This window comes from Streptomyces sp. NPDC001858 (assembly GCF_053594615.1).
Genome location: NZ_JBSFEV010000001.1, coordinates 223,405 through 276,792, shown reverse-complemented (window position 1 = coordinate 276,792; position 53,388 = coordinate 223,405). Strand labels below are relative to the sequence as shown.

Genomic DNA, 53,388 nt, shown 5'->3' with positions numbered 1-53,388 from the left:
GGTCCAGTACCGCGTCCAGCTTGATGCCCTCGGTGGTGAGGAGCTCGTCCAGCGCCTCGGCCTGCGAGACATTGCGCGGGAAACCGTCCAGCAGGAAGCCGCGCTCGGCGTCCGGCTGCTCCATGCGGTCCTTGGCCATGGCGATGGTCACTTCGTCGGGGACGAGGTTGCCGGCGTCCATGTAGGACTTCGCGAGTTTCCCGAGTTCCGTCTGCTGGCTGATGTTGGCGCGGAACAGGTCGCCCGTGGAGATGTGCGGAACGCGCAGCTTCTCGGCCAGACGTGTGGCCTGCGTTCCCTTTCCGGCGCCCGGCGGCCCGACGAGGACGATACGCATCAGCGGAGGAACCCTTCGTAATTGCGCTGCTGGAGCTGGCTCTCAATTTGCTTCACCGTCTCGAGACCGACACCCACGATGATCAGGATGCTGGTACCACCGAACGGGAAGTTCTGGCTTGCCCCGAAGCCAACCAACGCCATCGTCGGTACAAGAGCGATCAGACCCAGATACAGCGAACCCGGCCAGGTGATCCGGTTGAGTACGTAGGACAGGTACTCAGCGGTCGGTCGGCCAGCCCGGATGCCCGGGATGAAGCCACCATACTTCTTCATGTTGTCGGCGACTTCCTCGGGGTTGAAGGAGATCGCCACGTAGAAGAACGCGAAGAAAACGATCAGCAAGAAGTACATGCTGATGTAGATCGGGTGGTCACCCTTGGTCAGGTTGGTCTCGATCCAGGTCTTCCAGCCGGAGGTGCCGCTGGAGAACTGGGCGACGAGTGCCGGGATGTAGAGCAGCGACGAGGCGAAGATGACCGGGATGACGCCGGCCTGGTTCACCTTGAGCGGGATGTACGTAGAGGTACCGCCGTAGGACCGGCGGCCGATCATGCGCTTCGCGTACTGCACCGGGATGCGGCGCTGGGCCTGCTCGACGAAGACCACCAGGCCGACCATGACCAGGCCGACCGCGATGACCGTGCCGAACTCGATCCAGCCGTCCGCCAGCGTGCCCGACGTCTTGATGGCCCACAGGGCCGAGGGGAAGGTCGCGGCGATCGAGATGAACATGAGGATCGACATGCCGTTGCCGATGCCGCGGTCGGTGATGAGCTCACCGAGCCACATGACCATGGCGGTACCGGCGGTCATGCAGATGACCATGACGATCGTGGTGAAGATCGAGCGGTCCGGGACGATGCTCGACGCGACCGTGCAACCGGAGAACAGGGCGCCGCTGCGGGCGGTGGCGACCAGGCCGGTGCCCTGGAGGATGGCGAGCGCCACGGTGAGGTAACGCGTGTACTGCGTGATCTTCGCCGTGCCGGCCGAGCCCTCCTTCTTCAGGGCTTCCAGACGCGGGATGACCACGGTGAGCAGCTGAAGGATGATGCTCGCCGTGATGTACGGCATGATGCCCAGCGCGAAGATGGTGATCTGCAGCAGCGCGCCACCGCTGAACATGTTCACCAGACCGAAGAGGCCCTGGTTGCCGGACGCCTCGTCCACACACCGCTGGACGGACGTGTAGTCGACACCGGGGATCGGGATGTTCGTGCCGACCCGGTAGATCACGATGATCCCGAGCGTGAAGAGCAGCTTCTTGCGCAGGTCGGGCGTCTTGAACGCCCGGGCGAACGCGGTGAGCACGGTGCCTCCTGCGACCCCCGCGCATCTGCGTCAAGGGTGACGGTCTTGAGGGTCCAATAAGAACAACGACTAAGAGCAACGACATGAGTAACGGCCGACTGCCGTTCAAGGTGCCCTCTTGAGAGAACCTTGTGAAAAGTGGGCAGTGCAGGTCACCTTACCCGCGACATAGCCGCCCTAGGAACGACCAACCGGGGATACCCCATTTGTGGGGTATCCCCGGTCGGGATCGTTCAAGTCATCGAGTCGCCTGAGGTGTTCAGATGAGCTCGGTGACGGTACCGCCGGCGGCGGTGATCTTCTCCTTGGCGGAGCCGGAGACGGCGTCAACCGAAACCTGCAGCGCCACGGAGATCTCGCCCTGGCCGAGGACCTTGACCAGGCTGTTCTTGCGAACGGCACCCTTGGCGACGAGACCCTCGACGGTGACCTCGCCACCCTCCGGGTACAGCGCGGCCAGCTTGTCGAGGTTCACGACCTGGAACTCGGTCTTGAACGGGTTCTTGAAGCCCTTGAGCTTCGGAAGACGCATGTGGAGGGGCATCTGCCCACCCTCGAAGCGCTCCGGAACCTGGTAACGGGCCTTCGTGCCCTTGGTACCACGACCGGCCGTCTTACCCTTCGACGCCTCACCACGACCCACACGGGTCTTGGCGGTCTTGGCGCCCGGGGCGGGACGGAGGTTGTGGATCTTGAGCGGGTTGTTCTCCGCCATGATCAGTCGACCTCCTCGACCGTCACGAGGTGGCGGACGGTGTGCACCATGCCGCGGAACTCGGGACGATCCTCCTTGACGACCACGTCGTTCAGGCGCTTGAGCCCGAGCGAACGAAGGGTGTCACGGTGGTTCTGCTTGCTGCCGATGTACGACTTCGTCTGCGTGATCTTGAGCTGAGCCATTACGCACCAGCCCCGGCACGCGCACGAAGCAGAGCCGCGGGAGCGACGTCCTCGAGGGGCAGACCGCGGCGGGCCGCGATCTCCTCGGGACGCTGCAGACCCTTCAGGGCCTCCACGGTCGCGTGCACGATGTTGATCGCGTTGGACGAGCCGAGCGACTTCGACAGGATGTCGTGAACGCCGGCGCACTCGAGCACGGCACGCACCGGGCCACCGGCGATAACGCCGGTACCGGGGGAAGCAGGCTTGAGCAGGACGACGCCCGCGGCCTTCTCGCCCGTGATCGGGTGCGGGATGGTGCCCTGGATACGGGGGACCTTGAAGAAGTGCTTCTTGGCCTCTTCCACACCCTTGGCGATCGCGGCCGGCACCTCCTTGGCCTTGCCGTAACCGACACCGACGGTGCCGTCACCATCGCCCACCACGACCAGCGCGGTGAAGCTGAAGCGACGACCACCCTTCACAACCTTGGCGACGCGGTTGATCGCGACGACGCGCTCAACGTACGCGGTCTTCTCGGCGGCAGCTGCGCCGCCGTCACGGCCCTTCCGGTCCCGCCGCTCGCCGCCACCGGCACCGCCACCGCGGCGCTGGGGTCCAGCCATTGGAATTACCTCTCTCTGTTTCCGCTAGCTACGGAGGCTCAGAACTTGAGCCCGGCCTCGCGGGCGGCGTCCGCCAGAGCGGCGATGCGCCCGGCGTACTGGTTACCACCACGGTCGAACACGACGGTCTCGACACCGGCGGCCTTGGCACGTTCGGCGACAAGCGCGCCGACCTGCTTGGCCTGCGAGGACTTGTCGCCCTCGCCACCGCGGACCGACGTGTCCAGGGTGGACGCCGACGCCAGGGTGTGACCCTTGATGTCGTCGATCACCTGGGCCACGATGTGGCGGTTCGAGCGGGTAACGACCAGACGAGGACGCTCCGCCGTACCGTTGATCCGCTTGCGGATCCGGATGTGACGGCGCTTGATCGCGGCGCGCTTGTAGGCGTCGCCCTTCAGGATCTTCTGTCCGTATGCCATGGCTTACTTACCCGCCTTTCCGACCTTGCGGCGGATGACTTCGCCCTCGTACTTGACACCCTTGGCCTTGTACGGGTCGGGCTTGCGCAGCTTGCGGATGTTGGCCGCAACCTCGCCGACCTTCTGCTTGTCGATGCCCTCGACCGAGAACCGCGTGGGGTTCTCGACCTTGAAGGAGATTCCCTCGGGGGCCTCGACCGTGATCGGGTGGCTGTAACCGAGCGCGAACTCGAGGTTCGAACCCTTCGCGGTCACGCGGTAACCGACACCACTGATCTCGAGCTTCTTCACGTAACCCTGGGTCACGCCGGTGATCATGTTCGCCACCAGCGTGCGGGACAGGCCGTGCAGGGCCTTGCTCTGACGCTCGTCGTTGGGGCGGGTGACGTTCAGAACGCCGTCCTCACCCTTGGCGATCTCGATCGGCGAAACGACGGTGTGGGTCAGCGAGCCCTTGGGGCCCTTGACCGAAACCGTCTGGCCGTCGATGGTGACGTCCACGCCGGCGGGAACCGTGATAGGGAGCTTGCCAATGCGCGACATAGCTGTTTCCTCCGTTCCCTTCCGCTACCAGACGTAGGCGAGAACTTCTCCGCCTACGCCCTTCTTGCCGGCCTGCTTGTCGGTGAGGAGACCGTGCGACGTGGAGATGATCGCCACGCCGAGGCCGCCCAGCACCTTGGGCAGGGAGGTGGACTTCGCGTAAACCCGGAGACCGGGCTTGGAGATCCGCTTGATGCCCGCGATGGAGCGCTCACGGTTCGGGCCGAACTTCAGCTCGAGAACGAGGTTCTTGCCGACCTCGGCGTCCTCGACCTTCCAGCCCGTGATGAAGCCCTCCTGCTGGAGGATCTCCGCGATGTGAGACTTGATCTTCGATGCCGGCATCGTCACGGAGTCGTGGTACGCCGAGTTCGCGTTCCGCAGACGCGTAAGCATGTCTGCGATCGGATCAGTCATGGTCATGAATTGGCCTGTGGCCTCTCTCGCCGGGGTTTCCTGGTGCGCCATCCCTCTCCCCGATCCGAGACGGGACGGGTGCGGCGCGGTGGACCTACGGCGTAGTAAGTCGTACGGGCGACCGTCAGGACGCCCAACCCTCCCAGCCTAAGCCATGGAGAGGTGGGCGCCTGACACGCCCATTGCTTACCGAGAGACTCCGGGACCCCTGAAGTAGGGGTTTACCAGGAGCTCTTGGTCACGCCCGGCAGCTCTCCACGGTGAGCCATCTCACGAAGGCACACACGGCAGAGGCCGAACTTGCGGTACACGGAGTGGGGACGGCCGCAACGCTGGCAGCGGTTGTACGCGCGCACAGCGAACTTGGGCTTGCGAGCAGCCTTTGCGATCAGAGCCTTCTTCGCCATCTCGCTCACGCCTCCTTGAAGGGGAAGCCGAGGTGACGAAGGAGCGCACGGCCCTCAGCGTCGTTGGTCGCCGTGGTGACCACGGTGATGTCCATACCCCGGACACGGTCGATCTTGTCCTGGTCGATCTCGTGGAACATGACCTGCTCCGTGAGACCGAAGGTGTAGTTGCCACGGCCGTCGAACTGCTTGGGGGACAGACCACGGAAGTCGCGGATGCGCGGGAGCGCGAGCGACAGGGTGCGGTCCAGGAACTCCCACATGCGGTCGCCACGAAGCGTGACGTGGGCGCCGATCGGCTGACCCTCACGCAGCTTGAACTGCGCGATGGACTTGCGGGCCTTGGTGATGGCCGGCTTCTGACCGGTGATGGTGGTCAGGTCACGGACGGCACCGTCCATGAGCTTCGAGTCACGGGCGGCGTCGCCGACACCCATGTTGACCACGATCTTGACGAGGCCGGGGATCTGCATGACGTTCTCGTAGGAGAACTCCTCACGCAGCTTGCCCGCGATCTCCTCGCGGTACTTCGTCTTCAGACGCGGAGTGGTGGTGGTAGCCATCAGATGTCCTCACCCGTCCGCTTGGCAACGCGGATCTTGTTGCCCTCGTCGTCGAAGCGGTAGCCGACACGCGTGACGACCTTGTTGCCGTCCTTCTCCACGACCAGCTGGACGTTGGAGACGTGGACGGGCGCTTCGGTCGTGACGATGCCACCGGCCTGCGAGCCCTTGGCGGTGGGGCCGGCCTTGGTGTGCTTCTTGACCCGGTTGACACCCTCGACCAGGACGCGGTCCTCGCGGGGGAAGGCCGCGATGACCTTGCCCTGCTTGCCCTTGTCCTTACCGGTGATGACCTGGACCAGGTCGCCCTTCTTGATCTTCATGCTTACAGCACCTCCGGAGCCAGCGAGATGATCTTCATGAACTTCTTCTCGCGCAGCTCCCGGCCGACCGGGCCGAAGATACGGGTGCCACGAGGGTCGCCGTCGTTCTTCAGAATGACAGCGGCGTTCTCGTCGAAGCGGATGTACGAGCCGTCCGGACGGCGGCGCTCCTTGACGGTGCGAACGATGACCGCCTTGATGACGTCACCCTTCTTCACGTTGCCGCCGGGGATCGCGTCCTTGACGGTGGCGACGATGACGTCACCGATGCCCGCGTAGCGGCGACCGGAGCCACCGAGCACACGGATGCAAAGGATTTCCTTCGCACCAGTGTTGTCGGCGACGCGCAGTCGCGACTCCTGCTGGATCACGTCTATCTCCTGTGTGTCTGCCGGTTCCCGGCAGGGGCCGCCTCTTCACGAGGGGAGCCCCTGCCGAGCCTGGCGGAACTGACCTGCGGGGTTTGCCGCAGGGCGTATTCTTTGGAATTCGCTTGCGCGAATTACCTACTTGGCCTTCTCGAGGATCTCGACGACGCGCCACCGCTTCGTGGCGGACAGCGGCCGGGTCTCCGCGAGGAGGACACGGTCGCCGACGCCGGCGGCGTTCTGCTCGTCGTGCGCCTTGAGCTTGTTCGTACGGCGGATGACCTTGCCGTACAGCGCGTGCTTCACACGGTCCTCGACGGCGACGACGACGGTCTTGTCCATCTTGTCGCTGACGACCAGACCCTCGCGGGTCTTGCGGAAGCCGCGGGCCTCTGCAGTCGCTTCAGTCACGTTGTTCTCACTCATCAGGCGCTCTCCACCGTCTCGATGCCCAGCTCGCGCTCACGCATCAGGGTGTAGATCCGCGCGATGTCCTTACGGACGGCCTTGAGCCGACCGTGGTTCTCGAGCTGACCCGTCGCCGCCTGGAAGCGGAGGTTGAACAGCTCTTCCTTGGCTTCGCGAAGCTTCGCCAGAAGCTCCTCGTCACCCAGTTCGCGCAGCTCGGACGCCTTGGTACCGGCCGACATCACGCTTCACCTGCCTCGCGCTTGACGATCCGGCACTTCATCGGCAGCTTGTGGGCTGCGCGAGTGAGGGCCTCACGGGCGATCTTCTCGTTGGGGTAGGACAGCTCGAACATGACCCGGCCCGGGTGCACGTTCGCGATCCACCACTCCGGAGAACCCTTACCGGAACCCATGCGGGTCTCGGCAGGCTTCTTCGTCAGCGGGCGGTCCGGGTAGATGTTGATCCAGACCTTGCCGCCACGCTTGATGTGGCGGGTCATCGCGATACGGGCCGCCTCGATCTGGCGGTTGGTGACGTACGCCGGCGTGAGGGCCTGAATGCCGTACTCGCCGAACGCGACCGTCGTACCGCCCTTGGCCTGACCACGGCGCTTCGGGTGGTGCTGCTTGCGGTGCTTGACCCTACGGGGGATCAGCATGTCGGTCAGGCCTCCGTTCCGGTGCTCTCAGCCGGAGCGGCAGCCGGAGCGTCGGCCTTGGGGGCCTCGGCAGCGGGAGCCGTCTGCGGCTTACGACCGCGACCGCCGCGCTCGCCGCCACGGCCACCACGGGCCGGGCGGTCGGCGCCGCCGCCACCACGGGCCGGGCGGTTGCCGGCGCGGGCTGCGGCGTTCTCGGCGCGGACCTCGGCGATGTTCTTGACATCGCCCTTGTAGATCCAGACCTTCACGCCGATGCGGCCGAAGGTCGTCTTGGCCTCGAAGAAGCCGTAGTCCACGTTCGCGCGGAGCGTGTGCAGGGGCACACGGCCCTCGCGGTAGAACTCCGAGCGGGACATCTCGGCGCCGCCGAGGCGACCGCCGCACTGGATCTTGATGCCCTTGGCGCCGGCCTTCATGGCGGACTGCATGCTCTTACGCATGGCCCGACGGAAGGAGACGCGGGAGGAGAGCTGCTCGGCGACGGCCTGGGCCACCAGCTGAGCGTCGACCTCGGGGTTCTTGACCTCGAGGATGTTCAGCTGGACCTGCTTCTTGGTCAGCTTCTCCAGGTCGCCGCGGATACGGTCGGCCTCGGCGCCGCGGCGGCCGATGACGATGCCCGGGCGAGCGGTGTGGATGTCCACACGCACGCGGTCACGGGTGCGCTCGATCTCCACCTTCGAGATGCCGGCGCGCTCCATGCCGGACGTCATCATCCGACGGATGGCGACGTCTTCTCCGACGTATTCCTTGTACGACTTGTCGGCGTACCAGCGGGACTTGAAGTCCGTGGTGATGCCGAGCCGGAACCCATGCGGGTTAACCTTCTGGCCCATTACCGGGATCCTTCCTTGCTGCTGAGGACCACGGTGATGTGGCTGGTCCGCTTGCGGATCCGGTAGGCGCGCCCCTGGGCACGCGGACGGAACCGCTTCAGGGTCGGACCCTCGTCGACGTAAGCCTCGGAGATGAAGAGGCTGTCGGCGTCGGTGTGGTCGTAGTTGTGCGCGGCGTTGGCGATGGCGCTGTCAAGCACCTTGCCGACCGGCACGCTCGCGGCCTGCGGGGCGAAACGCAGGACCGCCTGAGCCTCCGTGGCGTCCATGCCACGGATAAGGTCCACCACCCGGCGGGCCTTCATGGGCGTGACGCGGATGTACCGCGCCTGGGCCCTGGCTTCCATGGTTGTCCTTCCAGTGTCTGTCATGGTCATTCCACCCCGCTACTAGCGGCGCTTCGACTTCCGGTCGTCCTTGACGTGACCCCGGAAGGTGCGCGTCGGCGAGAACTCGCCGAGCTTGTGGCCGACCATCGACTCGGTGACAAACACCGGAATGTGGGTCTTGCCGTTGTGCACCGCGATCGTGTGGCCCAGCATGGCCGGGATGATCATCGAGCGACGGGACCAGGTCTTGATGACGTTCTTGGAACCGGCTTCGTTCTGGGCGTCCACCTTCTTTACGAGGTGTCCGTCGACGAAGGGCCCCTTCTTGAGACTGCGCGGCATCTAAACCCGCTCCTAGCGCTTCTTGTTCGTCTTGCGGCGGCGGACGATGTACTTGTTCGAAGCCTTCTTCGGCGAACGAGTACGACCCTCCTTCTGACCCCAGGGGCTGACCGGGTGGCGACCACCGGAGGTCTTGCCCTCACCACCACCGTGGGGGTGGTCAACCGGGTTCATCGCCACACCGCGAACGGTCGGGCGGACGCCCAGCCAGCGCTTGCGGCCGGCCTTGCCCCAGTTGATGTTGCTCTGCTCGGCGTTGCCGACCTCGCCGACCGTGGCGCGGCAGCGCTGGTCGACCAGGCGGATCTCACCGGACGGCATGCGGAGGTGGGCCATCGAGCCCTCCTTCGCGAGCAGCTGCACGGAGGTGCCGGCGGAGCGGGCGAACTTGGCGCCGCCACCGGGACGGAGCTCGATCGCGTGGATCGTGGTACCGACCGGGATGTTGCGGAGCGCCAGGTTGTTGCCCGGCTTGATGTCGGCCCCGGGACCGTTCTCGACGCGGTCGCCCTGCTGCAGGTTGCGCGGGGCGAGGATGTAGCGCTTCTCGCCGTCCGCGTAGTGCAGCAGCGCGATGCGCGCGGTGCGGTTGGGGTCGTACTCGATGTGCGCGACCTTCGCCGGCACGCCGTCCTTGTCGTGCCGACGGAAGTCGATCACTCGGAAGGCGCGCTTGTGTCCGCCACCCTGGTGGCGAACGGTCACACGACCGGCGTTGTTACGGCCGCCCTTGCTGTGCAGCGGGCGGACCAGCGACTTCTCCGGCGTGGACCGCGTGACCTCGACGAAGTCGGCGACGCTGGAGCCACGACGGCCCGGCGTAGTCGGCTTGTACTTGCGGATTCCCATTTTTCAGTCCTCGTCCGATATCGGACGATCCGGACCGCCCTTAGGCGGTCGGACCGCCGAAGATGTCGATACGGTCGCCCTCAGCAAGGGTCACGATCGCGCGCTTGGTGCCGGCACGCTGACCGAAACCGGTCTTGGTGCGCTTGCGCTTGCCCTGGCGGTTGATCGTGTTGACCCCGGTGACCTTGACCGAGAAGACCGCCTGGACGGCCTGCTTGATCTGGGTCTTGTTGGCGTTCGGGTCGACGATGAACGTGTACTTGTTCTCGTCGAGGAGCGCGTAGCTCTTCTCCGACACGACCGGCTTCAGCAGCACGTCACGGGGGTCCGTGTACGCCTTGCTGGGCGCGGTGACGACGGTGTTCTTGCCCTCGGCCTCGTGGCGCTTCGCCTTGGCGATGCGCGCCGCCTTGGCGGCCTTGGCGGCCTTGGGGGCGATGCTCGGGTGACGCGTAGCCATCAGGCGTCACTCCCTTCGGTGTCGTTGGCCTTCGGGCCGGCGACGAAGGACTCGAGAGCGGCCTGGGTGAAGACCACGTCGTCCGAGACGATCACGTCGTACGTGTTCAGCTGGCCCGGCTCCAGGATGTGCACCTGGGGCAGGTTGCGGGCGGACAGCCACGCGGCCTCGTCGGCGCGGTCGACGACCAGGAGCAGGTTCTTGCGCTCCGAGATCTTGCCGAACAACGAACGAGCGGCCTTCGTGGAGGGGGTCTCGCCCTCGATCACGCCGGTGACGACGTGAATGCGGTTGTGGCGGGCCCGGTCGGTGAGGGCGTGACGCAGAGCGGCAGCCTTCATCTTCTTCGGGGTCCGCTGCGAGTAGTCACGCGGCTGCGGGCCGTGGACGACGCCACCGCCGGCGAACTGGGGCGCGCGGGTAGAGCCCTGGCGCGCACGGCCGGTGCCCTTCTGACGGTAAGGCTTCTTACCGCCACCACGAACCTCGCCGCGGGTCTTGGTCTTGTGCGTGCCCTGACGGGCAGCCGCGTTCTGCGCGACGACGACCTGGTGGATCAGCGGGATGCTGACCTTCTCCACGCCGAAGATCTCCGCGGGGAGCTCGACGCTTCCGGTCTTCTCGCCTGCAGGCGAAAGGATGTCAACAGTGCTCATCGGTACCTCAGGCCCCCTTGGCCGCGGTGCGGACCAGGACGAGGCCGCCGTTCGGACCGGGAACCGCGCCCTTGATGAGCAGCAGACCCTTCTCCGCGTCAACGGCGTGGACGGTCAGGTTCTGGGTGGTGACACGCTCGTTGCCCATGCGACCCGCCATGCGGAGGCCCTTGAACACGCGGCCCGGGGTGGCGCAGCCACCGATGGAACCGGGCGAGCGGTGCTTGCGCTGGGTGCCGTGTCCGGCGCCGAGGCCCTTGAAGTTGTGACGCTTCATGACACCGGCGAAGCCCTTGCCCTTGCTCTTGCCGGTCACGTCGACCTTGACGCCGGCCTCGAAGACCTCGGCGGTGATTTCCTGACCGAGCGTGTACTCGGCGGCATCGGCCGTCCGGATCTCGACGAGGTGGCGACGGGGCGTGACGTCGGCCTTGGCGAAGTGACCCTTGAGGGGCTTGTTCACCTTGCGCGGGTCGATCTCGCCGAAGGCGATCTGGACCGACTCGTAGCCGTCCACGTCGTTCGTGCGGACCTGGGTCACGACATTGGGGCTGGCCTTGACGACGGTGACCGGAACAACACGGTTGTTCTCGTCCCACACCTGCGTCATGCCGAGCTTCTCGCCCAGGATGCCCTTGATCTGCTTAGCCATTCTCAGATCACCGGCCCCTAGAGCTTGATCTCGATGTCGACACCGGCCGGGAGGTCGAGTCGCATCAGGGAGTCAACGGTCTTGGGCGTCGGGTCGAGGATGTCGATCAGGCGCTTGTGCGTGCGCATCTCGAAGTGCTCGCGCGAGTCCTTGTACTTGTGCGGCGACTTGATGACGCAGTACACGTTCTTCTCAGTGGGCAGCGGCACCGGGCCCGCGACCGACGCACCAGTGCGGGTCACCGTCTCGACGATCTTCTTCGCCGAGGAGTCGATGACCTCGTGGTCGTAGGCCTTGAGCCGGATGCGGATCTTCTGTCCCGCCATGGCTACTCAGTAGTCCTGTCTCTTCTAACGCTCTGGAACCGGGTGTTCCCGTTCACTCGTTCTCCGACCCACGCGGTCGGGTGTGTCGCGCTGTCACCGACACAGATGCCCCTTGTTCGAACATCCCTGCTGGGTAAGCACGGCCCTTCCGGAACCGCAAGCCGGGGACGAAAGGTCCACCGGGTGCCTGGTCGGCGCTGCACTGACACTTCCCGAAAGATTCCCGTACGTCCGCCCCAGCGCTGCCATCAGGCAGTTAGGGCGACGAGTACTGTGGGACTCGCTTCCGGTCCTCCCGGCGGGAGGCGCGCAGCATCAACACTCGACCGAGCAACTCGGACAGTCTGCCATATGGGGCACACCCTCCGCCAATCGAGCCGGAGAGAATACCCCGGGAGTGATGTAGGTCAAACGCGGACGCGAGCGAGGGACTGGAGGGCCCACGTCCTTCCGTTCGCCAGAGTTGCCGCCTTGCCCGGTCCGGCTCCCGGCATGGGACGGATTGCGCACTCCGGAGTGACTTCGCGGCGGTTCCACCCGCGGCACATCGCACTGCGGGCACACTGGCCTCCACGATCAGGGCATACGAACAGGAAGGCCCTCTTCATGGTCAAGGTGAGGCTGGAGACCAGTCGGGAGCACATCGCCGAGCTGGCCCGCCTACGGGATCCTGTCGGCGCCGTCGAGGAGCTGATCTGGAACAGCGTCGACGCCGACGCCGGGCACGTCGTCGTCACGCTGGAACGCAACGACCTGGGCGGCGTGGACAGGGTTCGCGTCCAGGACGACGGCAGCGGGATGTCGGCCGAACACTGTGAGGAGTACTTCCGACCCATCGGCGCCTCCTGGAAGAAGCGCTCGCAGGGAAGCCCCGTGAAGAAGCGCGCTCTTCACGGGAAGAACGGACGCGGCCGGGTACGCGCCTTCGCTCTCGGCACGAAGGCCCGCTGGACCAGCGTCAGCGACTCGGTAGCCGGTCGGCAACAGCTGGTGATAGAGGCGGACCGGCGCTCCATGGACGAGTTCGACATCGGCGACCCGGAGCCCACCGACGACCCCGCAGGAACCCTCTTCGAAGCGTTCGGCGGGGACGAGCAACTCGACGTCCTGGCAGACGCCCGTGCCAGGTCGTCGCTCACCACGGCATTCGCCACGTATCTGGAGAAGTATCCGGACGTCCGCATCGAGTACGACGGCCAAGACCTCGACCCGGCCGCCGAGCAACTTCACGTACGCGACTACGTCCTCCCGTCCCCTTCCGGCTCGGACGACGAGCCAATGCGCCTCAGAGTCGTCGAATGGCGCAGACCAGTCACCCGCGCGCTGTTCCTCTGTGACGGCCAGGGCATGTCCCGGGCACAGCTCAAGCCGGGTATTCAGGCCCCCGGATTCGAGTTCACCGCCCATCTCACCTGGGGCGGCTTCGACGACATCGACTCCGAAGCCCTCGCGTTCACCGACTGGGTGTCGCACGGACCTCTCGCCGATGCCCTGGGTGCGGCCCGCGACCAGCTGCGGATCCATTTCCGGGCACGTGTGGACGAACGACGGCGCGAGCAGGTCGCGGAATGGCGAAGGGAGGGCATCTACCCCTACACCGGGCAACCCGTCGGCGCGCGCGATCGCACGGAACGCGAGACGTTCGACGCAGTGGCCACGACCGTCTTCCGCCATCTGCCCAAGTCCACCGGAACACGCAAGACGACCTTCGCTCTGCTTCGGTCCGTACTCGCGCACGAGCCCTCGGACGTCCTGCGCATCGCCGAGGAACTGTTCAGTCTCTCCAAGCAGGAACGAGAGCAGCTCAACCGGCTTCTCGACCGAACTCCGTTGTCAGCTCTGGTCAAGGCCTCAACGACCGCGACGAACCGGCTCGACTTTCTGGCTGCTCTGGAACATCTCGTCTTCGACCACGAAGCCAAGGACCGCGTGAAAGAACGCTCCGAGCTCCACCGAATCCTGGAGAACGAATGCTGGGTCTTCGGCGAGGAGTACGGCCTCCATGTGAGCGACCGCAGCCTCAACGAGGTTCTGCGGCAGCACTGCCGGCTGCTCGGCCGCGAGGAGCCGACGGACTCTCCCGTGCTGCGCCCCGACGGGCGCCGCGGAATCGTCGACCTAATGTTGTCGCGGGCATCCCGTCATCGACACGACGAACGGCACCACCTGGTGATCGAGCTCAAGCGCCCCGGCCTCGTCCTGGGGTCGGCCGAGTTCGAGCAGCTCAGCAGCTACGCGCAGGCGGTGCGCAAGGACGACCGGTTCCGGGACACCCACACGGTGTGGGACTTCTGGCTCGTCGGCAACGACATGACCGACACGCTCCGGGAACTCTCCCACCAACCCCACAATCCCCCCGGCTGCGCCCTCAACCAGCCGACCTACCGGATCTGGGTACGCACCTGGGGCGAGGTCTTCCAGGACTGCGAGGCACGGCTCCGCTTCTACGGCGAACAGCTGGAATACCAGTCCACCACCGAACACGCCATGGACTACCTGGTCCGCAACCACGGCGACGCAGTGGCGGAACTGGTCTCCGACGGGACGCTTCCCGGCCCGCGAAGAGCTGACGCCGCCGACCTCACACAGTGAGCCCCTGGCCGCCTATGACGCCGCCTGAGCCGGCGTCTCAGCGGGGCACCCCCCTCGTGAGGCTCCGGCCTTGCGAGGGGGGTGAGCGGTTCAGGATCAGTCGACGGAGGCGTACGCCACGAAGTCCGTCCAGGCCGCGCCGCTCACTGCGAAGCGGGGGCCGTCGACGACTTTGGAGTCACGGACGTGGACGGTGGCGGGGGTGGTCGCGACTTCGATGCAGGACTCGCCGTCGGTGCCACCGCTGTAGGTGCTCTTGAACCAGGCCAGTTCGGAGGCGTGCCCGGCCGAGGCCTTGCGGATCATGTCTCTCCCAGCAGTTTCTCGATGAAGGCCATGGACTCCCGTGGTGGGAGGGCCTGCGCTCGGATGGTGCCATACCGCAGCTCAAGGATCCGCAGTTGCTTCGGATCGGTGATCGGCCGCCCGTTGAACGCGCCGTCGGAACGCCCTGCCGCCGTTCCATCAGGGAACTTGAGCAACTCGATCCGGCCGTCCAGTCCAGGGTGAGGGTCGGTGTCCGTTGGCATTACCTGAAGCGTGACGCCGCTCAACCGCCCCACCTCCAGCAGGTGTTCGAGCTGCTGTTGCCACACCATTCTGCCTCCGACCCGGCGACGCAGCGGGGCTTCTTCCAGTACGAAGTGGACGGACGGGGCGGGACTGCGCTCGAAGACCGACCGCCTCGCCAATCGAGCGGCGACCATCCGTTCCACGTCCTCCGGTGAGTACGGCGGCTGCGCCGCCTCGATCAAGGCCCTCGCATGCTCCGGCGTCTGCAACAACCCCGCGATGATGTTGCACTCGTACACCCCGATCTCGACCGCCTTCGCCTCCATCGCCGCCAGGTCCCGCACCTTCTTCGGGTACCTGACCTTCTCGACGTCCTCCTTCATCGCCGCCAGCAAGCCGCCCGCCCCCAGCACCTCGTCCGCCCTGTCCAGGAACTCCGGCCGGGGGATCCTCTTGCCGCCCTCCAACTTGTAAATCATGTCCTCGCCGTACCCGACGGCCACCCCGAACTGGCCCGCCCGCATCCCCACCGCCTCGCGCCGAAGCTTCAACTGCCGCCCCACCGTGGCGATGACCGCGAGCCCCCACTCGTCGTCCAGGTCCACCTCCCAACCCGGCTCGTCCGCCTCGCTCTTGAGCCGCACCGCCTCGCCGTCCACCTGAGTCATCCCGCACCCCTCTCTTGCGCGAACGTGCCGCGACGCCTTTACCCGTACGGCGGCCTCGGACAGCCTGCCCACCTCCGGACAACGACCGGACAGTCACCGTACGCAACCGCTTTGTCACTGTTAACGGTACGCATGCGACGCCACCCTGAGTGACGTGATCCAGGAAACCCACCGACCCGCCGCCCCCGTCCGCAACTTCGACGTGCGGCTGTCCCCCACGCCACGCGGAGCGCGTCTCGCCCGTCTGCTGGCCGTCGAGCAACTCCGCTCCTGGGGGCTGCCCCTGGACCCGGCGGCGCACATCGTGGCCGAGCTGGCGGCCAACGCGGTCACCCACGGCCGCGTCCCCGGGCGCGACTTCCAGCTCCTCCTGTACGTCATCGGCGACACCCTCCGCATCGAGGTCACGGACACGCGCGGTGACCGGCTGCCGTGCCTGCAACAGGCCTCCGGCGAACGGGAATCGGGCCGCGGACTGGTCCTCGTCAACGCGCTCGCCGACCGCTGGGGAGTGACCGAGGGACGGCGTCCACGCAAGACGGTCTGGGCGGAACTGAAGCTCACGCCCTGAGTCGATCGCCTGGCGATGGCCGAAACCCGTACGCGCCGTTGAACACTCCCGCGAACCCCCAGAAGATGGTCATGAACGGGTGACGCGATGCCGGTCCTTCGAGGCCGGTACGACGGGGGTGGGCGGTACTCGATGAGGAACCGTATGCAGGTCGTGCTCCAGGTCTTGCTGGCGCTGGTCGCCTGCTTACTCGGGATCGCCACCAACTACGCGACCAGCACCGACAAGGCTCCCTGGGTGCTGGAGGCGATTCAGCGGTTCTCCGTTCCGGCCATCGGCATACTGATCCTGGCCCTTGTGGTCGGGCAGGTCGTCGTCTACCGGCTGGAGAATCCCGCGCCGCCCCGGATCGAGTGGCCGCGTGACCGGGTCCCCTACCCGGGGCTCGACGCGTTCGACGAGGATGAGGCGGCCGTCTTCTTCGGCCGGGAGGCCCAGGCCGCCGAACTGACACGACGGCTGCACGCCACCGCCACCCGCCCCGCGGAACGGTTCCTGGTACTGGTCGGGGCGTCCGGGAGCGGAAAGTCCTCGCTGGTCCGGGCGGGGGTGATGCCCCGGCTTCGGGAACGTCGTTGGACCGTCGTGCCGGCCTTCGCCCCGGGGGCCGACCCGCTGGGCGCCCTCGCCGCGGCGCTGGCGGCCGCCTCCGAGGGACAGGAGCCGGCGAGCGCCGTGCTGCGCAGGCTGCGTCAGGGTCCGGGCGCGCTGCGAGCCGAGCTGTCACGGCTGCGTGGTGGGCGGTTCCGGCGGATACTCCTCGTGGTCGACCAGTTCGAGGAGGTCGTGACCCTGGCGGGTGAGCGGGAACGCGCCCAGTTCCTCGAAGCGCTGCGTACCTGTGTGGACCAGGACCCGGCGGTTCGGGTCCTGGTCACCCTCCGGGTGGACCTGCTCGGCAGACTTCTCGGCACAGGGCAAGCAGATCTGCTCCAACATCCCATCGCCATCGGTACTTTGGGCCGCGCCCAGCTCGTTGAAGCTGTGGAGCGCCCCGGGGCCCTCGTCGGCCTCCGCTTCGAGTCCGGAGTCGTCGACTCGATCGTCAGCGAGACCGGGACCGACGACGCGCTTCCGCTGCTCGCCTACCTCCTCCAGGAGTTGTACTTCGCCTCCGGCCCTGGCGGGACGGTGACCGAGGAGCTGTACCGGCGCCTCGGCGGAGTGCCCGGCGCGCTTGCGCGCCAAGCGGACAACACCGTGACCGGGCTCGGCGCTGCTTTGGGCATCGACGCCGTCCTCCGAGTCCTGCTGAGGTTCGTCACCGTCGAGGGCCAGGACGTGGCCCGCCGCCATGTGCCGTTGTCCGAACTCGACGAACGGGACCGCCACGTCGTCGATGCCTTCGTCGACGCGCGGCTGTTGCGCACGGACGCCCCGGGCAACGGTTCCGGAACCGGCGGCGAGCCGTTCGCACAGGTCACCCACGAAGCGCTGTTCCGGCAGTGGGCCCCGCTGCGGCAGGAGGTCGAGGCGTGGACCGAACGACTCCGTGAGCGCGCCGAACTGGAGCGGTGGGCGGCCGACTGGGAGCGGGCCGGACGCAGTGACGACTATCTCCTCACAGGGGAACGCCTCACGGCGGCCCGGCGCTGGCTCGAAGCGCTGGAGGAATCCGGGCAGGCATCCGCACCCGCCCGCGCGCTCGTCGAGTCCTCGCAGCGCCGCGACCTGACCTTTCTGAGCCAGGTCTCCGACAGCATCGGCCGTCAGGTTCTACTGAGCGCGGAGAACGAACCGGAGCGTTCCCTGCTGCTCTCGCTCGCCGCGCTGGGCGAATGTGCGCCCACGTTCTCGGCCAGGCGTGGGCTGATGCTGGCGCTGGCGACGAGCCACCTCCGCTCTCGACTCGACGGACACACGGACACTGTTCGGCACATCGCCTGGTCCCCGGACGGGCGCATGCTGGCCACGGCCTCCAGGGATGGCACCGGCCGCGTCTACGACGCGCTGTCCGGACGCCCACTGCTGGTTCTGCCATGCGACGGCGTCATGGTCGAGTCCGTCGCCTGGTCCCCGGACGCCGCGAGGCTGGCCACCGTCGGTCGTGACCGGGTCGTACGCATCTGGGATGCCGCCTCGGGGGAGCCGGTCCGGCTGCTTGCCGGTGCCGGAGACGTCAGCAGGCAGGTGGCCTGGTCGCCGGACGGCAGACACGTTGCTGCAAGCTCCAAGGATCAGGTCGTACGGGTCTGGGAGGCCGACACAGGGCGGCTCACGCACGAACTGCGAGGGCACTGCGAGGACGTCTGGGGTGTGGCGTGGTCACCGGACGGCAATCGCCTTGCCTCCGCCTCCCACGATCAGAGCGCGATCGTGTGGGACCTGGCGACAGGGGCAGCGGCCACCACGCTCAGCGGGCACTCGGACTTCGTCGAGGGCATCGCATGGTCGCCGGACGGGCGGCACATCGCCACCGGCTCCGGAGATCACACCGCCCGCATCTGGGACGCCGGGACCGGCGAGCTGCGCCTGCTGCTGCGAGGACACACCGACCACGTGTGGAATCTGGCCTGGTCGCCGGACGGACGGATGTTGGCCAGCGCCTCCTCCGACCGCACGGTGCGCATCGTCGACGTGGAGGACGCCAAGGTCCTGGCCGTGCTGCGCGGCCACGCGGACACCGTGTGGGGCGTCACCTGGGCACCCAGCGGGACGATGCTCGCCACCAGTTCCAGTGACGGCACCGGAATGGTGTGGGACCTGCGTCCTCGTGGTGCCGAGGTCGTCATGGTCGACGGACACCAAGGCCCGGTGAACCAGGCCACGTGGTCCGGCGACGGCAGCCGTTTCGCCACAGCCTCGGACGACGGCACGGTACGGGTGTGGGACGCGGACACCGGCGCTGCGGCCGGATCGGTGACCGATGTGGAGGACCGGGTCTGGGCTGTCGCCTGGGCCCCGCAGGGGGGACGGCTCGCGTTCGGCACCAACAACGGCCTGTTCCGGATCGTCGACGGTCACGGCGGCACGCTGCTCGAACGACAGGGCGAGGTCGTCGAGGGGTGCGCCTGGTCTCCGGAGGGCGGCCGGATCGCCACCGGTGGTCACGACGGCGCCGTGTGCGTCCTGTCCGCGCTGGATGGGACCGAGCTGCTGAAACTGACGGAACACCAGGATTGGGTGGGGCGTGTGGCCTGGTCACCGAGCGGACGCCGGCTCGCCAGCAGTTCCGACGACCGTACCTGCCGACTGTGGGACATCGGGGAGGGCCGTCAGCTCACCGTGCTGCGCGGCCACGACAACTATGTCGAGGACATGGCCTGGTCGCCGGACGAGACAAGGATCGCCACTGCTTCCGGCGACTGGACGGCCGCCGTCTGGGACGTCGCCACCGGACGGCGCATCGAGGTGCTGAAGGGGCACGAGGGGCGGCTTCGCGCCGTCGCCTGGTCACCCGACGGCCGGCGCATAGCCACGGGCGCCGACGACCGCACCGTACGGGTCTGGTCCGCCACCACCCTTGAGGAGATCGCCGTAGTCGGAGTGCACCAGGACAAGGTGACCTCCGTGGCCTGGTCCCCGGACGGCACTCGGCTGCTCACGGCATCCACCGACGGGACGGCGCGGGTGTGGCGGGCGGAGCCGGACTACGACCGGCTGGAGGCGACCGCCCGAGGAAGGGTCTTCCGCACCCTCACCCACGAGGAGCGGCGGCAGCACCTGCTGTCGCTCGACCCCGTGTGACGTTGTGGATCAGTACGCCGGTTCGACCGTGAGTTCTTCGTCGCGGACAAGGTAGTCGTCCGGGTTCAGGCTCATGGCCTTGCGCTCGGGCGACGACCAGTACAGCGCGTTGCGCTCGGCGAAGGTCTCCGGGCCGTCGTACGAGATGAGCCAGATGAACTGGTTCCTCTCGCGCTCCACCCAAGCTCCGCCGATCGTGAATCCCAACTCCAGCCGCAGCGGAACGATTTCGCTCCGCCAACGCTCCACCCACTCGTCGAGCAAGCCGTCCCGGACGGTGTATGTGCGCAGTTGAGTGGTCTTCGGCATGGCAGACATCCTCCCCGAGCGGCGAACGCCGTGCACCACCGGAACTTGGAAATCCATGTTCCGGTACGAGTGGCGCTCTTTTCCAAGACACATGACGACGAGAAAGAACCTCACCAAGCCCCACCCCTCCCGCCCGTCGCGCAAACTCACTCGCGCGGGTGAATATGCCAACTCGGGTGGATTCAGGGCGGGTTGTCTGCCTTACGCTCAGCGCAACACCACCGCAGACATGCGACGGCCCCCGCCGGGACTGCAATCCCAGTGCGAGGGCCTGACCACCGAGGAAGTTCGGAGCTTCCTGATGGACACCGAAAACCCTAGCGCGCCCCCGTGCGCCGAGTCCCGCATCCCGGGCAAAAACCACCCCGACGCGGCTGGACTCACCCACGAGAACGCCCGCCACACCGAACGCTTCACGGTGATCGGCAACCACCTCGCCCAGCACCGGGAGCTGTCGCTGCTGGCGATCGGCCTGGCCGTGCACCTCCAGTCGCTGCCCAAGGGCGTCCGCGTCGACATCAAGACCCTCACCGCCCGCTTCCCCGAGGGCGCGACCCGCATCGCCGCCGCCCTGCGTGAACTGGAGACCCACGGCTACCTGCGCCGCGAACGCAAACGCGTCCCCGACGGCCGCATCATCACCCGCACGATCTCCTGTAACCGCCCCGGCCACCACGACCGCCGCCCGGCAGTCGGCCACGCCCCCGAGAAGCACCCGGCGAAGCGCCCGGCGGCACCCCGCAAGGCCCTCCCCGCCGTACCGCAGCCGGGCTACCGGTCTCCCACACTCCTCCAGTCCGCCACCGACCTCCTCGCCGGCCTCCGCCGCCACGACCCCCGACTGCTCCTCTCCGCCACCGACACGGAGCACCTCGCGCCCGGCGTGGCCGCCTGGCTGGAACGCGAGGTCACCCCCACCGACGTGCGCGACGCCCTCACCGCCGACCTCACCGCCGACCTCCCGGACGCCCCCCTACGCCGCCCGGCCGCCCTCCTCGCCCACCGCCTGGCCGCCCAGCTCCCACCCCTGCCCCCCTACCGGGCCCCCGCCACCCCACCGGACCCCCGCCACCCCCTCCGAAACTGCAACGGCTGCGACCGAGCGTTCCGCTCACCGACCCCAGGACTCTGCCGTGACTGCCACTGAGGCCGTTCTGTCCCGTTCTCTGCACTCAGGCCGGTTAGTCTGGCCGCGGCACCGTCAGGAGGACACCATGAGCACTCAGGCCGACCACGGGCACGAGCTGATCCCCCGTCCCGAGCAGACTCCTGACGCCCTGCGCGCAGCCCTCGCTGTCGTTGCCCCAGGCCGCCTGAACGAGATGCAAGCCACGAAGGACGAGGCCTTTGCCAAGGCGGTCGAGTGGCAATCGCTCAGCCCGGTACAGAGCTGGGTCCTGATCTGGGCCAAGGAGATCGAGATCGCCCGCCGCCCGGAACTCTCCACCCGCTACAGCCAAGCGAAGAACAATCTCGAGCACGAGGACCCGATCATCGCGCGGGAAGCCCTCCGCGAGCTGAGCGCCGTGCTCGCCGAGGCCCTGAAAGCAGTTCGCGAGTGAGCTGGAAGTGGGAGTACGCCTTCGCCGCCGAAGAAGCCGCCCGTACTGTCCCTGCAGAGTTCCTCACCGCCGTGGAACACAAGGCCGACGAACTCGTCAGAGCGGCCGAAGCCCTCCACGTTCACGGTCGGGCCCATGAGGAGATCGACCCGAAGGGCGGCGAAATCATCGTCTCCGGCGGCTGGTTCGGTTACCAGGTCGTCGTCCGCAGCGAACGCGTCTACATCGTCCAGATCATCTATCTGGGTTTCTGAACCTGCTGCCAGGGACGCGTGCGCACGCGAAAGGGCCCGTACGACCGGAGTCGTACGGGCCCTCTCAGGTGCTCAGCTCAGGCTGGAGCCACCAGGTCGATCACCGGAACTACTTGGTGATCTTGATGACCTGGCCGGCGCCGACCGTGCGGCCACCCTCACGGATGGCGAACTTCAGGCCCTCTTCCATCGCGATGGGCTGGATGAGCTGCACCGACATCTCGGTGTTGTCACCCGGCATGACCATCTCGGTGCCCTCGGGGAGGGTCACAACGCCCGTCACGTCCGTCGTACGGAAGTAGAACTGCGGACGGTAGTTGTTGAAGAACGGCGTGTGGCGGCCACCCTCGTCCTTGGACAGGATGTAGGCCTGCGCCTCGAACTCGGTGTGCGGGGTGACCGAGCCCGGCTTGATGATGACCTGGCCGCGCTCGACGTCCTCGCGCTTGATGCCACGGAGGAGCAGACCGACGTTCTCGCCCGCCTGGCCCTCGTCGAGCAGCTTGCGGAACATCTCGATACCGGTGACCGTGGTGGTGGTCTTCTCGGTCTTGATGCCGATGATGTCGACGGTCTCGTTGACCTTCAGGACACCACGCTCGATACGGCCGGTGACGACCGTACCGCGACCGGTGATCGTGAAGACGTCCTCGATCGGCATGAGGAACGCCTTGTCGACGTCGCGCTCCGGCTGCGGGATCGACTCGTCGACGGCGGCCATGAGCTCCAGGACGGTGTTCGCCCACTCCGGGTCGCCCTCGAGCGCCTTGAGCGCGGAGACCTTGACGACCGGCAGGTCGTCGCCCGGGAACTCGTACTCGGAGAGGAGCTCACGGACCTCGAGCTCGACGAGCTCCAGGATCTCCTCGTCGTCCACCATGTCGGCCTTGTTCAGGGCGACGACGATGTACGGAACGCCGACCTGGCGGGCCAGGAGCACGTGCTCCTTGGTCTGCGGCATCGGGCCGTCGGTGGCGGCGACCACGAGGATGGCACCGTCCATCTGGGCCGCACCGGTGATCATGTTCTTGATGTAGTCCGCGTGACCCGGGCAGTCGACGTGCGCGTAGTGACGCGTCTCCGTCTGGTACTCGACGTGCGCGATGGAGATGGTGATACCGCGCTGGCGCTCTTCGGGAGCCTTGTCGATCTGGTCGAAGGCCGAGGCCTCGTTCAGGTCCGGGTACTTGTCGTGCAGCACCTTGGTAATGGCGGCCGTGAGGGTCGTCTTACCGTGGTCGATGTGACCGATGGTGCCGATGTTGACGTGCGGCTTAGTCCGCTCGAACTTCGCCTTCGCCACTGGGGTCCTCCTGGGAGTGGTTCTGGTACGCCTTACTTCATCGGCGCCAGGTGATCTTTGCTGTCAAAGCCCGGGCCCGGGGCACACACCCATGAACGGTGACGAACCTGGGTGGATGCCCCTAAGGCTCCGGAGTCAAGCCTAAAGCGTGTGAACGGAGTGCGTTACTCGCCCTTGGCCTTCGCGATGATCTCCTCGGCGACGTTCCGGGGAACCTCGGCGTAGGAGTCGAACTGCATCGAGTAGCTTGCGCGACCCGAGGTCTTGCTGCGGAGGTCGCCGACGTACCCGAACATCTCCGACAGGGGCACGAGGCCCTTGACGATCCGGGCGCCCATCCGCTCCTCCATGGCCTGGATCTGACCACGGCGGGAGTTGATGTCGCCGATGACCTCGCCCATGTAGTCCTCGGGCGTGGTGACCTCGACGGCCATCATCGGCTCGAGCAGCACGGGGCTGGCCTTGCGTGCGGCCTCCTTGAAGGCCTGCGAACCGGCGATCTTGAAGGCGAGCTCGGAGGAGTCCACCTCGTGGTAGCCACCGTCGAGCAGGATGACGCGCACGCCGGTCATCTCGTAACCGGCGAGGATGCCGAACTGCATGGCCTCCTGCGCACCGGCGTCGACCGAAGGGATGTACTCCTTCGGGATACGACCACCGGTCACCTTGTTCACGAACTCGTACGACGCGTCGCCGCCCTCGATGGGCTCGATCGCGATCTGCACCTTGGCGAACTGGCCGGTACCACCGGTCTGCTTCTTGTGCGTGTAGTCGACCCGGTCGACCGCCTTGCGGATGGTCTCGCGGTAGGCGACCTGCGGCTTGCCGACGTTGGCCTCGACCTTGAACTCACGGCGCATCCGGTCGACCAGCACCTCGAGGTGCAGCTCGCCCATGCCACCGATGATGGTCTGGCCGGTCTCCTCGTCCGAGTGGACCTGGAACGACGGGTCCTCCTCGGCCAGGCGCTGGATCGCGATGCCCAGCTTCTCCTGGTCGCCCTTCGACTTGGGCTCGATGGCGACCTGGATGACCGGAGCCGGGAAGTCCATGGACTCCAGGATCACCGGCGACTTGTCGTCGCAGAGCGTCTCACCGGTCGTGGTCTGCTTCAGACCCATGACGGCGACGATGTCGCCGGCGCCGACCGACGCGATCTCCTCACGCTTGTTCGCGTGCATGCGGTAGATCTTGCCGATGCGCTCCTTCTTGCCCTTGACGGAGTTCAGCACGGCAGTGCCGGACTCCAGGCGGCCCGAGTAGACCCGGACGAAGGTGAGCTTGCCGAGGTGCGGGTCGCTCATGATCTTGAACGCCAGCGCCGACAGCGGCTCGTCGTCGGACGGCTTGCGCTTGACGACCTCTTCCGCGTCGTTCACGGCGTGGCCCTCGATGGCCTCGACGTCGAGCGGCGAGGGGAGGTAGCGCACGACCGCGTCGAGCAGGGGCTGAACGCCCTTGTTCTTGAACGCGGTACCGCAGAACACCGGGGTGACGGTGGTGTCGGCGGACTTGCCGGACGCGATGGTGATACGACGGATCGCGGCGTACAGCTGCTCCACGGAAGGCTCCTGGCCCTCCAGGTACAGCTCCATGATCTCGTCGTCGTTCTCGGCGACGGTCTCGACGAGCTTGCCGCGGTACTCCTCGGCAGCCTCGGTGTGGGTGGCCGGGATGTCGACGACGTCGTACATCTCGCCCTTCTCCGCCTCGGCGGACCACACGAAGGCCTTCATCGTGACCAGGTCGACGACGCCCTTGAAGTCGGCCTCGGCACCGATCGGCAGCTGCATCACGATCGGCTGCGCGCCGAGGCGGTTGCTGATCATGTCGACGCAGCGGTGGAACTCCGCACCGGTCCGGTCGAGCTTGTTGACGAAGCAGATGCGCGGGACGCCGTAGCGGTCCGCCTGACGCCACACGGTCTCGGACTGGGGCTCGACACCCGCGACGCCGTCGAACACCGTCACGGCACCGTCGAGCACGCGCAGCGAACGCTCCACCTCGACGGTGAAGTCGACGTGGCCCGGGGTGTCGATGATGTTGATGGTGTGGTCGACGTCGTCGAGCGGCCAGTGACAGGTGGTGGCAGCAGAGGTGATCGTGATGCCACGCTCCTGCTCCTGCTCCATCCAGTCCATGGTGGCGGCGCCGTCGTGGACCTCACCGATCTTGTAGGAAACGCCGGTGTAGAACAGGATCCGCTCAGTGGTGGTCGTCTTGCCCGCGTCGATGTGGGCCATGATCCCGATGTTGCGGACCTTGGCCAGGTCAAGTGAAGTGGTAGCCATAAGGCTTTCGTCTTCTCTCGGTCTCGTCGTGGGTAGCGACTACCAGCGGTAGTGCGCGAAGGCCTTGTTGGACTCGGCCATCTTGTGGGTGTCCTCGCGCTTCTTCACAGCGGCGCCGAGGCCGTTGGACGCGTCGAGAAGCTCGTTGAGCAGGCGCTCGGTCATGGTCTTCTCGCGACGGGCGCGGGAGTAGCCCACGAGCCAGCGCAGAGCCAGGGTGCTCGCGCGGCCCGGCTTGACCTCGACCGGAACCTGGTAGGTCGCGCCACCGACACGGCGGGACTTGACCTCGATGGTCGGCTTGATGTTCTCGAGAGCGCGCTTCAGCGTGATGACCGGGTCGTTGCCGGTCTTCTCGCGCAGGCCCTCCATGGCGCCGTAGACGATGCGCTCGGCGGTGGAGCGCTTGCCGTTCAGCAGCACCTTGTTGATGAGCGACGTGACAAGAGGAGAACCGTAGACCGGGTCGATGATGACCGGGCGCTTCGGGGCAGGGCCCTTACGAGGCATTTTTTACTTCTCCTTCTTGGCGCCGTAGCGGCTGCGGGCCTGCTTGCGGTTCTTGACACCCTGGGTGTCGAGGGAGCCGCGGATGATCTTGTAGCGAACACCCGGCAGGTCCTTCACACGGCCACCACGCACGAGCACGATGGAGTGCTCCTGCAGGTTGTGTCCCTCACCCGGAATGTAGGCGGTGACCTCGATCCCGCTGGTCAGACGCACACGCGCGACCTTACGCAGGGCCGAGTTCGGCTTCTTCGGGGTGGTCGTGAACACACGCGTGCAGACGCCGCGGCGCTGAGGGGAACCCTCGAGTGCGGGCGTCTTGTTCTTCTCGACCTTGTCCTGCCGGCCCTTACGGACCAGCTGCTGGATCGTAGGCACTACGTCTCCGGTTTCTGTGTGCCGATTTGTAGAGCTAACCTGGAACATCTCCGACCCACGCGGTCGGGTGTGTCGAATCCGGCGGACTCCCGCCGCGAGGCGGAAAGAGGCGCAGATTGCGGTGGCCGCTCCTTAGGCCCCATGTGCGGTTGAAGACACGCACGAGGGCCAGGGCACACCCCAGGCACAAGGTCTGAGCGTACCTAGCGCACTGACTCCGGTCAAAACAAAAGCTCAGCGATCGACACGCCGGAGGTTTACGAGCAGGTTCACGAGCGCTGCCTCTGTCTTTGTGTTACCAGGGGTGACGGTTCCGCCCCCTCTGCCGTGTCTGCCGTGTCTGTCGCCTCTGTCGCGGTGTCGTGGCCGATGAAATACGTCGGACGGTTCTGTACGGCCGTGTAGATGCGGCCGACGTACTCGCCGAGCAGGCCCACACAGATCAGCTGGACCGCGCCGATGAACAGCACGCCGATGAACAGGGACGTCCAGCCGGGGACGGTGTGCTGGAAGGCGTGGGCGCTCAGGGTGTAGGCCATCAGCCCCAGGCAGACCAGGAAGGCGAAGCCGCCCAGCCAGGTCGCGATGCGCAGGGGCGCCGCCGAGAAGCCCGTGACGCTGTCGACGGCCAGCCGGATCATCCGGCCGAGCGGGTACTTGCTCTGGCCGGCCGGCCGCGGGGCGCGCTCATAGGTGACCTCGCCGCTGGGGAAGCCCAGCCAGGGCACCAGGAGGCGGTAGACGCGCTGCTGGTCCGGCAGGGCCTTCAGGGCGTCCACGGCGGCCCGGCTCAGCAGCCGGAAGTCACCGGCGTGGGCGGGCACGGACGGTCCGGCGAGCCGGCGCACGAGCCGGTAGTACAGGTCCGCCGTCCACCGCTTGAAGCCGCTGTCGCTGGCCCGGTCGGCACGGATTCCGTAGACGATGTCGAGGTTCTCGGCGCGCGCGAGCACGAGCATGTCGACGATCTTCTCGGGCGGGTCCTGGAGATCGGCGTCGATGCTGACGACATAGGCGCCGGCCGCCCGGTCCAGGCCCGCGGTGAGGGCGGCCTGGTGGCCCGAGTTGCGGCGCAGTCCGATGACGCGCAGTTCCGGCCAGCCGAGCCGGAACGCGGCCAGCAGCTCGGCCGTGCGGTCGGTGCTGCCGTCGTCCACGGCGACCACCTCGTAGCCGCAGCCGAGGCCCGCGAGGACCGGGCGCAACCGGCTGACCAGTGCGGGCAGGACCTCTTCCTCGTTGTACATGGGTATGACGACCGACAGGACGACCGACGGAACAACCGACGGGATCTGCTCCGCGGCCGCGGTCCTGGGTGCTTCGGCCACCCGTCCTCCCCCAAGCTGTGACGCACATGTGCGACGCTGTTGCGATCTTATGACCACACTCGTGGCCAACTCTTCTGACCAATTCTTCTGACCAGGCTTCACGATCATCACGATCACCCGGACCGCGGTGCCGCCCCGGGTGTCCGGTGATCGGCCGAGGGGGACCCCAGCGATGAGCACGGCTTCCAGCGAGACGGCGACGGGCTCCGCCGAGCCCGACGACGGGCCCGAGAAGCGGTCGCGGAAACTGCCCCGCCTCACCCTGCCGGACGGGCTACGACCGTACCTCGCCCCGCTGCTTCTCTACGGCGTCACGAAGCTCGTGGGGCTGAGCGTCTTCGCCTGGCTGCTGGAGTGGGCCGACGAGTACCAGAAGAAGAACCCGCGCTTCGGCGGCGGCGCCCACTGGTGGGACGTCCTCGCCACCTGGGACGGCTGGTGGTACCTCCAGGTCGCCGAGAAGGGGTACGACCCGGGCCCGCTGGAACCGCTCAAGCCCGGCGGGCTGTTCACCGTCCAGCAGAACTCGGTCGCCTTCTTCCCGCTCTACCCGGGCCTGATCCGGGGCACGTCCGAGATCACCGGACTGGGGCTGTACGGCTCCGGGATCCTGGTGTCCGTCCTGGCCTCCTTCGTGGCCGCCGCCGGCGTCTACGCCGTGATCTCGATGCTCGCCGGGGTGCGGGCGGGCACGATCGCGGCCGGGCTGTGGGCGCTGGTGCCCGGCGCGGGCGTCGAGTGGGCGGTGTACTCGGAGTCGGTCTTCGTGGCGATAGCCACCTGGTGCTGCTACTGCGTGATGAAGCGCCGCTGGGTGGCGGCCGGACTGCTCGCCTTCGTGGCCGGGCTCAACCGGCCGACCTCCGCCGCGCTCATCGGCGCGGTCGGGCTGGCCGCGATCGTGGCCCTCGCCCGGCGGGAGAGCAGGCGCGAGCACGGGGTGTCGGGACCCCTGTACGCGATGTTCGCCGCACCGCTCGGCCTGCTCACCTACGTCGTCTGGGTCGGCCTCAGCTCGAACGACCTCACCGCGTACTTCACGCTCCAGCGCGAGGGCTGGGCGCACTACTTCGACTACGGCAAGTACACGCTGGACGTGCTCGGCAACACGGCGGTCGGTCGCCACGACTACCTGTTCGCCTTCTCCGTCCCGGACCTCCTCGGCGTGCAGATCGTGCTGGCGCTGCCCTTCCTGATCGCGCTGATGCTGCGCAAGAAACCGCCGCTGGTGCTGGTCGCGTACACGCTGGCCAGCGTGATCACCGTGCTGGGAACGCAGCAGATGTTCGGCAACACCGGGCGCTATCTGCTGCCCGTCTTCCCGCTGCTGCTGGCCCCGGCGGCGGCGCTGAGCCGGCTGAAGTGGCCGAGCCTGGCGGTGTTCTTCGGGACGGCGGCGCTGGCCTCGGGGTGGTACGCGCACTATGTGATCTTCGAGTTGGGCATTCCGTAGCCGGAACGGGAGTCCCCCTGCGGACCGGGAGTCCCTTGCGGTCGGTGCTTCGGCTGCGGTCAGTGCTTGCCGCGGGCCGCGCGTTCGGCGGCGAAGACGTCCTCCAGCCGGAAGAGCTGGGCGCGGCCCGCCTTGCCGGCCGCCCTGAGGTGACCCAACTGGACCCACTTGCGAATGGTGGCGGGCGCCACACCGACCTCCTGGGCGGCGAGGGGGCCGGGGATGAGGGTGGGACGGTCGGGTCCGGTCATGCGCGCGCCCACTCCCCCTCGTCCCAGGTGTGGCGGTAGGCCGGGTCGTCGTGGCAGCCGCAGTCCGGTTCGGGGCAGCGGCAGGCCGGGTTGACGCACAGGACGGCCCCGCGGTCGGGGAAGGCCCGCAGCGAGACGGAGTCGCACCAGGGGCAGCGGCCGGCGACCCGTACGACGGTCTCGGTGTCGCCCAGCGCGCGGGCACAGCGCCGGGCCATCCGACGCATCTCGTCGCGCACGTGCGCGGCCAGGACGGGGTCGGCGGCGATCCGGTCGAGGAGGGACGCGATCCTGCGCAGCCGCTCGGGCACGGCGGCGCGGCGCGGGCGGGGCAGGCCGAGCCGGTCGCGTACGGCCTCCTCCAGTTCGAGCACGCCGTCGGTGATGTCCCGGATGGCGTCGGAGACGTGCAGGCGGAGCGGGGCCGCGCCGTGACCGGGGGCCACGAGGCCGTGCCGCTGCTGGAGCAGCAGCTGCTCCTCGCGTTCCGCGCGCAGCCGGGCGCCGAGGTCGGCCGGGGGCGGCGGTGCGGTGGGTCGGGGGGCGGGGGTGGTGCGGCCCGGGACCAGTTCCGTGGCCAGCTCGGGGAACTGCTGGAGGAGGGTGCTGATCCAGAGGGCGGCCTGGGCGGTGGGTCGCTCGTCGCGCTCGCCCCGCCCGGCGCGGTCGGCTCGGTCCTCGCGCGCTTCAGGCACGGGGGCCTCCCTGGACCGGGGGGTGGGCGAGGACGGCGGCCAGGGCCGGGGGCAGGAGATGCGCGGGCACGGGGACCGGGCGGCCCGAGCGCCACAGACGGCCGCCGCAGACGCCGTCGAACCCGCTCTCGGCCGGTGCGACGGCCTCCTCGCAGGCCCGGCGCACGGGGCAGTCGGCGCAGGCCAGGAGCGCGGGGGCGGCGTCCTTGGCCTTCTTGGAGAAGACGACCCGCGCGGGGAGCCCGGTGCAGGCGGCCGCGGACTGCCAGCGATCGGTCGAGGCGGGTGGGCGGGAACTCGTTTCGGGCATGGACATGGGACCCCCCTGGGTTCGTGAACGAGCCGTGCTGAGTGAACGTCCCTCCAGACTTACAGATTGCGTGCGCGCCCGCAACGAATTTCCGGCTGGTCAGCCTCCGACGACCTCCGTCAACCTCCTTCAAACCTCCACGAACGGCGCGAATTTTCCTCAGTGCTTGCACGAGAGCACGTAATTCCGCGCGCGCAAGCAAGCTAAACTCTTGCCCACCCCCGAAGGAAGAGAGAAGAACGATGACCAACCAGGGCTTGGACGCGTTCGCCGCGTGGGTCGAAGACCTCATGCGCGAACGCGGCTACGACATCGACAGTCCACGTGGCGGTGGCAAGTCGAGGATCGCGGACGAAGCGGGCGTGCACCGCGCCGCGGTCACCCGCCTGCTGCAGCGGCAGAGCATGCCGGACCTCGAGACCACGCGCCGACTCGCCCGCGTGCTCGGCGTGCCGGTCCGCGACATGCTCATCCGCTCCGGCCGGCTGACCGCGGAGGAACTGGCCGACCCCCACGACCACCTGGCCGCGCCCGCGACCAGCGCGGAGTTCGGCCGCCGTCCCACGCTGGAGGAGGTCGCCGACCTGCTGGGCGTGCCCGCCGACCGACGGGACATGTTCGTCAGGGTGGTGGAGCAGTTCCTGCCGAGTGAGGCGGAGACGGCCGGGCCGGGCCCCGGACACCGACCCGTCAGCGAGGACCGGCGGGTTCTGGTGGAGGCGGCGAAGGGCGTGCCCGTCGCCGCGGACTGACCTGATCCGACGCGATCCGATCGAAGGCCGTTCTGATGGACGAGCGCCCGTGGGCCGACGGGAGCTCCGTTCAACGGCCTGCCCTGGTCCGACTTCCCCTCCCGCACCTCCCCTCTCAACTTCCTCGCCGTTTTAGTTGCGTGCGCGCACGCTCCTCTGTCACAGTTGGTGCAGCGGCGGAGCTGTGCCCGCGAGCCCCGAGCGGGCCGCACCCGTCGCCGTACGCCGGGCCGAGGCGCCGTGCGCCTCCCCTTCCCCGCCCCCGCGCGGCGCCCGCCCGGCGACTTCCCTTCTTCCCGGCGAGGTGACCCGGCATGACCACACCCACCCCACCGAGTGCCTTCCCGGACGTCGAGGCCCTGGTCGTCGACATCCTGGAGGCCGACTCGGCGCTCTCCACGGCGCACGTCGCCGTCGATCCGCCCGAGAACTTCGACGGCACGACCGCCGCCGTCCTCGTCAACCGGCGGGGCGGCGCGTGGATCGGCGAACTCCACGTCGACCAGCCGCTGATCGAGCTGGAGGTGTACGGCCCGACCAAGCAGGCCGCGCACGTCCTGGCCAACTCCGCCCGCCGCGCGCTGCTGGCCGCGGCCGGAAACCGGTACGGCACGAACGTCATCACCGAGGTCGAGGAGCAGGACGGCCCGCGCTGGCTGCCCGACTACCTCTACTCCGCGGCCAACCGCTACGTGAGCGTTCTCAAGGTGTTCCTGGACGTCTACTGACATCCACTGATGTCCACTGACGTCCACTGACGTCCACCGCAACCCGCTCGCGCCTCGCGCCCCACAGACCGAAGGCCCCGCCGAACCGACGGCGGGGCCTTCGCCGTACCCGGACTGCTCCACCCCGGGGCGGCAGCACCACTCCCCATCCCTCTCTACAAGGAGATCCCTCCATGGCAGGCACCAATTCCTCCGAGATCCGCATCGCAGGCGTCGGCCGGCTCTACGTCGCCGCCGCCGACACCAAGGTTCCGACGACCTTCTCCACCGACCCGTCCACCGACTGGGCGGCCGGCTGGAAGAACCTCGGCTTCACCTCCGGTGAGGGCGTCACGTTCAGCAAGAAGGACAAGCTGGAGCCGGTCGACGTGTGGCAGGCCGTCAGCCCGGTGCACTTCGTGTACTCGGACCGCGACCTGACCCTGAAGTTCTCGCTGATGCAGTTCAACGAGGACACGCTGCCGTTCTTCATGGGCGGCGGCGCGGTGACCGCGGTCACCGGCTCGACCGGCGTCTACAAGTACGACATCGCCGACCGCCCGTTCTCCGACGTGCGCGCCCTCGGCCTGGAGTTCACGGACGTCCGCGCCGACGACGGGGCCACCGTGACGTACCGCTTCGGCGTCCCGCGCGGCCAGGTCACGGCGGCGGACGACATCAAGCTGGCCCGCAAGTCGGCGGCCCAGCTCGGCATCACCTACACGGCGATGGCCTCCGCCGACGGTTCGGCGCTGGCCAGCTTCGTGATGAAGGACGCCGCGTACGCCGCGTCCTGACCCACCGGGGTGGGGCGGGCGCCGACCCCGGCCGCCCGCCCCGCCCCGGGCCCCACCTTCTCTTCTCCCTCACCCAAGGAGCGCTCATCACCATGGCCCGTTTCGACGTCAACGCCGCCCGCGCCCAGCGCCTCGAAGCCCTCGGCCGCACCTGGTCGTTCGAGCTCGACGACGAGAGTTTCACCCTGCCCACGGAGCTGACCCGCGCCACCGCGAAGGCGCTGCGGGGGCTCGACGACAACGACGTGGACGGGCTGCTCGGGCTGCTCATGGGCGAGGAGCAGTTCGCCCGCTTCGAGCGGCACGAGGTCACCATGCAGGACATCGCCGCGATCCTGGAGGCCTACGGCAAGGAGACCGGGCTCGGCCTGGGGGAAGGCTGAGCCTCGTCGGGTTCGTCGACGAACACGCCGAGGCCCTCGAAGCGGACCTGCTCCGCTACTACGGGATCGACCTGCTCGACTGGCACCGCGAGCGCCTCTCCACGCGTCGACTCGCGGTGCTCGTCAAGCAGTTGCCGCGGGACAGCGCCCTGAACCGGGAGCTGCACGGCGAGGCCGCCGACTGGTCGGTGACGGACCACCTGCTGGCCGCCGCCGTGGACCATCTGGCGGCCGCGAACTGGATGTTCGCCTGCGTCAACTCGGAGGAGGGAGAGCAGCCGGAGGCGCCGACCCCGGTGCCCCGTCCGGCGGACGCGCCCGAGGGCGGCGAGGAGGACGAGGACGTCCCGTACCCCGAGTCCGACGAGGACTACCGGGACTACCGGGACCATGGGGACACCGCGACCGGCCGGGAGCAGAACGCGACCGCGCCGGACGGAACGCCGTCACCGGTCCAACTGGCCCGGTTCTTCGTCTGATTGCTCATCGGCTGATTGCTCTTCGGCTGACCGGCTCCGCTCAGCCCGATCCGCCGGAGCCGGAGCCGGAGCCGGAGCCCGAGCCCGAGCCCGACGGGCCGTTCTCCTCGTCGCGGCGTCGGCCGCCGGCCCGGCCCTCCAGTTCGTCCGCGAGGGCCCGGGCCTTGTCGGAGAGCCGGGGCCGGACGTCGTCACGGACGCCCGGCGCATCGGGCGGCGCGGGCTCCTCGGTCTGCCGCCGGCCCTTGTCCCGCCCGGTGGCTCCGAGGTCGCCGGGCAGGGCCAGCGGGGGCACGCTCGGCCGGCCGTTGCGCCGGACCACCGGCCGCCGTTCGGAGGGCGGGACGCGCTTCTCCCGCACCTCGCGGGCGGAGAGCAGAATCTCCCCCTCGGCGCCGGAGCCCGCCTCCGCCTCCCCCCGACCGCCGACCTCATCGTCGTCATGGCCCCCAGGGACCTCGTGGACCTCCTCCGCCGGAGGCCCCGGCGTCGACGTCGGCACTGGTGCCGGTGCCGGTGCCGGTGCCGGTGCCGGCAGTGGAGTTCCGTCCGCCACCGAGCGTTCCCGTTCCCCGCGCTGCTCGACTCGCGTCAGTTCGGACGGGGGGCGCAGCAGCTCGACATAGGGGAGCGGAATGACGTCGCCGCCCCGCTCGTCACCGCCCGCGCGCTCGTGCTCGCGCTCGCCCTCGGCCCGCCGGGCGGCCCGGCGCGGACGGCGACCGGTGCGGGCGTCCTCCTGGCCCTGGAGGTAGGCGGCGGTGATCCGCTCCTCGTACGCGCGGCGCACGGCGGGCAGCTGTTCTTCGACCACGTCGGCCCAGCCGGCGCTGTACGCGGCCAGTTCGCGCCGGTCGAGCTCGGCCCGGGGCAGGATCACCAGTTCGTCCGGCTCGTAGCCGAGACGCAGCACCAGCTCCGAGAGCCGGGCGATGAGATGCGGCAGATCGGAGGCTTGTTCGAGCCAGTCGATCGCATGCTGGTGCCGCACGTTGCTCGCGTCCCCGTCCACCCCGTAGGCCTTGCTCTCGTCCCCTGGCCCCATCGCGCCCCCCGCGCGAGGACGGCTGCCCCGTCACCGTCCAACGTTTCTGGTGGACCCTCAGTTCCCTTGCTGGGCCCGGCTGTTCACCATTTCCTTACCCGGAGGAAGTTCGGCCGGATCCTACTCCACGAACCTGGCACCACACCGGGCGCACCCTGCATCGCCGCAGGTCCGGACCGCCGAACAAGGGAGCATCCTCGCCAAACACGGAACGACCCCACGGGATTACTCGTACACTAGTTCGAACACACGTTTCGAACGCCCCAGAGGCGCCACCTGAACCACAGCCCAGCGGACAGACCGGAAAGCAGGCCGACATGGCGACTGGCACGAGCAACTCCCCGAAGCAGCCGATCGACACCTACACCCGCCTGGCCCACCTCCTGCACAACACGCCCCCCGACCGGGAAGCCGTGCTCGACCGGGTGTACGAAGAACTGCTCGCCCGGGAGTCCCGCGCCTACGCGGCCGGCTGGTCGGACGCCCTGACGGAAGCGCGGCGCACCCGCCCGGCGCGTCGGGCCCACCGGGGTCGATCCTGACGAGTGCCGAACCCGTCGCGCCCGCGGCGAGTACCGTCCCGGTATGACGCTTGAGCAGCTCGGCGGCTGCTTCGTCGCCGCCATCACCGGCATCCTCTGCATCACGTTCGCGTTCGACGTCCTGAGCCGATGCCTGCTGAGAGTGCAGGGAGTCAGGACTTCCGCGGAGCTGGTCCGCTTCCGCACGGAGAAAGAGGAAGACGGCCACGAGCTCTACTACGCCGTGGTGACCTTCGACCTGCCCGACGGCACCGAGATGACGGCCGAGACGAGCGAAGGCGTCCGCCATCCACCCCGCGACGTGCAGGAGGGCGACCGTACCGAGGTCCTCTACGATCCGGCGGTGCCGAGCCTCATCACTCTCCCCGCTCTGCTGCCGGGGCGGCTCGGAACCTTGGAGATCCTCTCGCAGTGCGCCGGCTGCCTCGGCCTGGGCGCGATCACGTGGCTGATCCTGGCAGACACGTTCTGAGACCCACCCCACCCCCCGTCACACCCGAAGAGGGCCCGGCTCCTGCAGCCGGGCCCTTCTTGCCGTCCAGGGAGGACGCATGGCGCGAAATATCAAGGACCTCGATGCGGATCTGGTCAAGGCCGAGGACAAGATCCACAACATCCTCGTGGAGCTGGGATCGGTTCCGACGCAGTACCCCACCGTCCTGTTCCGGGTCCTCAAGCTGGAGAAAGACACGTCGAAGCTGACGACGGATGTCGCCGCCACCAACACCGCCGTCGCCGAACTGCAGAACAAGTTCAAGCAATACCGCTGGCTGGTGATCGGCCTCGTCGCCGCGTTCCAAGTCTTCAAGGTGGACATCCAGGCCTTCAAGCTCGACATCACCCTCCTCAAGGAGTGGAAGAGGAACGACGCCATCGCGGGCCTCAAGAATTCCGCCACCATAATGAAGGCAACGTACAGCAAAGAGGCCAAGGCGGCAGTCAAGGACGAATTCAACAAACGCTACGAGAGCGCGTCCAAAAGCCTGCGCGCAAAGTTCAGCAAGCAGGCCAGGCAAGCCCTGGACGCAGAAATCCAGAAGAAGAAGGACGACGCAAAAGCCCAGGCCAAGGCGGACAACCTGGCCTCGCTGCGCAGTCAGCTCGACTCCGCCTACCTCCCGCAGGCGAAAGATACGGAGATTCAGAACGCGCTCAAGGGAGCGAACGACGCGAACGCCAAAATCGACAAGCTCGTCAAGCACCTGAAAGAAGCCGGCGACAAGATAAAGCAGAACGCGGCAACCCCGCAGACCGCGCCGCCCGTGAACGCCAAGGGAAAGCACAGCAAGAACAACCAGAACAACCAGAACCAGAACAACAGGAACAGCCAGGGCAACCAGGCGACGAAGAAGGAACTCGCCGAGATCAAGAGATCCGTCACCGCACTGAGCGAGGCCCTCGCAGGAGTCTGAGCGCCACCGCGAAAGGGAAAGGACCAGCAAACGGATGTCTCTCGTTCGAGCACTCGAAAGATCAGCCGCCGGGCTCAAGAACTTCCAGAGCCAGGCGAGTTCGGCCGGCACCGCCGCGAAGAGCGTCGGCGACAAGGCGAAGTCCGGGGAAGGACAGCTCAAGCAGTTCAAGACCGCCGCCCAGGGCGCGGAAAAGGAGCTGAAGGACCTCAGAACCGCCTCCGACCAAGCCGAGAAGTCGCTCGCCAAAGCCGGGAAGACCGGTTCCACCGCGGGCACGAACCTCGGCAAGTACGAGTCGGGGGCGAGCAAGGCCGCCAAGGGCCAGGACAAGATGAACAAGTCGATGAAGGGCAACTTCTTCGGCATGCTCATGGAACTGCTGGCGCCGCTCATCCAGAAGGTCGTCGAGATGGCGACCAAGTCCAAAACCATGCAGAAGGTCCTCGGCACGGCCTTCGGCGTCATCAAGACCGTGATCGGCACCGTCATGAAGGCCATCGGGCCGATCATGAAGAGCGCCGCCAAGCTCATCAAGTCGATCTGGACCGGCATCAAGACGGCGATCTCGGCCGTCGTCAAGGCCATCGCCACGGTCATCAAGACCTACGTCAACATCTGGAAGAAGGTCATCAGCACCGCGCTGAACGCGATCAAGACGGTCGTCTCCGGCGTCTGGAAGGGCATCAAGGCCGTCATCTCGCCGGTCGTCAACTGGGTCAAGTCCGCGATCCCGAACGCCTTCAAGGCCGTCAAGGACAAGCTGTCCAGCATCTGGGGCGGCCTCAAGGGCATCGCGAGCCGTGCCTTCGACGGCATCAAGGGCGCGGTGAAGGGCCCGATCAACGCGGTCATCGGCATCATCAACCGCGCGATCGGCGCCCTCAACGGCATCAAGGTGTCGATCCCCGGCTGGGTGCCCGGCGTCGGCGGCAAGACCTTCGGCGTCAGCCTGCCGAGGATCCCCATGCTGGCCACCGGCGGTGTCGTCATGCCCCGCTCCGGCGGTGTCCCGGCGATCCTCGCCGAGGCCGGTGAGGCGGAGGCCGTCCTGCCGCTCAGCAAGCTGGACCGGCTGCTGCGCCGGGCCGCCGCCCAGGGCTCGGCGTACGCCGGAGCCGCGGGGGCGGGCGGCGCGCTGCACATCGAGCACTACTACGCGGCCGAGACGAGCAGCCCGCAGCGCACCGCCGACGCGCTGATGTTCCTGGCGAAGGCACGCGGATGACCGCCGCCGCGCTGTCCCCGGGAGCCGGGGTGGCCGACCTGCTGGCCGGAGTCCCGCAGGCCATGAACGCCCTGCGGTCCCGACTGGGGGAGAGCCGCAGTACGGCGCGGTCTCTCGTCGGCCGGGTCAAGGGCGCGCTCGGCGGCGTCGACGGCATCGGTTCCGCCGCGTCCCAGGGCGCCGCCTCCGTCCGTCAGGTCAAGACGGGCGCCGAGGCCGCCGCCCAATCCGTCATGAAGACCGGGCAGACCGCCGCCACGGCCGCCACCGGCATCAGGTCGGCCGGCGCCCGCGCCAAGGGCGGGCGGCGAAGCCTCGACGTCCTCCAGTCGGGCCTGGGCGTGCTCGCCCTCGCCGCCGGTTTCATCGACATCGTCGGGATCGTCGGCGACCTCATGGGCGTCTTCGGCACCGCCATGACCATCGGCGCCGGCGTGATGCTGATCATCAACGCGCTGACCCGGGCCAACCCCATCGGGTTCGTCACCGGGCTGCTGCTGCCCGTCGCCGGGTGGCTGCTCGATCTCGCGATGAACTCGGAGACCGGTCAGCGGCTGATGGAGCAGCTCGCCACCCTCGTGCTGAAGTACGTCGAGGGCTATCTGACGGTCATGGCGCCGCTGCTCAAGGCCGTCGCGAGCGTGGTGAACACGTACGTCACCGGCTACCTCGGCGTCATCACCACCGCGCTGACGGTCGTGGGCGCGCTCATCGGCACCGGCTTCGCCGTCCTGAAGGCGCTGACCACCGGGGACACCCGGGCGCTCAGCGGCAAGGTGTCGTCGCTCTGGCGCGGGTTCAAGGACGCGGTGCGGCCGGCGCTGGACTGGATCACCAAGGACATCCCCCGGATGTTCACCCGGATCAAGGAGGCCGTCTCCCGCACCCTCGGCGCGATGGGGCAGTTCGTCACCACCGGCACGCAGACCGTCGCCGGTGTGGTGAAGGGACCGATCCAGGGGCTCATCGCCTTCGCCAACTGGGTCATCGACAAGCTCAACTCGCTGAGCTTCTCGTTCCTCGGCAAGAAGTTCGGCGTCCACCTGGACAAGATCCCGATGCTCGCGGAGGGCGGCGTCGCCGTCCCCGGCGCCGCCCGGGGCGCGGGCCGGGTGCTGTCGCTGACGGCGCTGGACCGGCAGCGGGCCCTCGCCCGGCGGAGCGGCTCACGGGCCTCCCGACAGCCGCACCGCGTCCGGGAGTTCCACGAGAGCGCGGGCGCCGGCGCCCGAGGCACCGCGGAGGACCTGCTCTTCCTGGCCACAGCACACACATGCGCCTGAGCCCGCACCCGAGCCGCCCGCACTCAAGGCCGCACCCGGGCCTGCACCGGAGCGCGCATCCGAGCCCGCGCCTGAGCCCCCAGCCGAGCGCGCATCCGAGCCCGCGTCCAAACCCGCACCCCAGCTCGCATCCGAGCCCGCGCCCAAACCTGCACCCAAACGCGCGCCCGAGCCCCCATCCGAGCCCGAGCCCGCGCCCGAGCCCGCACCCAAACCCCCATCCGAGCCCGCGCCCAAACCCGCGCCCGAACCCGAGAGCGAGGTGACGGCCGAGATGGCCGAGACCACGACAACCGCATACACCGACGATGTGGCCCCCGGCTCACTCATCACCCGCGACGGGCAGATGCAGTGGGCCGGACTGCTGATGGGCCCCGGCACCCTGTACGAGATCGACCGCGGGGGCCTCACCGGCTGGGAGGACCTGCCGGACTACGACTCCTCCGACGCCGACCACCCCACCGCGCACGGCGCCTGGCCCGGCGCCCGCTACGCCAAGCCGCGCCGGGTCGGCGGCACGGTGTGGACCGTCCCGGCGCAGGACGACTCCGCGGCCTCCCTCGGCGCGACCCGGACCCTGCGCCAGGCGCTGCTGCTCGGCGACGCGGAGCGCTGGCTGGCGGTGCGGCTGCACGGCGAGACGCTGGCCGTGCGCGCCCGGGTCAGCCAGCGGCTGCTGGCCGCCGACCGCACGTACACCACCCAGGGCGTGTCCCGGGCGTCCGTGCAGTGGTACGCCACCGACCCGCGCCGCTACTCGGTCAGCGAGCAGACCGCGGTCACCGGCGCCCCGCAGCCGGAGAGCGGTCTGTCCTGGCCGCTGACCTGGCCCCTCTACTGGGGACAGGCGGACTCCACCGGGGACGTCAACGCCGACAACGGCGGCTCCGCGCCCACCCACCCGGTGATCACCTTCACCGGCCCGTGCGTCAACCCGACGGTGACCGACCGGACCTCGGGGCAGCGGCTGCGCTACGAGATCACGCTGGCCGGCGGGGACGAACTCGTCGTCGACACCGCCGCCGGCACGGTCACCCTCAACACCACTGCGTCGCGCCGGCACACCGCGGCCGCCGACAGCAGCCCCGAGGAGCTCTTCGCCTTCGCCCCCGGCCGCGCCCAACTCGCCTTCCGTCCTGACGCCCACGGCGCGGGCGCCCAGATGAGCGTGCGCTGGCGCGAGGCGGAGTGGTGACCGGCGGCTCCGGACAGGCCCTCACCCCACCCCAATAGACCACGGGAGACCAGCAGATGAACCTGCGCAGCTCATGGGTGGCCGAGACCGGCCAGACCCGCGAGGACACCCGCCTGACCCAGCTCGGCGCGACCACCCCGGCCAACCCGCTCGACGTCCGCTCCGGCATCCTGCCCGGCTCCTACGACGGGCAGTACCGGCTCGCCGGCTTCTGGATGGAGGGCGGCGCCGGCACCATGACCGCCACCGTCCACGAGGGCCGGGCCGTCGTCCAGGCCGACAGCAACCAGGGCGCCTACCCGGTCACCCTGGCCGAGCCGCTGACCCTCACCTTCGCCGACGGCGACGCCCAGTACGCCCGGTACGACATGGTCGTCCTGCGGATCTACGACGACCTCTACGACGACTCCGGCTTCACCAAGGCCGCCGTCGAGATCGTCAAGGGCACCCCGGCCGTCCCCCCGGAGACGCCGCCGCTCCCGGGCATCGTGCTGCCGATCTACCGGGTCCTGATCCGGGCCGGCAGCAGCGCCGGCACCGGCGGCGTCAACTGGAACGAGGACGTCCTCGACCTGCGCACGCCCACCGTCGCGGTCGGCGGCATCCTGCCCGTGGTCGGCGACACCGGAAACGGCGCCTACCCCGGCCAGTACCGCGACTCCGGCGGCGCCCTGCAGCGCTGGGACGGCTCCGCCTGGGTCGGCTACCCCAGCGCCCTGGGCGGCATCGCCCCGGCCGGCGCGGCCACCACGGCCAGCTACACCGGCCAGTACCGGGACGGCTCCGACGGCACCCTCCAGCGCTGGAACGGTTCGGCGTGGGTGTCCTACCAGCGCGTCCCCACCTGGTCCAACTACACGCCCGTCTGGTACTCGTCCACCGGCGCCGCGCCCGTGGTCGGCAACGGCAGCCTCAACGGCAGGTACATGAAGCTGGGCACGCTGGTCCAGCTCCGGGTGCGGCTGGCCATCGGCACGACGACCAACCTCTCCGCGCTGGACACGGCCGGCGCCTGGTCCATCTCGCTGCCGTCCCCGCCGGCCACCGGCTGGATGGCCGACATCCTGCTCAACGTCGTCGGCTACACCAGCAACGGCTTCCGGTTCTTCCAGGGCACCGCCCAGCTGTCGGCGAACAACGGGGGCACGGCCATCAGGTTCACCGTCACCTCGGGCACGACCGCGGCGAGCACGGGCTGGACCAAGGCGGTGCCCTACACCTGGCAGGCCGGCGACGTCCTGTCGATCTGGGGCTCCTACGAGTCGGCCTCCTGAGCCCCTCCCCTCCCCCGCGCCGCCTCACCCTCCCCTCCCCTCCCCTCCCCTCCCCAGTTCCTCCCCACCCGCCCCCGGTCCCCCGCCCGGCACTCGGAAGGAAACGCCATGACCGTACGTTCCGCCTGGCTGTCGCCCAACAGCCAGACCCGGGAGGACACCCGGGTCACCCAGATCGGAGCGGTCACCCCGACCACCGACATCAAGGGCCGCTCCGGTGTCCTGCCCGGCTCCGCGAACGGCCAGTACCGGGTCACCGGACTCTGGCTGAACGGCACCACGGGCGGCATGACGGCCACCGTCGGCGTCGGCCGGGCCGTCATCCAGACCTCCGTCGCCCGGGGCGCCTACCCGGTCGCCGTCACCGAGCCGGCCCCGCTCACCTTCGAGGCGGGCGACCCCCAGTTCGGCCGTATCGACCTCGTCGTCCTGCGGATCTACGACAACGACTACGACGGCTCGGGCCGCACCGAGGCCGTCGCCGAGATCGTCAAGGGCACCCCGGCCGCCGTCCCGGCCGCGCCCGCCGCACCGGACGCCTCCCTCGTGCTGTTCACCGTCGCCGTCGCCAAGAACGCCTCCGCCGGCTCCGGCGGCATCGACTGGGACAGCGCCCGCGTCGACCTGCGTCCCACCACCGTCCCGCTGGGCGGCATCCTGCCGACCCGCTCCGACGACACCGCCCCCGGCGGCTACCCCGGGCACTACCGCGACGTCAACAACACGCTCCAGCGCTGGGACTCCACGGCCTGGGTGGCCTACCCGAAGGGCATCGGCGGGCTCGTCCCGGCCGGAGTGCTGACCACCGGCGGCTACCCCGGCCAGTACCGGGACTCCGCCGCCGGACAGCTCCAGCGCTGGAACGGCGCCGCCTGGCTGCCCGCCGTGCCGGGGCCGGCCTTCGCGCAGTCCCTGGACGCCGGGACCACCACCTCGACGGCCTACACGGCCGCCCTCACGGGCACCACGGTCACGGCCCTCACGCTCAACTTCACCGCCCCGCCGTCCGGCGCCGTGATCATCACCGTCGGCGCACGGATCTCCACCTCGGGCACCGAGACCGCGCAGGCGCATATGTCCCCGCAGGTCACGCTCGGTACGACCGTGCTCTGGGCACCGGACGACGAGCGTGCCGCGTCGGCCTCGGGCAGCCTCGGCAAGTCGGTGTCGACCCAACTGCGCCTGGGCTCCCTCACCGTGGGCTCGACCTACACGGTCACCGCGATGCACCGGTCGAACACCGCCAACATCACCTGCTGGTTCGACAACATCTTCGTCCGCGTCGACCCGATCGCCTGAGCCGTCCCGCTCCCGATCCCCTTCAGCTCTCCCGAAAGGAGTCGATCATGCCCGTGCGCTCCGGATGGCTCTCCCTCGACGGCCAGTCCCGCGAGGACACCCGCCTCGTCTCGCTCGGCGCCCTGACGCCCACCTCGCCGGTCGCCACCCGCTCCGGTGTGCTGCCGGGCTCCTCCGACGGCCTCCAGCGCATCTCCGGCTTCACGCTGACCGGCACGGCGAACAGCATGTCCGCCACGGTCAGCCCCGGCCGCGCCGTGCTCCAGAGCACCGACGGCAGGGGCGCCTACCCGGTCGCCCTCACCGAGTACCTGCCCCTGACGTTCCCGGACGGCAACGCCCAGCACAACCGCATCGACCTGGTCGTCCTGCGGATCTACGACGACGCCTACGACGGCTCCACCCGCACCGAGGCCGTCATCGAGATCGTCCCGGGCACCCCGGCCGCGGCCCCGACGGTACCGCCGGCGCCCGGCCTGTCGCTGCCGCTGTACGAGGTCACCGTGCCGGCCAACGCGAGCGCGGGCGCCGGCGGCCTCGCCTGGAGCTCCGCGCTGCTCGGCCGCCGCACCGCCACGGTCGGCGTCGGCGGCATCCTCCCGGTGGTCACGGACACCTCCAACGGCGCCTACCCCGGCCAGTACCGGGACGTGGGCGGCCGGCTCCAGCGCTGGAGCGGCACCGCGTGGACCGACTACCCGGTGCTGCCGACCTGGCAGAGCTGGACGCCGGCCTGGACGACCGGCACCGCGCTGGCCACCCCGGCCTACGGCAACGCCGTCGTCAACTGCCGGTACGTCAAGTTCGGCACCGCCGTGCACCTCAACTTCTCGATCCAGTTCGGCAGCACGACCAACTTCGGCACCGGCCCCGCCACCACGGACAACTGGCGGTTCGCGCTGCCGACGCCCGCGTCCGCCGTCCACCAGATGCTCGGCTGGGCCGAGGTGGGCGCCTCCAACGGCGCGCGCGCCATGTGCCGGATCTACCTGGCCACGACCGACGCCTTCGAGCTGGGCATCGCCTCGGGCCGGCCCGACGCCACCGCCATCGTCACGCCCACCTGGGGCTCTGTGGACTCCCTGACGCCGTGGACCTGGGCCAGCGGCCACGCCGTCCGGGGCAGCGCCACCTACGAGGCCGCGTCATGACGACCACGAACACGCCCTACCGGGCGATCTTCTGCGATCTGCGCACCGACGCCACCATCGACATCCTGCCCCTGCGGGACGTCACCGTCGACGACTACATCGGCAAGCCGGGATCCCTCTCCGGCACCGTCCCGGTCCCCAACGCCGAGATGGCCGCCCGCGTCCGCCGCATCGAGGAGGGCCGCACCTCGGTCTACCTCCAGCGCGGCAACGACCTGTGGTGGGGCGGCATCATCTGGACGTCCACCCTGCAGAGCGACGACCGCGGCGTCCTCACCCTCGGCATCCAGGCGGCCACCTTCGAGTCCTACGCCGGCCGCCGCCGGATCCGCGACGACGTCGGCTTCCAGGACGTCGAGCAGCTGACGGTCGCCCGCAAGCTCTGGGAACACCTCCAGACCGGCAAGTTCGCCGACGAGACCGGACCCGTCGTGCCCGGCGGGGACATCAAGGTCGACTACGGCTACGAGACCCCCCAGCAGCCCCGGCTCCGCTCGGTGAAGTACCTGGACGGCGACGAGACCGTCTACCTGGAGGCGTTCGACGCGCTCGCCGCCCTGGAGAACGGCTTCGAGCACTACATCGCCGTCTACCGCGACCCGGTCACCGGCACCCGCGTGCGCCGGCTGCGGCTGGGCAGCCCGAAGATCACCACCGGCACCACCGACCTGGTGATGGACCGGCCCGGCACGATCCTGTCGTACACCTTCCCGCGCGACGCCACCCGCGGCGGCACCACCGCCCGGGCCCGCGGCGCCACCGACAACACCAGCCAGGCCGTGGACTCCCGCCCGATGTTCGCCGACGCCGACATCCCCGCCGGCGACGACCTGATCAAGGTCGGCTACCCGCGCATCGACCTGGCCTCGGACCACAACGACATCGCCAGCATCCCCGTCCTGCGCTCGCTGGCCAACGCCGAACTCGCCGAAGGCACCGGCGCGGTGGTGATCCCCGAGATCAGCGTCCGCCTCGACGACCTGGTGCCGTCCGCACTGCTGGGCCGCACCGTCCGGCTGCGGATCACCGACGAGTGGTGGACCGAGGGCCTGGACGCCCGCTACCGGATCGTCGGCGTCAAGGTCAGCCCGGCCCAGCGCGGCCGCCCGGACACCGCCGAGCTCTACCTGGAGGAGGTCTGATGCCCCAGCTCCCCGAAGACATCATCGACCGGCTCACCCAGATGGAACGCCGCATCCAGCAGCTGTCCACCGCCGTGAACACCCGGCCCGCACTCAACACGATCACCGGCGGCGAGGTCGAGATCAAGGACGGCGCCCTGAAGGTCACCGACGGCGGCACCTTCCTGGTCCAGCGGCCCGGCACCACCGACGCGATGTTCCGGGTCGGCTCCTGGAAGGGCGAGGAGTACGGCCTGGAGATCCACCGCCAGACCGGCAGCCTCGCCATGACCCTGTTCAACGGCGACGGCAGCGCCGCCAGCCTCCAGCCGCTGCGGATCTACGACAACGGCAGCCGGGAGATCTTCTCCGACGACGTCAACACCGGCGGCCTCGCCCGGCCCTGGCTGGCCATGCTGCCCCCGCAGGACACCACGCCGGCGCGCTGGCCGCAGTCCACGTCGACGGCCTGGACGACGATCGCACGGTCGTACAACCCGGTCTGGCAGCCCAAGCTGCGGCTCCGGGTGAGCACCGCGGTCAGCTCCGGCGCCACCGGCCAGGTCCGAGTGCTCGTCAACAGCGTCCAGTGGGGTCCCACGGTCGCCGCCGGCGTCGAGTTCGACTACACGGACGCGATCTCCGCCACCTTCGCCACGGCGTTCACCGGCACGGTCACGGTCGAGATCCAGGCCATCGTCACCACCACGTCCGGCACCGTCTACGCGACCCCGACCCTCATGCACGGCCGCCAGAGCTGACCACCCAGGAAGGCAGCGCATTCATGGACATCGACCCCACCCAGCCCTGGGGCCTCGCGATCGACTACGCGGGCCGCGCCACCCTCACCGAGGGCGGCCACACGATCCACGTCAACGTCTCCGACACCAGCCTCAGCTCGGTCATCGGACCCGACTCGATCACCGGCACCTACTCGGCCGTCAACATCACCGCCCAGTTCACCGTGAGCGGCGCGGGCGGCGCCGTCCTGCGCGGCTACGGCCGGATCACCGTCATGCCCGTCGGCACGGCCCCGGTCGTCCCCGATCAGACGGCGATCCAGCGCGCGGTCGCCGCGGCCCTCGCCGACTTCGAGACCACCACGGCCGCGTACGCGGCCCTGTGCGCCCAGTGGCAACCGGGCGAGGGGGACGACACCACCACGGACCCCGAGACCGACCCCGAGACCGACCCCGAGACCGACGCGGACATCGTCGTCTGAGCACCCAGGGAGGCACCACCATGGCCAACCCCCTCTCCGCCGACGCCCTCGTGTCCGCACTGCGGGCCGAGGGCGTCACCGTCGTCGAGCACGCCGGCTGGCGCACCCACAACCGCAACCACAAGGGAAGTTGGGGCCCGGTCAACGGCGTGATCATCCACCACACCGTCACCTCCGGCACCAGCAACAGCGTGAGCCTGTGCTTCGACGGCCACTCCACCCTGCCCGGCCCCCTCTGCCACGGCGTGATCGCCAAGGACGGCACGGTCCACCTCGTCGGCAACGGCCGCGCCAACCACGCGGGCAGCGGCGACGGCGACGTCCTCAAGGCCGTCGTCGCCGAGAAGGCGCTGCCCGCGCCGAACGAGAACGACACGGACGGAAACGTCCACTTCTACGGCTTCGAGTGCGTCAACCTCGGCGACGGCAAGGACCCGTGGCCCGCCGTCCAGCTGGAGGCCATGGTCCGGGCGTCCGCCGCGCTGTGCCGGGCGCACGGCTGGTCGGCCGGCTCGGTCATCGGCCACAAGGAGTGGACGAACAAGAAGGTCGACCCGCGCGGCTTCGCGATGTCGGACTTCCGCATCAGGGTCGCGAGCCGGCTCGGCGCCAAGCCCAGCGGCTCCACCGGCTCCACCGGCTCCACCGGCTCCGGCAACTCCGGCTCCGGCAACTCCGGTACGGCCAAGCCGACTTACCAGCCGTTCCCCGGCGACGCCTGGTTCCGGAAGAACCCGAAGTCGGCGATCGTCACCGCGATGGGCAAGCGCCTGGTCGCCGTCGGCTGCTCCGCGTACGCCTCCGGCCCGGGCCCGCAGTGGACCGACGCCGACCGCCGCTCCTACGCGAGCTGGCAGCGCAAGCTCGGCTACACCGGCGCCGCCGCGGACGGCTGGCCCGGCGCCACGTCCTGGGCCGCCCTCAAGGTCCCGTACAGCTCCTGAGAACCGTTCCTGAGAACCCCTGCGAATCGAGGAACCCGATGTCAGAGGCCGCCAAGCGGACCCTCCGCACCGTTGTCCAGACCGCTGTCGGCCTGTGCGTCCTGCTGCCGACGGTCGTCGACGCCGCCGGCATCCCCGAGACCCTGCCCTGGGTCGCCGGCGCGCTCACCGCCGCCGCGGGCGCGACCAGGATCATGGCCCTGCCCGCCGTACAGACCCTGCTGCCCTCGTGGCTGCGCACGGACGCCCCGGCGACCGGCGAACGGGGCGAAGCGTGAACGAACCCCTCTCCGACCCGGCCGCCGTCGCCCTGGAACTGGAACGGCTGCGCGGCACCGTCGAGGCCGGGTTCGCGCGGGTCGACGGCTCGCTCGCCCTGCTGGTCCAGCGCAGCGACCAGACCGACAAACAGCTCGCCGACCATGAACACCGCCTCGACGCCCTGGAACGCTCCCGCTGGCCGCTCGCCAGCATCGGCGCCCTGGCCGCCCTGGCGACGGTCGCCGTCGCCGCCTGGGAACTGACCGGCCGCTGAAACGCCGAAGGGCGGTCACCCCGTACGAACCGGGGTGACCGCCCTTCAGAACCAACTACCGGAACCGACTAGCGGAACCGACTACTACTGGTTGTACGGACCGTAGTCGTAGTCCTCCAGCGGAACGGCCTGGCCGGAGCCCGTGCCGAACGGCGAGTAGTCGATGTCGTCGTAGCCGACGGCCGAGTACATCGCGGCCTTGGCCTCTTCGGTCGGCTCGACCCGGATGTTGCGGTAGCGGGCGAGACCCGTACCGGCCGGGATGAGCTTACCGATGATGACGTTCTCCTTGAGGCCGATCAGGGAGTCGGACTTGGCGTTGATCGCCGCGTCCGTCAGCACCCTGGTCGTCTCCTGGAAGGACGCCGCCGACAGCCAGGACTCCGTGGCCAGCGAGGCCTTGGTGATACCCATGAGCTGCGGACGACCGGAGGCCGGGTGACCGCCCTCCTGCACCACACGACGGTTCTCGACCTCGAACTTCGAGCGCTCGACGAGCTCGCCGGGCAGCAGCTCGGCGTCGCCGGACTCGATGATCGTCACGCGGCGCAGCATCTGCCGGATGATGATCTCGATGTGCTTGTCGTGGATCGACACACCCTGCGAGTTGTACACCTTCTGGACCTCGCCGACCAGGTGGACCTGGACGGCACGCTGACCCAGGATGCGCAGCACGTCGTGCGGGTTGGTGGCACCCACGGTGAGCTTCTGGCCCACCTCGACGTGCTCGCCCTCGCTCACCAGGAGACGGGCGCGCTTCGAGATCGGGAACGCCGTCTCGTCGCTGCCGTCGTCCGGCGTGATGACGATCTTCTTGGTCTTCTCGGTCTCCTCGATCCGCACGCGGCCCTGGGCCTCGGAGATCGGGGCGACACCCTTCGGGGTACGGGCCTCGAAGAGCTCGACGACACGCGGCAGACCCTGGGTGATGTCGTCACCGGCCACACCACCGGTGTGGAAGGTACGCATCGTCAGCTGGGTGCCGGGCTCACCGATGGACTGGGCGGCGATGATGCCGACCGCCTCACCGATGTCGACCAGCTTGCCGGTGGCCAGCGAGCGGCCGTAGCACATGGCGCAGGTGCCGACCTGGGACTCACAGGTCAGGATCGAGCGGGTCTTGACCTCCTCGACGCCGTGCCGGACCAGCTGGTCGATGAGCACGTCGCCCAGGTCCACGTTGGCCGGCGCGATCACCTTGCCGTCGATGACGACGTCCTCGGCGAGCATGCGGGCGTAGACGCTGGTCTCGACGTCGTCCGTCTTGCGCAGGACGCCGTCCTCGCCACGGATCGCGATCTTCAGCTTCAGACCGCGCTCGGTGCCGCAGTCCTCCTCGCGGATGATGACGTCCTGCGAGACGTCCACCAGACGACGGGTCAGGTAACCCGAGTCGGCGGTACGCAGGGCGGTGTCCGCCAGACCCTTACGGGCGCCGTGCGTGGAGATGAAGTACTCCAGCACGGACAGGCCCTCACGGAAGGACGCCTTGATCGGACGCGGGATGGTCTCGTTCTTCGCGTTCGACACCAGACCACGCATACCGGCGATCTGCCGCATCTGCATCATGTTTCCTCGGGCACCCGAGTCAACCATCATGAAGATGGGGTTCGTCTTGGGGAAGTTCGCGTTCATCGCCTCGGCGACCTCGTTGGTCGCCTTGGTCCAGATCGCGATGAGCTCCTGCGTGCGCTCTTCCTTGGTGATCAGACCGCGCTCGTACTGCTTCTGGACCTTCTCGTCCTGCGCCTCGTAGCCCTTGACGATCTCCTTCTTCGCCTCGGGAACGACGACGTCGGAGATGGCCACGGTGACGCCGGAACGGGTCGCCCAGTAGAAGCCGGACGCCTTCAGGTTGTCGAGCGTCGCCGCCACGATGACCTTGGGGTAGCGCTCGGCCAGGTCGTTGACGATCTCGGAGAGCTGCTTCTTGCCCACCGAGTAGTCGACGAACGGGTAGTCCTCGGGCAGCAGCTCGTTGAAGAGCGCACGGCCCAGGGTCGTCCGCAGGCGGAAGGTGTCACCCTGCTGCCACTCCGGCTCGCCCTCCTCGCGCGCCGGCGGCGTCCAGCCACGCGGCGGGATGGTGCCCACCGGGAAGCGGATGTCGATCGCCGACTGCAGCGCGAGCTCACCGGCGTCGAACGCCATGATCGCCTCGGCCGTGGAGCCGAAGGACCGGCCCTCGCCCTTGGTGTCACGCAGCTCGCCGTCGGTCGTGAGGAAGAACAGACCGAGGACCATGTCCTGGGTCGGCATCGTCACCGGACGGCCGTCGGCGGGCTTGAGGATGTTGTTCGAGGACAGCATCAGGATGCGCGCCTCGGCCTGCGCCTCCGCGGAGAGCGGCAGGTGGACGGCCATCTGGTCACCGTCGAAGTCCGCGTTGAACGCGGTGCAGACGAGCGGGTGGATCTGGATGGCCTTGCCCTCGACCAGCTGCGGCTCGAAGGCCTGGATGCCCAGGCGGTGCAGGGTGGGCGCACGGTTCAGCAGCACCGGGTGCTCGGCGATGACCTCTTCGAGGACGTCGTACACGACGGTGCGGCCGCGCTCCACCATGCGCTTGGCGCTCTTGATGTTCTGCGCGTGGTTGAGGTCGACCAGCCGCTTCATGACGAACGGCTTGAAGAGCTCCAGCGCCATGGCCTTCGGCAGACCGCACTGGTGCAGCTTGAGCTGCGGACCGACGACGATCACGGAACGCGCGGAGTAGTCCACACGCTTGCCGAGCAGGTTCTGACGGAATCGACCCTGCTTGCCCTTGAGCATGTCGCTCAGGGACTTCAGCGGGCGGTTACCGGGACCGGTGACCGGACGGCCACGACGACCGTTGTCGAACAGCGCGTCGACGGCCTCCTGGAGCATGCGCTTCTCGTTGTTCACGATGATCTCGGGCGCACCGAGGTCGAGAAGGCGCTTCAGGCGGTTGTTGCGGTTGATCACACGGCGGTACAGGTCGTTCAGGTCGGAGGTCGCGAAGCGGCCACCGTCCAGCTGCACCATCGGGCGAAGGTCCGGCGGGATGACCGGCACGCAGTCCAGCACCATGCCCTTGGGGCTGTTGCTGGTCTGCAGGAACGCGGAGACGACCTTGAGGCGCTTGAGCGCACGGGTCTTCTTCTGGCCCTTGCCGGTGCGGATGATCTCGCGGAGCTTCTCGGCCTCCTCGTCGAGGTCGAAGGACTCCAGGCGCTTCTGCAGCGCAGCGGCGCCCATCGAGCCGTCGAAGTACGTGCCGAAGCGGTCACGCAGCTCGCGGTAGAGGAGCTCGTCGCCCTCCAGGTCCTGGACCTTGAGGTTCTTGAAGCGCGTCCAGACCTCGTCGAGGCGGTCGATCTCGCGCTGCGCGCGGTCGCGCAGCTGCTTCATCTCCCGCTCGGCGCCTTCGCGCACCTTGCGGCGCACATCGGCCTTGGCGCCCTCGGCCTCGAGCTCGGCCAGGTCGGTCTCGAGCTTCTTGGCGCGGGCCTCGAGGTCGGCGTCGCGCCGGTTCTCGATCTGCTGACGCTCGACGGAGACATGCGCCTCCAGCGAGGGCAGGTCACGCGTACGGCGCTCGTCGTCGACGAACGTGATCATGTACGCCGCGAAGTAGATGACCTTCTCGAGGTCCTTCGGGGCGAGGTCGAGCAGGTAGCCGAGGCGCGACGGAACGCCCTTGAAGTACCAGATGTGCGTGACGGGGGCGGCCAGCTCGATGTGGCCCATCCGCTCACGACGCACCTTGGCGCGAGTGACCTCGACGCCGCAGCGCTCGCAGATGATGCCCTTGAACCGGACACGCTTGTACTTGCCGCAGTAGCACTCCCAGTCCCGGGTCGGACCGAAGATCTTCTCGCAGAAGAGTCCGTCCTTTTCCGGCTTGAGCGTGCGGTAGTTGATCGTCTCGGGCTTCTTGACCTCGCCGTGGCTCCACTGACGGATGTCGTCCGCCGTGGCCAGGCCGATCCGGAGCTCGTCGAAGAAGTTGACGTCGAGCACTATGCGTCAATCCCTCTCAGGGTTGTAAGTCTTGGGGTCTGATACGGGGGTCTCGGGGCCGGCCGGAGGCTCAGGGATCTTCATCGCTGAACCTCCTGACCGAACTCCCGTCAGACCTCTTCGACGCTGCTCGGCTCGCGCCGGGACAGGTCGATGCCGAGCTCCTCCGCCGCGCGGAAGACGTCCTCGTCGGTGTCACGCATCTCGATGGACATACCGTCGCTGGACAGCACCTCCACGTTCAGGCAGAGCGACTGCATCTCCTTGATGAGCACCTTGAAGGACTCGGGGATGCCGGGCTCGGGGATGTTCTCGCCCTTGACGATGGCCTCGTAGACCTTCACGCGGCCGGTCACGTCGTCGGACTTGATGGTCAGGAGCTCCTGAAGGGCGTACGCGGCGCCATAAGCCTCCAGCGCCCACACCTCCATCTCACCGAAGCGCTGACCGCCGAACTGCGCCTTACCACCCAGCGGCTGCTGGGTGATCATCGAGTACGGACCGGTCGAGCGGGCGTGCAGCTTGTCGTCGACCAGGTGGTGCAGCTTGAGGATGTACATGTACCCGATGGAGATCGGGTCCGGGAACGGCTCACCGGAGCGGCCGTCGAACAGCCTCGCCTTACCGGTCGGCTGCACCATGCGCTCGCCGTCGCGGTTCGGGATGGTGTGCTGCAGCAGACCCGCCAGCTCGTCCTCACGCGCACCGTCGAAGACCGGGGTGGCGACGTTGGTGCCGGGGGCGACCGAGTCGGCGCCGATGACCTGCAGTCGCTGTGCCCAGTCGTCGGCGAGACCGGAGACGTCCCAGCCGCGGCTGGCGAGCCAGCCGAGGTGGATCTCCAGCACCTGTCCCGGGTTCATTCGGGACGGCACGCCGAGCGGGTTGAGGATGATGTCGACCGGGGTCCCGTCCTCGAGGAACGGCATGTCCTCGATGGGCAGGATCTTGGAGATGACACCCTTGTTGCCGTGCCGGCCGGCGAGCTTGTCGCCGTCCGTGATCTTGCGCTTCTGCGCCACGTAGACACGGACCAGCTGGTTCACGCCCGGCGGCAGCTCGTCGCCCTCTTCGCGGTCGAAGACGCGGACGCCGATGACCTTGCCGATCTCGCCGTGCGGGACCTTCAGCGAGGTGTCACGGACCTCACGGGCCTTCTCGCCGAAGATCGCGCGCAGCAGGCGCTCCTCCGGGGTCAGCTCGGTCTCGCCCTTGGGCGTGACCTTGCCGACCAGGATGTCGCCGGCGACGACCTCGGCGCCGATGCGGATGATGCCGCGCTCGTCGAGGTCGGCGAGGACCTCCTCGGAGACGTTCGGGATGTCCCGGGTGATCTCCTCGGGGCCGAGCTTGGTGTCACGGGCGTCGACCTCGTGCTCCTCGATGTGGATCGAGGAGAGGACGTCGTCCTGCACGAGGCGCTGCGACAGGATGATCGCGTCCTCGTAGTTGTGACCCTCCCACGGCATGAAGGCGACGAGCAGGTTCTTGCCCAGCGCCATCTCGCCGTTCTCGGTGGCCGGACCGTCGGCCAGGACCTGGCCCTCGATGATCCGGTCGCCCTCGTTGACGATGACCTTCTGGTTGACCGAGGTGCCCTGGTTGGACCGGGCGAACTTGGCCAGGCGGTACGTGATGTACGT

General features: G+C 68.5%; 64 protein-coding genes (2 of these 64 cut by a window edge). 27 read left to right on the top strand and 37 right to left on the bottom strand.

What is annotated here, in order from left to right; all coding sequences use genetic code 11:
- The 23 genes from ACWCPF_RS01455 to rpsJ form a co-directional block, all read right to left on the bottom strand.
- Positions 1-337, bottom strand: the 5' portion of a protein-coding gene (locus tag ACWCPF_RS01455) for an adenylate kinase (protein ID WP_451042904.1). The gene continues 326 nt to the left of window position 1, outside the view; the window shows 337 of its 663 coding nt (coding positions 1-337); the start codon lies at positions 335-337; its stop codon lies off the left edge, out of view.
- Positions 337-1,650, bottom strand: a complete 1,314-nt coding sequence (gene secY, locus ACWCPF_RS01450; RefSeq protein ID WP_451042903.1) for a preprotein translocase subunit SecY — start codon at positions 1,648-1,650, stop codon at positions 337-339. Before secY ends, ACWCPF_RS01455 begins: the two co-directional genes overlap by 1 nt.
- Positions 1,651-1,909: 259 nt before the next feature.
- Positions 1,910-2,365 carry a 50S ribosomal protein L15 gene (rplO, locus tag ACWCPF_RS01445; protein ID WP_079660409.1) on the bottom strand — a complete coding sequence of 152 codons (456 nt, stop codon included), beginning with the start codon at positions 2,363-2,365 and terminating at the stop codon, positions 1,910-1,912.
- A gap of 2 nt (positions 2,366-2,367) precedes the next feature.
- Positions 2,368-2,550: a 50S ribosomal protein L30 gene (gene rpmD, locus ACWCPF_RS01440; RefSeq protein WP_030788246.1), complete on the bottom strand. Its 183-nt coding sequence runs from the start codon at positions 2,548-2,550 to the stop codon at positions 2,368-2,370.
- Complete coding sequence (rpsE, locus tag ACWCPF_RS01435; RefSeq protein ID WP_046704422.1) at positions 2,550-3,155, bottom strand: 30S ribosomal protein S5; 606 nt, start codon at positions 3,153-3,155, stop codon at positions 2,550-2,552. Before rpsE ends, rpmD begins: the two co-directional genes overlap by 1 nt.
- A gap of 38 nt (positions 3,156-3,193) precedes the next feature.
- Entirely contained in the window at positions 3,194-3,577 is a 384-nt protein-coding gene (rplR, locus tag ACWCPF_RS01430) for a 50S ribosomal protein L18 (RefSeq protein WP_351903777.1), read from the bottom strand.
- Between the two features lie 3 nt (positions 3,578-3,580).
- Positions 3,581-4,120 carry a 50S ribosomal protein L6 gene (rplF, locus tag ACWCPF_RS01425; protein ID WP_451042902.1) on the bottom strand — a complete coding sequence of 180 codons (540 nt, stop codon included), beginning with the start codon at positions 4,118-4,120 and terminating at the stop codon, positions 3,581-3,583.
- Between the two features lie 24 nt (positions 4,121-4,144).
- On the bottom strand, positions 4,145-4,543 hold the full coding sequence (gene rpsH / locus ACWCPF_RS01420; RefSeq protein WP_013001411.1) for a 30S ribosomal protein S8: 399 nt from the start codon (positions 4,541-4,543) through the stop codon (positions 4,145-4,147).
- Between the two features lie 215 nt (positions 4,544-4,758).
- On the bottom strand, positions 4,759-4,944 hold the full coding sequence (locus ACWCPF_RS01415) for a type Z 30S ribosomal protein S14 (RefSeq protein ID WP_030890724.1): 186 nt from the start codon (positions 4,942-4,944) through the stop codon (positions 4,759-4,761).
- A 5-nt stretch (positions 4,945-4,949) separates the two neighbouring features.
- Positions 4,950-5,507, bottom strand: coding sequence for a 50S ribosomal protein L5 (gene rplE / locus ACWCPF_RS01410; RefSeq protein ID WP_020132628.1), 558 nt, complete (start codon positions 5,505-5,507; stop codon positions 4,950-4,952).
- The gene (gene rplX / locus ACWCPF_RS01405) at positions 5,507-5,830 is read right to left on the bottom strand and encodes a 50S ribosomal protein L24 (protein ID WP_006376030.1); all 324 of its coding nucleotides are present in this window, start codon (positions 5,828-5,830) and stop codon (positions 5,507-5,509) included. Before rplX ends, rplE begins: the two co-directional genes overlap by 1 nt.
- Before the next feature lie 2 nt (positions 5,831-5,832).
- A complete protein-coding gene (rplN, locus tag ACWCPF_RS01400; protein ID WP_003992364.1) occupies positions 5,833-6,201 on the bottom strand; it encodes a 50S ribosomal protein L14 in 369 nt (122 codons plus the stop codon).
- A gap of 135 nt (positions 6,202-6,336) precedes the next feature.
- Positions 6,337-6,624, bottom strand: coding sequence for a 30S ribosomal protein S17 (rpsQ, locus tag ACWCPF_RS01395; RefSeq protein WP_358800788.1), 288 nt, complete (start codon positions 6,622-6,624; stop codon positions 6,337-6,339).
- Entirely contained in the window at positions 6,624-6,848 is a 225-nt protein-coding gene (gene rpmC, locus ACWCPF_RS01390; RefSeq protein WP_003998824.1) for a 50S ribosomal protein L29, read from the bottom strand. Before rpmC ends, rpsQ begins: the two co-directional genes overlap by 1 nt.
- Positions 6,848-7,267: a 50S ribosomal protein L16 gene (gene rplP / locus ACWCPF_RS01385; RefSeq protein ID WP_004927269.1), complete on the bottom strand. Its 420-nt coding sequence runs from the start codon at positions 7,265-7,267 to the stop codon at positions 6,848-6,850. Before rplP ends, rpmC begins: the two co-directional genes overlap by 1 nt.
- 5 nt (positions 7,268-7,272) lie before the next feature.
- Complete coding sequence (rpsC, locus tag ACWCPF_RS01380) at positions 7,273-8,106, bottom strand: 30S ribosomal protein S3 (protein ID WP_451042901.1); 834 nt, start codon at positions 8,104-8,106, stop codon at positions 7,273-7,275.
- Positions 8,106-8,453: a 50S ribosomal protein L22 gene (rplV, locus tag ACWCPF_RS01375; protein WP_054238783.1), complete on the bottom strand. Its 348-nt coding sequence runs from the start codon at positions 8,451-8,453 to the stop codon at positions 8,106-8,108. Before rplV ends, rpsC begins: the two co-directional genes overlap by 1 nt.
- 42 nt (positions 8,454-8,495) lie before the next feature.
- Positions 8,496-8,777, bottom strand: a complete 282-nt coding sequence (gene rpsS, locus ACWCPF_RS01370; RefSeq protein ID WP_020132632.1) for a 30S ribosomal protein S19 — start codon at positions 8,775-8,777, stop codon at positions 8,496-8,498.
- 12 nt (positions 8,778-8,789) lie between these two features.
- Positions 8,790-9,626 (bottom strand): 50S ribosomal protein L2, encoded by an 837-nt coding sequence (rplB, locus tag ACWCPF_RS01365; RefSeq protein ID WP_046263524.1) that lies wholly within the window; start codon positions 9,624-9,626, stop codon positions 8,790-8,792.
- 40 nt (positions 9,627-9,666) lie between these two features.
- The gene (gene rplW / locus ACWCPF_RS01360; protein ID WP_451042900.1) at positions 9,667-10,086 is read right to left on the bottom strand and encodes a 50S ribosomal protein L23; all 420 of its coding nucleotides are present in this window, start codon (positions 10,084-10,086) and stop codon (positions 9,667-9,669) included.
- Positions 10,086-10,742, bottom strand: coding sequence for a 50S ribosomal protein L4 (rplD, locus tag ACWCPF_RS01355; RefSeq protein ID WP_351903796.1), 657 nt, complete (start codon positions 10,740-10,742; stop codon positions 10,086-10,088). Before rplD ends, rplW begins: the two co-directional genes overlap by 1 nt.
- A 7-nt stretch (positions 10,743-10,749) precedes the next feature.
- The gene (rplC, locus tag ACWCPF_RS01350) at positions 10,750-11,394 is read right to left on the bottom strand and encodes a 50S ribosomal protein L3 (protein WP_351903799.1); all 645 of its coding nucleotides are present in this window, start codon (positions 11,392-11,394) and stop codon (positions 10,750-10,752) included.
- A gap of 17 nt (positions 11,395-11,411) precedes the next feature.
- Positions 11,412-11,720 carry a 30S ribosomal protein S10 gene (rpsJ, locus tag ACWCPF_RS01345; RefSeq protein ID WP_003948644.1) on the bottom strand — a complete coding sequence of 103 codons (309 nt, stop codon included), beginning with the start codon at positions 11,718-11,720 and terminating at the stop codon, positions 11,412-11,414.
- A 606-nt stretch (positions 11,721-12,326) separates the two neighbouring features.
- Here rpsJ and ACWCPF_RS01340 point away from each other — a divergent pair.
- Positions 12,327-14,312 carry an ATP-binding protein gene (locus ACWCPF_RS01340; RefSeq protein ID WP_451042899.1) on the top strand — a complete coding sequence of 662 codons (1,986 nt, stop codon included), beginning with the start codon at positions 12,327-12,329 and terminating at the stop codon, positions 14,310-14,312.
- A gap of 96 nt (positions 14,313-14,408) precedes the next feature.
- Here the strand turns inward: ACWCPF_RS01340 and ACWCPF_RS01335 are convergent, their stop codons facing one another.
- Together ACWCPF_RS01335 and ACWCPF_RS01330 are read right to left on the bottom strand one after the other, a co-directional pair.
- Positions 14,409-14,618, bottom strand: coding sequence for a DUF397 domain-containing protein (locus ACWCPF_RS01335; protein ID WP_451042898.1), 210 nt, complete (start codon positions 14,616-14,618; stop codon positions 14,409-14,411).
- Positions 14,615-15,493 (bottom strand): helix-turn-helix domain-containing protein, encoded by an 879-nt coding sequence (locus ACWCPF_RS01330; RefSeq protein WP_451043110.1) that lies wholly within the window; start codon positions 15,491-15,493, stop codon positions 14,615-14,617. The genes ACWCPF_RS01335 and ACWCPF_RS01330 overlap by 4 nt, the downstream gene beginning before the upstream one ends.
- A gap of 154 nt (positions 15,494-15,647) precedes the next feature.
- On the opposite strand from ACWCPF_RS01330, the gene ACWCPF_RS01325 reads away from it, so the two are divergent.
- Positions 15,648-16,064, top strand: coding sequence for an ATP-binding protein (locus tag ACWCPF_RS01325; protein ID WP_451042897.1), 417 nt, complete (start codon positions 15,648-15,650; stop codon positions 16,062-16,064).
- 132 nt (positions 16,065-16,196) lie between these two features.
- A complete protein-coding gene (locus ACWCPF_RS01320) occupies positions 16,197-19,751 on the top strand; it encodes an nSTAND1 domain-containing NTPase (protein ID WP_451042896.1) in 3,555 nt (1,184 codons plus the stop codon).
- A gap of 9 nt (positions 19,752-19,760) precedes the next feature.
- Here ACWCPF_RS01320 and ACWCPF_RS01315 read toward each other — a convergent pair whose 3' ends face one another.
- Positions 19,761-20,060, bottom strand: coding sequence for an NIPSNAP family protein (locus tag ACWCPF_RS01315; RefSeq protein ID WP_451042895.1), 300 nt, complete (start codon positions 20,058-20,060; stop codon positions 19,761-19,763).
- Positions 20,061-20,361: 301 nt separating this feature from the next.
- Between ACWCPF_RS01315 and ACWCPF_RS01310 the strand changes: the two genes are divergently transcribed.
- The 3 genes from ACWCPF_RS01310 to ACWCPF_RS01300 all read left to right on the top strand — a co-directional run bounded on the left by ACWCPF_RS01310 (position 20,362) and on the right by ACWCPF_RS01300 (position 21,876).
- Complete coding sequence (locus ACWCPF_RS01310) at positions 20,362-21,207, top strand: helix-turn-helix domain-containing protein (protein WP_451042894.1); 846 nt, start codon at positions 20,362-20,364, stop codon at positions 21,205-21,207.
- A 67-nt stretch (positions 21,208-21,274) separates the two neighbouring features.
- Positions 21,275-21,622: a hypothetical protein gene (locus ACWCPF_RS01305; protein WP_451042893.1), complete on the top strand. Its 348-nt coding sequence runs from the start codon at positions 21,275-21,277 to the stop codon at positions 21,620-21,622.
- The gene (locus tag ACWCPF_RS01300; RefSeq protein WP_451042892.1) at positions 21,619-21,876 is read left to right on the top strand and encodes a hypothetical protein; all 258 of its coding nucleotides are present in this window, start codon (positions 21,619-21,621) and stop codon (positions 21,874-21,876) included. Before ACWCPF_RS01305 ends, ACWCPF_RS01300 begins: the two co-directional genes overlap by 4 nt.
- A 109-nt stretch (positions 21,877-21,985) precedes the next feature.
- On the opposite strand, the gene tuf is transcribed toward ACWCPF_RS01300, so the two are convergent.
- From tuf to ACWCPF_RS01275, 5 genes are all read right to left on the bottom strand, one after another.
- The gene (gene tuf, locus ACWCPF_RS01295) at positions 21,986-23,179 is read right to left on the bottom strand and encodes an elongation factor Tu (protein WP_351903814.1); all 1,194 of its coding nucleotides are present in this window, start codon (positions 23,177-23,179) and stop codon (positions 21,986-21,988) included.
- 164 nt (positions 23,180-23,343) lie between these two features.
- Entirely contained in the window at positions 23,344-25,470 is a 2,127-nt protein-coding gene (gene fusA, locus ACWCPF_RS01290; protein ID WP_451042891.1) for an elongation factor G, read from the bottom strand.
- Between the two features lie 39 nt (positions 25,471-25,509).
- Positions 25,510-25,980 carry a 30S ribosomal protein S7 gene (rpsG, locus tag ACWCPF_RS01285; RefSeq protein ID WP_030788318.1) on the bottom strand — a complete coding sequence of 157 codons (471 nt, stop codon included), beginning with the start codon at positions 25,978-25,980 and terminating at the stop codon, positions 25,510-25,512.
- Between the two features lie 3 nt (positions 25,981-25,983).
- Positions 25,984-26,355, bottom strand: coding sequence for a 30S ribosomal protein S12 (gene rpsL / locus ACWCPF_RS01280; RefSeq protein ID WP_003948652.1), 372 nt, complete (start codon positions 26,353-26,355; stop codon positions 25,984-25,986).
- Positions 26,356-26,624: 269 nt separating this feature from the next.
- Entirely contained in the window at positions 26,625-27,602 is a 978-nt protein-coding gene (locus ACWCPF_RS01275; protein WP_451043109.1) for a glycosyltransferase family 2 protein, read from the bottom strand.
- A 253-nt stretch (positions 27,603-27,855) separates the two neighbouring features.
- Here ACWCPF_RS01275 and ACWCPF_RS01270 point away from each other — a divergent pair, with 253 nt between their 5' ends.
- A complete protein-coding gene (locus ACWCPF_RS01270; protein WP_451042890.1) occupies positions 27,856-29,136 on the top strand; it encodes a hypothetical protein in 1,281 nt (426 codons plus the stop codon).
- Between the two features lie 59 nt (positions 29,137-29,195).
- Here the strand turns inward: ACWCPF_RS01270 and ACWCPF_RS01265 are convergent, their stop codons facing one another.
- Genes ACWCPF_RS01265 through ACWCPF_RS01255 form a run of 3 tightly spaced genes read right to left on the bottom strand, consistent with a single transcriptional unit; the run spans position 29,196 to position 30,398 of the window.
- A complete protein-coding gene (locus ACWCPF_RS01265) occupies positions 29,196-29,387 on the bottom strand; it encodes a hypothetical protein (RefSeq protein ID WP_451042889.1) in 192 nt (63 codons plus the stop codon).
- Positions 29,384-30,082: a hypothetical protein gene (locus tag ACWCPF_RS01260; RefSeq protein ID WP_451042888.1), complete on the bottom strand. Its 699-nt coding sequence runs from the start codon at positions 30,080-30,082 to the stop codon at positions 29,384-29,386. The genes ACWCPF_RS01265 and ACWCPF_RS01260 overlap by 4 nt, the downstream gene beginning before the upstream one ends.
- The gene (locus ACWCPF_RS01255) at positions 30,075-30,398 is read right to left on the bottom strand and encodes a WhiB family transcriptional regulator (protein ID WP_451042887.1); all 324 of its coding nucleotides are present in this window, start codon (positions 30,396-30,398) and stop codon (positions 30,075-30,077) included. The genes ACWCPF_RS01260 and ACWCPF_RS01255 overlap by 8 nt, the downstream gene beginning before the upstream one ends.
- A 236-nt stretch (positions 30,399-30,634) precedes the next feature.
- Here ACWCPF_RS01255 and ACWCPF_RS01250 point away from each other — a divergent pair, with 236 nt between their 5' ends.
- The 5 genes from ACWCPF_RS01250 to ACWCPF_RS01230 all read left to right on the top strand — a co-directional run bounded on the left by ACWCPF_RS01250 (position 30,635) and on the right by ACWCPF_RS01230 (position 33,510).
- The gene (locus ACWCPF_RS01250; protein WP_451042886.1) at positions 30,635-31,144 is read left to right on the top strand and encodes a helix-turn-helix domain-containing protein; all 510 of its coding nucleotides are present in this window, start codon (positions 30,635-30,637) and stop codon (positions 31,142-31,144) included.
- A gap of 314 nt (positions 31,145-31,458) precedes the next feature.
- Positions 31,459-31,872 carry a hypothetical protein gene (locus ACWCPF_RS01245; protein WP_451042885.1) on the top strand — a complete coding sequence of 138 codons (414 nt, stop codon included), beginning with the start codon at positions 31,459-31,461 and terminating at the stop codon, positions 31,870-31,872.
- 173 nt (positions 31,873-32,045) lie between these two features.
- Entirely contained in the window at positions 32,046-32,648 is a 603-nt protein-coding gene (locus ACWCPF_RS01240) for a phage tail tube protein (protein ID WP_451042884.1), read from the top strand.
- A gap of 92 nt (positions 32,649-32,740) precedes the next feature.
- On the top strand, positions 32,741-33,031 hold the full coding sequence (locus ACWCPF_RS01235) for a hypothetical protein (protein WP_451042883.1): 291 nt from the start codon (positions 32,741-32,743) through the stop codon (positions 33,029-33,031).
- Between the two features lie 116 nt (positions 33,032-33,147).
- Entirely contained in the window at positions 33,148-33,510 is a 363-nt protein-coding gene (locus ACWCPF_RS01230) for a hypothetical protein (RefSeq protein ID WP_451042882.1), read from the top strand.
- Positions 33,511-33,550: 40 nt separating this feature from the next.
- Here the strand turns inward: ACWCPF_RS01230 and ACWCPF_RS01225 are convergent, their stop codons facing one another.
- Complete coding sequence (locus tag ACWCPF_RS01225) at positions 33,551-34,555, bottom strand: hypothetical protein (RefSeq protein WP_451042881.1); 1,005 nt, start codon at positions 34,553-34,555, stop codon at positions 33,551-33,553.
- Between the two features lie 317 nt (positions 34,556-34,872).
- Between ACWCPF_RS01225 and ACWCPF_RS01220 the strand changes: the two genes are divergently transcribed.
- From ACWCPF_RS01220 to ACWCPF_RS01150, 15 genes are all read left to right on the top strand, one after another.
- On the top strand, positions 34,873-35,097 hold the full coding sequence (locus ACWCPF_RS01220) for a hypothetical protein (protein WP_451042880.1): 225 nt from the start codon (positions 34,873-34,875) through the stop codon (positions 35,095-35,097).
- 43 nt (positions 35,098-35,140) lie between these two features.
- Positions 35,141-35,569 (top strand): DUF3592 domain-containing protein, encoded by a 429-nt coding sequence (locus ACWCPF_RS01215; RefSeq protein ID WP_451042879.1) that lies wholly within the window; start codon positions 35,141-35,143, stop codon positions 35,567-35,569.
- Between the two features lie 79 nt (positions 35,570-35,648).
- Positions 35,649-36,509, top strand: coding sequence for a hypothetical protein (locus ACWCPF_RS01210; protein WP_451042878.1), 861 nt, complete (start codon positions 35,649-35,651; stop codon positions 36,507-36,509).
- Positions 36,510-36,543: 34 nt separating this feature from the next.
- Complete coding sequence (locus tag ACWCPF_RS01205; protein ID WP_451042877.1) at positions 36,544-37,737, top strand: phage tail protein; 1,194 nt, start codon at positions 36,544-36,546, stop codon at positions 37,735-37,737.
- Entirely contained in the window at positions 37,734-39,020 is a 1,287-nt protein-coding gene (locus ACWCPF_RS01200) for a tape-measure protein (RefSeq protein ID WP_451042876.1), read from the top strand. Before ACWCPF_RS01205 ends, ACWCPF_RS01200 begins: the two co-directional genes overlap by 4 nt.
- A 274-nt stretch (positions 39,021-39,294) precedes the next feature.
- A complete protein-coding gene (locus ACWCPF_RS01195; RefSeq protein WP_451042875.1) occupies positions 39,295-40,215 on the top strand; it encodes a phage distal tail protein in 921 nt (306 codons plus the stop codon).
- Between the two features lie 56 nt (positions 40,216-40,271).
- Positions 40,272-41,489 carry a hypothetical protein gene (locus tag ACWCPF_RS01190; protein WP_451042874.1) on the top strand — a complete coding sequence of 406 codons (1,218 nt, stop codon included), beginning with the start codon at positions 40,272-40,274 and terminating at the stop codon, positions 41,487-41,489.
- Between the two features lie 108 nt (positions 41,490-41,597).
- On the top strand, positions 41,598-42,788 hold the full coding sequence (locus tag ACWCPF_RS01185) for a hypothetical protein (protein ID WP_451042873.1): 1,191 nt from the start codon (positions 41,598-41,600) through the stop codon (positions 42,786-42,788).
- Between the two features lie 47 nt (positions 42,789-42,835).
- Positions 42,836-43,939 (top strand): hypothetical protein, encoded by a 1,104-nt coding sequence (locus tag ACWCPF_RS01180; protein ID WP_451042872.1) that lies wholly within the window; start codon positions 42,836-42,838, stop codon positions 43,937-43,939.
- Positions 43,936-45,081, top strand: a complete 1,146-nt coding sequence (locus tag ACWCPF_RS01175; RefSeq protein ID WP_451042871.1) for a hypothetical protein — start codon at positions 43,936-43,938, stop codon at positions 45,079-45,081. Before ACWCPF_RS01180 ends, ACWCPF_RS01175 begins: the two co-directional genes overlap by 4 nt.
- The gene (locus tag ACWCPF_RS01170) at positions 45,081-45,821 is read left to right on the top strand and encodes a hypothetical protein (protein ID WP_451042870.1); all 741 of its coding nucleotides are present in this window, start codon (positions 45,081-45,083) and stop codon (positions 45,819-45,821) included. The genes ACWCPF_RS01175 and ACWCPF_RS01170 overlap by 1 nt, the downstream gene beginning before the upstream one ends.
- A 23-nt stretch (positions 45,822-45,844) precedes the next feature.
- A complete protein-coding gene (locus tag ACWCPF_RS01165; protein WP_451042869.1) occupies positions 45,845-46,282 on the top strand; it encodes an ATP-binding protein in 438 nt (145 codons plus the stop codon).
- A 20-nt stretch (positions 46,283-46,302) separates the two neighbouring features.
- Positions 46,303-47,226 carry a peptidoglycan-binding protein gene (locus tag ACWCPF_RS01160; RefSeq protein ID WP_451042868.1) on the top strand — a complete coding sequence of 308 codons (924 nt, stop codon included), beginning with the start codon at positions 46,303-46,305 and terminating at the stop codon, positions 47,224-47,226.
- A 38-nt stretch (positions 47,227-47,264) separates the two neighbouring features.
- On the top strand, positions 47,265-47,504 hold the full coding sequence (locus tag ACWCPF_RS01155) for a hypothetical protein (protein WP_451042867.1): 240 nt from the start codon (positions 47,265-47,267) through the stop codon (positions 47,502-47,504).
- Positions 47,501-47,761, top strand: coding sequence for a hypothetical protein (locus ACWCPF_RS01150; RefSeq protein WP_451042866.1), 261 nt, complete (start codon positions 47,501-47,503; stop codon positions 47,759-47,761). Before ACWCPF_RS01155 ends, ACWCPF_RS01150 begins: the two co-directional genes overlap by 4 nt.
- Before the next feature lie 84 nt (positions 47,762-47,845).
- On the opposite strand, the gene ACWCPF_RS01145 is transcribed toward ACWCPF_RS01150, so the two are convergent.
- Positions 47,846-51,745, bottom strand: coding sequence for a DNA-directed RNA polymerase subunit beta' (locus ACWCPF_RS01145; protein ID WP_451042865.1), 3,900 nt, complete (start codon positions 51,743-51,745; stop codon positions 47,846-47,848).
- A 110-nt stretch (positions 51,746-51,855) separates the two neighbouring features.
- A protein-coding gene (rpoB, locus tag ACWCPF_RS01140) for a DNA-directed RNA polymerase subunit beta (RefSeq protein ID WP_451042864.1) crosses the window boundary here: on the bottom strand, positions 51,856-53,388 show its 3' end. It continues 1,953 nt past the right edge of the window; 1,533 of the gene's 3,486 nt are visible here — the last part of the coding sequence; its start codon lies beyond the right edge, outside the window; the stop codon is at positions 51,856-51,858.

Coding starts and splice junctions, on each gene's coding strand:
- rplE (WP_020132628.1), bottom strand. CDS start 5,507: ATGGCTACCACCACCACTCCGCGTCTGAAGACGAAGTACCGCGAGGAG.
- ACWCPF_RS01200 (WP_451042876.1), top strand. CDS start 37,734: ATGACCGCCGCCGCGCTGTCCCCGGGAGCCGGGGTGGCCGACCTGCTG.
- ACWCPF_RS01195 (WP_451042875.1), top strand. CDS start 39,295: ATGGCCGAGACCACGACAACCGCATACACCGACGATGTGGCCCCCGGC.
- ACWCPF_RS01170 (WP_451042870.1), top strand. CDS start 45,081: ATGCCCCAGCTCCCCGAAGACATCATCGACCGGCTCACCCAGATGGAA.
- ACWCPF_RS01250 (WP_451042886.1), top strand. CDS start 30,635: ATGACCAACCAGGGCTTGGACGCGTTCGCCGCGTGGGTCGAAGACCTC.
- ACWCPF_RS01210 (WP_451042878.1), top strand. CDS start 35,649: ATGGCGCGAAATATCAAGGACCTCGATGCGGATCTGGTCAAGGCCGAG.
- ACWCPF_RS01155 (WP_451042867.1), top strand. CDS start 47,265: ATGTCAGAGGCCGCCAAGCGGACCCTCCGCACCGTTGTCCAGACCGCT.
- ACWCPF_RS01175 (WP_451042871.1), top strand. CDS start 43,936: ATGACGACCACGAACACGCCCTACCGGGCGATCTTCTGCGATCTGCGC.
- rplP (WP_004927269.1), bottom strand. CDS start 7,267: ATGCTGATCCCCCGTAGGGTCAAGCACCGCAAGCAGCACCACCCGAAG.
- rpmC (WP_003998824.1), bottom strand. CDS start 6,848: ATGTCGGCCGGTACCAAGGCGTCCGAGCTGCGCGAACTGGGTGACGAG.
- rplO (WP_079660409.1), bottom strand. CDS start 2,365: ATGGCGGAGAACAACCCGCTCAAGATCCACAACCTCCGTCCCGCCCCG.
- ACWCPF_RS01220 (WP_451042880.1), top strand. CDS start 34,873: ATGGCGACTGGCACGAGCAACTCCCCGAAGCAGCCGATCGACACCTAC.
- ACWCPF_RS01240 (WP_451042884.1), top strand. CDS start 32,046: ATGGCAGGCACCAATTCCTCCGAGATCCGCATCGCAGGCGTCGGCCGG.
- rplW (WP_451042900.1), bottom strand. CDS start 10,086: ATGGCTACGCGTCACCCGAGCATCGCCCCCAAGGCCGCCAAGGCCGCC.
- ACWCPF_RS01310 (WP_451042894.1), top strand. CDS start 20,362: ATGGACACCGAAAACCCTAGCGCGCCCCCGTGCGCCGAGTCCCGCATC.
- rpsC (WP_451042901.1), bottom strand. CDS start 8,106: ATGGGCCAGAAGGTTAACCCGCATGGGTTCCGGCTCGGCATCACCACG.
- ACWCPF_RS01265 (WP_451042889.1), bottom strand. CDS start 29,387: ATGACCGGACCCGACCGTCCCACCCTCATCCCCGGCCCCCTCGCCGCC.
- ACWCPF_RS01320 (WP_451042896.1), top strand. CDS start 16,197: ATGAGGAACCGTATGCAGGTCGTGCTCCAGGTCTTGCTGGCGCTGGTC.
- ACWCPF_RS01340 (WP_451042899.1), top strand. CDS start 12,327: ATGGTCAAGGTGAGGCTGGAGACCAGTCGGGAGCACATCGCCGAGCTG.
- ACWCPF_RS01330 (WP_451043110.1), bottom strand. CDS start 15,493: ATGACTCAGGTGGACGGCGAGGCGGTGCGGCTCAAGAGCGAGGCGGAC.
- rpsE (WP_046704422.1), bottom strand. CDS start 3,155: ATGGCTGGACCCCAGCGCCGCGGTGGCGGTGCCGGTGGCGGCGAGCGG.
- rplF (WP_451042902.1), bottom strand. CDS start 4,120: ATGTCGCGCATTGGCAAGCTCCCTATCACGGTTCCCGCCGGCGTGGAC.
- rplR (WP_351903777.1), bottom strand. CDS start 3,577: ATGGCATACGGACAGAAGATCCTGAAGGGCGACGCCTACAAGCGCGCC.
- ACWCPF_RS01275 (WP_451043109.1), bottom strand. CDS start 27,602: ATGTACAACGAGGAAGAGGTCCTGCCCGCACTGGTCAGCCGGTTGCGC.
- rplX (WP_006376030.1), bottom strand. CDS start 5,830: ATGAAGATCAAGAAGGGCGACCTGGTCCAGGTCATCACCGGTAAGGAC.
- ACWCPF_RS01190 (WP_451042874.1), top strand. CDS start 40,272: ATGAACCTGCGCAGCTCATGGGTGGCCGAGACCGGCCAGACCCGCGAG.
- ACWCPF_RS01205 (WP_451042877.1), top strand. CDS start 36,544: ATGTCTCTCGTTCGAGCACTCGAAAGATCAGCCGCCGGGCTCAAGAAC.
- ACWCPF_RS01225 (WP_451042881.1), bottom strand. CDS start 34,555: ATGGGGCCAGGGGACGAGAGCAAGGCCTACGGGGTGGACGGGGACGCG.
- rpmD (WP_030788246.1), bottom strand. CDS start 2,550: ATGGCTCAGCTCAAGATCACGCAGACGAAGTCGTACATCGGCAGCAAG.
- rplV (WP_054238783.1), bottom strand. CDS start 8,453: ATGGAAGCCAGGGCCCAGGCGCGGTACATCCGCGTCACGCCCATGAAG.
- ACWCPF_RS01305 (WP_451042893.1), top strand. CDS start 21,275: ATGAGCACTCAGGCCGACCACGGGCACGAGCTGATCCCCCGTCCCGAG.
- rplC (WP_351903799.1), bottom strand. CDS start 11,394: ATGGCTAAGCAGATCAAGGGCATCCTGGGCGAGAAGCTCGGCATGACG.
- ACWCPF_RS01415 (WP_030890724.1), bottom strand. CDS start 4,944: ATGGCGAAGAAGGCTCTGATCGCAAAGGCTGCTCGCAAGCCCAAGTTC.
- ACWCPF_RS01315 (WP_451042895.1), bottom strand. CDS start 20,060: ATGCCGAAGACCACTCAACTGCGCACATACACCGTCCGGGACGGCTTG.
- fusA (WP_451042891.1), bottom strand. CDS start 25,470: ATGGCTACCACTTCACTTGACCTGGCCAAGGTCCGCAACATCGGGATC.
- ACWCPF_RS01185 (WP_451042873.1), top strand. CDS start 41,598: ATGACCGTACGTTCCGCCTGGCTGTCGCCCAACAGCCAGACCCGGGAG.
- rpsQ (WP_358800788.1), bottom strand. CDS start 6,624: ATGAGTGAGAACAACGTGACTGAAGCGACTGCAGAGGCCCGCGGCTTC.
- ACWCPF_RS01255 (WP_451042887.1), bottom strand. CDS start 30,398: ATGTCCATGCCCGAAACGAGTTCCCGCCCACCCGCCTCGACCGATCGC.
- ACWCPF_RS01235 (WP_451042883.1), top strand. CDS start 32,741: ATGGCCCGTTTCGACGTCAACGCCGCCCGCGCCCAGCGCCTCGAAGCC.
- ACWCPF_RS01335 (WP_451042898.1), bottom strand. CDS start 14,618: ATGATCCGCAAGGCCTCGGCCGGGCACGCCTCCGAACTGGCCTGGTTC.
- rplB (WP_046263524.1), bottom strand. CDS start 9,626: ATGGGAATCCGCAAGTACAAGCCGACTACGCCGGGCCGTCGTGGCTCC.
- ACWCPF_RS01165 (WP_451042869.1), top strand. CDS start 45,845: ATGGACATCGACCCCACCCAGCCCTGGGGCCTCGCGATCGACTACGCG.
- rpsJ (WP_003948644.1), bottom strand. CDS start 11,720: ATGGCGGGACAGAAGATCCGCATCCGGCTCAAGGCCTACGACCACGAG.
- ACWCPF_RS01270 (WP_451042890.1), top strand. CDS start 27,856: ATGAGCACGGCTTCCAGCGAGACGGCGACGGGCTCCGCCGAGCCCGAC.
- rplD (WP_351903796.1), bottom strand. CDS start 10,742: ATGAGCACTGTTGACATCCTTTCGCCTGCAGGCGAGAAGACCGGAAGC.
- rpsS (WP_020132632.1), bottom strand. CDS start 8,777: ATGCCGCGCAGTCTCAAGAAGGGGCCCTTCGTCGACGGACACCTCGTA.
- ACWCPF_RS01215 (WP_451042879.1), top strand. CDS start 35,141: ATGACGCTTGAGCAGCTCGGCGGCTGCTTCGTCGCCGCCATCACCGGC.
- ACWCPF_RS01245 (WP_451042885.1), top strand. CDS start 31,459: ATGACCACACCCACCCCACCGAGTGCCTTCCCGGACGTCGAGGCCCTG.
- ACWCPF_RS01160 (WP_451042868.1), top strand. CDS start 46,303: ATGGCCAACCCCCTCTCCGCCGACGCCCTCGTGTCCGCACTGCGGGCC.
- rpsG (WP_030788318.1), bottom strand. CDS start 25,980: ATGCCTCGTAAGGGCCCTGCCCCGAAGCGCCCGGTCATCATCGACCCG.
- ACWCPF_RS01180 (WP_451042872.1), top strand. CDS start 42,836: ATGCCCGTGCGCTCCGGATGGCTCTCCCTCGACGGCCAGTCCCGCGAG.
- rpsH (WP_013001411.1), bottom strand. CDS start 4,543: ATGACCATGACTGATCCGATCGCAGACATGCTTACGCGTCTGCGGAAC.